The organism is Citrobacter sp. Cu231 (assembly GCF_030332265.1).
Lineage (GTDB): Bacteria > Pseudomonadota > Gammaproteobacteria > Enterobacterales > Enterobacteriaceae > Citrobacter > Citrobacter meridianamericanus.
The window spans coordinates 285,588-333,936 of record NZ_JAOWIE010000041.1; the positions used below are offsets into that span (position 1 = coordinate 285,588).

General features: G+C 50.9%; 55 protein-coding genes (1 of these 55 running past the window's edge). 22 read left to right on the top strand and 33 right to left on the bottom strand.

Annotated elements, in window-relative coordinates; all coding sequences use genetic code 11:
* On the top strand, nucleotides 1-577 hold the end of the coding sequence (rne, locus tag OGY15_RS15865; protein WP_278238166.1) for a ribonuclease E. 2,687 nt of this gene lie to the left of the window's left edge; only the last 577 of its 3,264 coding nucleotides appear in the window; the start codon falls outside the window, past its left edge; the stop codon is at nucleotides 575-577.
* A gap of 51 nt (nucleotides 578-628) precedes the next feature.
* On the opposite strand, the gene OGY15_RS15870 is transcribed toward rne, so the two are convergent.
* Nucleotides 629-1,579, bottom strand: coding sequence for a LysR family transcriptional regulator (locus OGY15_RS15870; protein ID WP_247604987.1), 951 nt, complete (start codon nucleotides 1,577-1,579; stop codon nucleotides 629-631).
* Nucleotides 1,580-1,675: 96 nt separating this feature from the next.
* Here OGY15_RS15870 and OGY15_RS15875 point away from each other — a divergent pair, with 96 nt between their 5' ends.
* Nucleotides 1,676-2,875 carry an MFS transporter gene (locus tag OGY15_RS15875; protein WP_286540018.1) on the top strand — a complete coding sequence of 400 codons (1,200 nt, stop codon included), beginning with the start codon at nucleotides 1,676-1,678 and terminating at the stop codon, nucleotides 2,873-2,875.
* A 76-nt stretch (nucleotides 2,876-2,951) separates the two neighbouring features.
* Here the strand turns inward: OGY15_RS15875 and flgL are convergent, their stop codons facing one another.
* From flgL to flgB, 11 genes are all read right to left on the bottom strand, one after another.
* A complete protein-coding gene (gene flgL, locus OGY15_RS15880) occupies nucleotides 2,952-3,905 on the bottom strand; it encodes a flagellar hook-associated protein FlgL (RefSeq protein WP_151218939.1) in 954 nt (317 codons plus the stop codon).
* A gap of 14 nt (nucleotides 3,906-3,919) precedes the next feature.
* The gene (gene flgK, locus OGY15_RS15885; protein ID WP_286540022.1) at nucleotides 3,920-5,578 is read right to left on the bottom strand and encodes a flagellar hook-associated protein FlgK; all 1,659 of its coding nucleotides are present in this window, start codon (nucleotides 5,576-5,578) and stop codon (nucleotides 3,920-3,922) included.
* Nucleotides 5,579-5,642: 64 nt separating this feature from the next.
* Nucleotides 5,643-6,593, bottom strand: coding sequence for a flagellar assembly peptidoglycan hydrolase FlgJ (gene flgJ, locus OGY15_RS15890; protein WP_286540025.1), 951 nt, complete (start codon nucleotides 6,591-6,593; stop codon nucleotides 5,643-5,645).
* Entirely contained in the window at nucleotides 6,593-7,669 is a 1,077-nt protein-coding gene (locus tag OGY15_RS15895) for a flagellar basal body P-ring protein FlgI (RefSeq protein WP_151219696.1), read from the bottom strand. Before OGY15_RS15895 ends, flgJ begins: the two co-directional genes overlap by 1 nt.
* Before the next feature lie 33 nt (nucleotides 7,670-7,702).
* A complete protein-coding gene (flgH, locus tag OGY15_RS15900; RefSeq protein ID WP_003836756.1) occupies nucleotides 7,703-8,401 on the bottom strand; it encodes a flagellar basal body L-ring protein FlgH in 699 nt (232 codons plus the stop codon).
* 57 nt (nucleotides 8,402-8,458) lie between these two features.
* On the bottom strand, nucleotides 8,459-9,241 hold the full coding sequence (gene flgG, locus OGY15_RS15905) for a flagellar basal-body rod protein FlgG (protein ID WP_005129045.1): 783 nt from the start codon (nucleotides 9,239-9,241) through the stop codon (nucleotides 8,459-8,461).
* Between the two features lie 13 nt (nucleotides 9,242-9,254).
* Nucleotides 9,255-10,010, bottom strand: coding sequence for a flagellar basal body rod protein FlgF (locus OGY15_RS15910; RefSeq protein ID WP_151219686.1), 756 nt, complete (start codon nucleotides 10,008-10,010; stop codon nucleotides 9,255-9,257).
* A 20-nt stretch (nucleotides 10,011-10,030) separates the two neighbouring features.
* Entirely contained in the window at nucleotides 10,031-11,266 is a 1,236-nt protein-coding gene (flgE, locus tag OGY15_RS15915; RefSeq protein ID WP_151219685.1) for a flagellar hook protein FlgE, read from the bottom strand.
* Between the two features lie 26 nt (nucleotides 11,267-11,292).
* Nucleotides 11,293-11,991: a flagellar hook assembly protein FlgD gene (gene flgD, locus OGY15_RS15920; RefSeq protein WP_151219684.1), complete on the bottom strand. Its 699-nt coding sequence runs from the start codon at nucleotides 11,989-11,991 to the stop codon at nucleotides 11,293-11,295.
* An 11-nt stretch (nucleotides 11,992-12,002) separates the two neighbouring features.
* Entirely contained in the window at nucleotides 12,003-12,407 is a 405-nt protein-coding gene (gene flgC, locus OGY15_RS15925; RefSeq protein ID WP_006685091.1) for a flagellar basal body rod protein FlgC, read from the bottom strand.
* Nucleotides 12,408-12,410: 3 nt separating this feature from the next.
* Complete coding sequence (flgB, locus tag OGY15_RS15930; RefSeq protein WP_187252647.1) at nucleotides 12,411-12,827, bottom strand: flagellar basal body rod protein FlgB; 417 nt, start codon at nucleotides 12,825-12,827, stop codon at nucleotides 12,411-12,413.
* A gap of 157 nt (nucleotides 12,828-12,984) precedes the next feature.
* On the opposite strand from flgB, the gene flgA reads away from it, so the two are divergent.
* The 3 genes from flgA (at nucleotide 12,985) to flgN (ending at nucleotide 14,457) form a co-directional block, all read left to right on the top strand.
* On the top strand, nucleotides 12,985-13,644 hold the full coding sequence (flgA, locus tag OGY15_RS15935) for a flagellar basal body P-ring formation chaperone FlgA (protein ID WP_252838154.1): 660 nt from the start codon (nucleotides 12,985-12,987) through the stop codon (nucleotides 13,642-13,644).
* Nucleotides 13,645-13,737: 93 nt separating this feature from the next.
* The gene (gene flgM / locus OGY15_RS15940; protein ID WP_016152624.1) at nucleotides 13,738-14,031 is read left to right on the top strand and encodes a flagellar biosynthesis anti-sigma factor FlgM; all 294 of its coding nucleotides are present in this window, start codon (nucleotides 13,738-13,740) and stop codon (nucleotides 14,029-14,031) included.
* Nucleotides 14,032-14,034: 3 nt separating this feature from the next.
* Nucleotides 14,035-14,457 (top strand): flagella biosynthesis chaperone FlgN, encoded by a 423-nt coding sequence (gene flgN, locus OGY15_RS15945; RefSeq protein WP_187252649.1) that lies wholly within the window; start codon nucleotides 14,035-14,037, stop codon nucleotides 14,455-14,457.
* 91 nt (nucleotides 14,458-14,548) lie between these two features.
* On the opposite strand, the gene murJ is transcribed toward flgN, so the two are convergent.
* The 4 genes from murJ to rimJ all read right to left on the bottom strand — a co-directional run bounded on the left by murJ (nucleotide 14,549) and on the right by rimJ (nucleotide 18,499).
* Nucleotides 14,549-16,084: a murein biosynthesis integral membrane protein MurJ gene (gene murJ / locus OGY15_RS15950; RefSeq protein ID WP_151219682.1), complete on the bottom strand. Its 1,536-nt coding sequence runs from the start codon at nucleotides 16,082-16,084 to the stop codon at nucleotides 14,549-14,551.
* Between the two features lie 223 nt (nucleotides 16,085-16,307).
* Nucleotides 16,308-17,231 (bottom strand): Gfo/Idh/MocA family protein, encoded by a 924-nt coding sequence (locus OGY15_RS15955; protein WP_210904955.1) that lies wholly within the window; start codon nucleotides 17,229-17,231, stop codon nucleotides 16,308-16,310.
* 1 nt (nucleotide 17,232) lies between these two features.
* Nucleotides 17,233-17,880, bottom strand: a complete 648-nt coding sequence (locus OGY15_RS15960; RefSeq protein ID WP_151219680.1) for a YceH family protein — start codon at nucleotides 17,878-17,880, stop codon at nucleotides 17,233-17,235.
* Nucleotides 17,881-17,914: 34 nt separating this feature from the next.
* Nucleotides 17,915-18,499, bottom strand: a complete 585-nt coding sequence (gene rimJ, locus OGY15_RS15965; RefSeq protein WP_151219679.1) for a ribosomal protein S5-alanine N-acetyltransferase — start codon at nucleotides 18,497-18,499, stop codon at nucleotides 17,915-17,917.
* Between the two features lie 259 nt (nucleotides 18,500-18,758).
* Between rimJ and mdtH the strand changes: the two genes are divergently transcribed.
* Nucleotides 18,759-19,967: a multidrug efflux MFS transporter MdtH gene (gene mdtH / locus OGY15_RS15970; protein ID WP_151225235.1), complete on the top strand. Its 1,209-nt coding sequence runs from the start codon at nucleotides 18,759-18,761 to the stop codon at nucleotides 19,965-19,967.
* Between the two features lie 114 nt (nucleotides 19,968-20,081).
* Complete coding sequence (locus tag OGY15_RS15975) at nucleotides 20,082-20,642, top strand: lipoprotein (RefSeq protein ID WP_187252652.1); 561 nt, start codon at nucleotides 20,082-20,084, stop codon at nucleotides 20,640-20,642.
* Nucleotides 20,643-20,791: 149 nt separating this feature from the next.
* On the opposite strand, the gene OGY15_RS15980 is transcribed toward OGY15_RS15975, so the two are convergent.
* The 3 genes from OGY15_RS15980 to OGY15_RS15990 all read right to left on the bottom strand — a co-directional run bounded on the left by OGY15_RS15980 (nucleotide 20,792) and on the right by OGY15_RS15990 (nucleotide 22,921).
* Nucleotides 20,792-21,751 (bottom strand): KPHS_23130 family T6SS system protein, encoded by a 960-nt coding sequence (locus tag OGY15_RS15980; RefSeq protein WP_286540033.1) that lies wholly within the window; start codon nucleotides 21,749-21,751, stop codon nucleotides 20,792-20,794.
* A gap of 70 nt (nucleotides 21,752-21,821) precedes the next feature.
* Nucleotides 21,822-22,667, bottom strand: coding sequence for a DUF6708 domain-containing protein (locus tag OGY15_RS15985; RefSeq protein WP_286540035.1), 846 nt, complete (start codon nucleotides 22,665-22,667; stop codon nucleotides 21,822-21,824).
* Nucleotides 22,668-22,690: 23 nt separating this feature from the next.
* Nucleotides 22,691-22,921, bottom strand: a complete 231-nt coding sequence (locus OGY15_RS15990) for a hypothetical protein (RefSeq protein ID WP_286540038.1) — start codon at nucleotides 22,919-22,921, stop codon at nucleotides 22,691-22,693.
* Nucleotides 22,922-23,185: 264 nt separating this feature from the next.
* Here OGY15_RS15990 and pyrC point away from each other — a divergent pair, with 264 nt between their 5' ends.
* The 7 genes from pyrC to OGY15_RS16025 all read left to right on the top strand — a co-directional run bounded on the left by pyrC (nucleotide 23,186) and on the right by OGY15_RS16025 (nucleotide 28,065).
* On the top strand, nucleotides 23,186-24,232 hold the full coding sequence (gene pyrC / locus OGY15_RS15995) for a dihydroorotase (protein WP_151219672.1): 1,047 nt from the start codon (nucleotides 23,186-23,188) through the stop codon (nucleotides 24,230-24,232).
* Nucleotides 24,233-24,297: 65 nt separating this feature from the next.
* Entirely contained in the window at nucleotides 24,298-24,543 is a 246-nt protein-coding gene (gene dinI / locus OGY15_RS16000; protein ID WP_006685106.1) for a DNA damage-inducible protein I, read from the top strand.
* A 339-nt stretch (nucleotides 24,544-24,882) separates the two neighbouring features.
* The gene (bssS, locus tag OGY15_RS16005) at nucleotides 24,883-25,137 is read left to right on the top strand and encodes a biofilm formation regulator BssS (RefSeq protein ID WP_003036154.1); all 255 of its coding nucleotides are present in this window, start codon (nucleotides 24,883-24,885) and stop codon (nucleotides 25,135-25,137) included.
* A 239-nt stretch (nucleotides 25,138-25,376) separates the two neighbouring features.
* Nucleotides 25,377-26,495 carry an N-methyl-L-tryptophan oxidase gene (gene solA, locus OGY15_RS16010; protein WP_151225224.1) on the top strand — a complete coding sequence of 373 codons (1,119 nt, stop codon included), beginning with the start codon at nucleotides 25,377-25,379 and terminating at the stop codon, nucleotides 26,493-26,495.
* Between the two features lie 52 nt (nucleotides 26,496-26,547).
* Nucleotides 26,548-26,661: a YceO family protein gene (locus OGY15_RS16015; RefSeq protein WP_003036148.1), complete on the top strand. Its 114-nt coding sequence runs from the start codon at nucleotides 26,548-26,550 to the stop codon at nucleotides 26,659-26,661.
* 260 nt (nucleotides 26,662-26,921) lie between these two features.
* A complete protein-coding gene (locus OGY15_RS16020; RefSeq protein ID WP_151219670.1) occupies nucleotides 26,922-27,488 on the top strand; it encodes a cytochrome b in 567 nt (188 codons plus the stop codon).
* Between the two features lies 1 nt (nucleotide 27,489).
* Nucleotides 27,490-28,065 (top strand): YceI family protein, encoded by a 576-nt coding sequence (locus OGY15_RS16025; RefSeq protein WP_151219669.1) that lies wholly within the window; start codon nucleotides 27,490-27,492, stop codon nucleotides 28,063-28,065.
* Between the two features lie 46 nt (nucleotides 28,066-28,111).
* Here the strand turns inward: OGY15_RS16025 and trhO are convergent, their stop codons facing one another.
* Nucleotides 28,112-29,164: an oxygen-dependent tRNA uridine(34) hydroxylase TrhO gene (gene trhO, locus OGY15_RS16030; protein ID WP_286540042.1), complete on the bottom strand. Its 1,053-nt coding sequence runs from the start codon at nucleotides 29,162-29,164 to the stop codon at nucleotides 28,112-28,114.
* Between the two features lie 220 nt (nucleotides 29,165-29,384).
* Between trhO and OGY15_RS16035 the strand changes: the two genes are divergently transcribed.
* The 3 genes from OGY15_RS16035 to OGY15_RS16045 all read left to right on the top strand — a co-directional run bounded on the left by OGY15_RS16035 (nucleotide 29,385) and on the right by OGY15_RS16045 (nucleotide 32,140).
* Nucleotides 29,385-30,305, top strand: coding sequence for a Kdo(2)-lipid IV(A) acyltransferase (locus OGY15_RS16035; RefSeq protein WP_151219668.1), 921 nt, complete (start codon nucleotides 29,385-29,387; stop codon nucleotides 30,303-30,305).
* A 155-nt stretch (nucleotides 30,306-30,460) separates the two neighbouring features.
* Nucleotides 30,461-31,681, top strand: a complete 1,221-nt coding sequence (gene mdtG, locus OGY15_RS16040) for a multidrug efflux MFS transporter MdtG (RefSeq protein WP_187252659.1) — start codon at nucleotides 30,461-30,463, stop codon at nucleotides 31,679-31,681.
* A gap of 81 nt (nucleotides 31,682-31,762) precedes the next feature.
* Nucleotides 31,763-32,140, top strand: coding sequence for a MysB family protein (locus OGY15_RS16045; RefSeq protein WP_187252660.1), 378 nt, complete (start codon nucleotides 31,763-31,765; stop codon nucleotides 32,138-32,140).
* On the opposite strand, the gene OGY15_RS16050 is transcribed toward OGY15_RS16045, so the two are convergent.
* From OGY15_RS16050 to mdoG, 3 genes are all read right to left on the bottom strand, one after another.
* Entirely contained in the window at nucleotides 32,141-32,368 is a 228-nt protein-coding gene (locus tag OGY15_RS16050; RefSeq protein ID WP_087052693.1) for a YceK/YidQ family lipoprotein, read from the bottom strand.
* Nucleotides 32,369-32,443: 75 nt separating this feature from the next.
* Entirely contained in the window at nucleotides 32,444-34,972 is a 2,529-nt protein-coding gene (gene mdoH, locus OGY15_RS16055; RefSeq protein WP_151219667.1) for a glucans biosynthesis glucosyltransferase MdoH, read from the bottom strand.
* Nucleotides 34,965-36,500 carry a glucans biosynthesis protein MdoG gene (gene mdoG, locus OGY15_RS16060; protein WP_278238173.1) on the bottom strand — a complete coding sequence of 512 codons (1,536 nt, stop codon included), beginning with the start codon at nucleotides 36,498-36,500 and terminating at the stop codon, nucleotides 34,965-34,967. The genes mdoH and mdoG overlap by 8 nt, the downstream gene beginning before the upstream one ends.
* A gap of 271 nt (nucleotides 36,501-36,771) precedes the next feature.
* Here mdoG and mdoC point away from each other — a divergent pair, with 271 nt between their 5' ends.
* Nucleotides 36,772-37,932 carry a glucans biosynthesis protein MdoC gene (mdoC, locus tag OGY15_RS16065; protein WP_151219665.1) on the top strand — a complete coding sequence of 387 codons (1,161 nt, stop codon included), beginning with the start codon at nucleotides 36,772-36,774 and terminating at the stop codon, nucleotides 37,930-37,932.
* A 24-nt stretch (nucleotides 37,933-37,956) separates the two neighbouring features.
* On the opposite strand, the gene OGY15_RS16070 is transcribed toward mdoC, so the two are convergent.
* From OGY15_RS16070 to csgB, 6 genes are all read right to left on the bottom strand, one after another.
* The gene (locus OGY15_RS16070) at nucleotides 37,957-39,396 is read right to left on the bottom strand and encodes a phospholipase D family protein (protein ID WP_151225222.1); all 1,440 of its coding nucleotides are present in this window, start codon (nucleotides 39,394-39,396) and stop codon (nucleotides 37,957-37,959) included.
* Nucleotides 39,380-39,922: an O-acetyl-ADP-ribose deacetylase gene (ymdB, locus tag OGY15_RS16075; RefSeq protein ID WP_151219663.1), complete on the bottom strand. Its 543-nt coding sequence runs from the start codon at nucleotides 39,920-39,922 to the stop codon at nucleotides 39,380-39,382. Before ymdB ends, OGY15_RS16070 begins: the two co-directional genes overlap by 17 nt.
* Before the next feature lie 101 nt (nucleotides 39,923-40,023).
* Nucleotides 40,024-40,344: a YmdA family protein gene (locus OGY15_RS16080; protein ID WP_151219662.1), complete on the bottom strand. Its 321-nt coding sequence runs from the start codon at nucleotides 40,342-40,344 to the stop codon at nucleotides 40,024-40,026.
* 152 nt (nucleotides 40,345-40,496) lie between these two features.
* The gene (gene csgC / locus OGY15_RS16085) at nucleotides 40,497-40,829 is read right to left on the bottom strand and encodes a curli assembly chaperone CsgC (protein ID WP_151219695.1); all 333 of its coding nucleotides are present in this window, start codon (nucleotides 40,827-40,829) and stop codon (nucleotides 40,497-40,499) included.
* Between the two features lie 60 nt (nucleotides 40,830-40,889).
* On the bottom strand, nucleotides 40,890-41,339 hold the full coding sequence (gene csgA, locus OGY15_RS16090; protein WP_151219661.1) for a curli major subunit CsgA: 450 nt from the start codon (nucleotides 41,337-41,339) through the stop codon (nucleotides 40,890-40,892).
* 40 nt (nucleotides 41,340-41,379) lie between these two features.
* The gene (gene csgB, locus OGY15_RS16095) at nucleotides 41,380-41,838 is read right to left on the bottom strand and encodes a curli minor subunit CsgB (protein WP_151219660.1); all 459 of its coding nucleotides are present in this window, start codon (nucleotides 41,836-41,838) and stop codon (nucleotides 41,380-41,382) included.
* A 761-nt stretch (nucleotides 41,839-42,599) separates the two neighbouring features.
* On the opposite strand from csgB, the gene csgD reads away from it, so the two are divergent.
* The 4 genes from csgD to csgG are packed head-to-tail and all read left to right on the top strand — an operon-like array spanning nucleotide 42,600 to nucleotide 44,945.
* Complete coding sequence (csgD, locus tag OGY15_RS16100) at nucleotides 42,600-43,250, top strand: biofilm master transcriptional regulator CsgD (protein ID WP_151219659.1); 651 nt, start codon at nucleotides 42,600-42,602, stop codon at nucleotides 43,248-43,250.
* A 4-nt stretch (nucleotides 43,251-43,254) separates the two neighbouring features.
* Nucleotides 43,255-43,647 (top strand): curli production assembly/transport protein CsgE, encoded by a 393-nt coding sequence (gene csgE / locus OGY15_RS16105; protein ID WP_016152600.1) that lies wholly within the window; start codon nucleotides 43,255-43,257, stop codon nucleotides 43,645-43,647.
* Nucleotides 43,648-43,672: 25 nt separating this feature from the next.
* A complete protein-coding gene (gene csgF, locus OGY15_RS16110; protein WP_003036084.1) occupies nucleotides 43,673-44,086 on the top strand; it encodes a curli production assembly/transport protein CsgF in 414 nt (137 codons plus the stop codon).
* Nucleotides 44,087-44,111: 25 nt separating this feature from the next.
* A complete protein-coding gene (gene csgG, locus OGY15_RS16115; protein WP_151219658.1) occupies nucleotides 44,112-44,945 on the top strand; it encodes a curli production assembly/transport protein CsgG in 834 nt (277 codons plus the stop codon).
* Between the two features lie 47 nt (nucleotides 44,946-44,992).
* Here the strand turns inward: csgG and OGY15_RS16120 are convergent, their stop codons facing one another.
* The 4 genes from OGY15_RS16120 to ghrA form a co-directional block, all read right to left on the bottom strand.
* Nucleotides 44,993-45,475 (bottom strand): DUF1097 domain-containing protein, encoded by a 483-nt coding sequence (locus OGY15_RS16120; RefSeq protein ID WP_151219657.1) that lies wholly within the window; start codon nucleotides 45,473-45,475, stop codon nucleotides 44,993-44,995.
* 101 nt (nucleotides 45,476-45,576) lie between these two features.
* Nucleotides 45,577-46,131 carry a TorD/DmsD family molecular chaperone gene (locus OGY15_RS16125; RefSeq protein WP_151219656.1) on the bottom strand — a complete coding sequence of 185 codons (555 nt, stop codon included), beginning with the start codon at nucleotides 46,129-46,131 and terminating at the stop codon, nucleotides 45,577-45,579.
* A 23-nt stretch (nucleotides 46,132-46,154) separates the two neighbouring features.
* Nucleotides 46,155-46,892, bottom strand: coding sequence for a phosphatase (locus OGY15_RS16130; RefSeq protein WP_151219655.1), 738 nt, complete (start codon nucleotides 46,890-46,892; stop codon nucleotides 46,155-46,157).
* 210 nt (nucleotides 46,893-47,102) lie between these two features.
* Complete coding sequence (ghrA, locus tag OGY15_RS16135) at nucleotides 47,103-48,041, bottom strand: glyoxylate/hydroxypyruvate reductase GhrA (RefSeq protein ID WP_151219654.1); 939 nt, start codon at nucleotides 48,039-48,041, stop codon at nucleotides 47,103-47,105.
* Between the last annotated feature and the right edge of the window lie 308 nt (nucleotides 48,042-48,349).

The following is a 48,349-nucleotide window of genomic DNA, read 5'->3' on the forward strand; positions in this document are numbered from 1 at the left end:
TGCACCGGTTGAAACCGTACAGCCAGAGGTTGTCGTAGCTGAAACTCAGGCCGCCGTTGTTGAAACCACACAGGTTGAAACCACACATCCGGAAGTTATTGCAGCTCCGGCCGAGCAGCAGTCGCAAATTATCGCTGAATCCGACGCACCTGTTGCTGAGGAGATCGCTGCGAAAGCCGAACCTGTAACTGAAGTTGTAGCTGCGCCTGTTGTCGAAGAACCTGCAGACGTCGTTGTCTCCCAGCCTGAATCGGTTGAAGAGATTGTCGAGGTTGTGGAAACAGCGCCTGTTGTTGAAGAAGTTGCAGCGCCGCAACAAGTTGTTGCAGCACCTGTCGTCGAAACCGAAGTCGTTAAGTCTGACGTTGTCGTAACCAGCGCTGACGCAGAACATCTTCACAGCCATGCGACCGCACCGATGACCCGCGCCCCGGCACCGGAATATGTGCCTGAAGCGCCGCGTCATAGCGAGTGGCAACGTCCGGCATTCGCCTTTGAAGGTAAAGGTGCTGCAGGCGGACACAGCGCCACGCACCAGGCGACCGCGCCAGCAACACGCCCGCAACCTGTTGAGTAAGTAATAATCACTATCAAAGCCGACCTTCGGGTCGGCTTTTTTATATCGGTTCTACGTGGGTTTTACACGTTTCATCCCCGTTAGCTGCGGCATGACATCTTTCATTAAAGCTAAAAATTTGCGTAATCGGGTCGGATAGTAACGCGCCCAGGGATAGACCAAATGCACAGGCAACGATGCCGCATGCCACTCGGGTAGCAACGTAACCAGGCGTCCGCTGGCAATATCTTCCTCGACCATCCAGCTCGACACAATCGTCACGCCTAACCCTGCCAGGGCAGCATTTCTGGCAACATAAATACTGTCGGTGCTTAATCTGGGTGTAATATTCAGCGTAACCGGTTCATTACGCGATTGATGCAGTAACGAAACGCTATGTTGGTAAAACGTGTTCACGGCAATCCACGGCAGCGCGGATAATTGCTCCGGATGCGAAAGCTCGCCATACTGCGCCAGCAATGCGGGACTCACCACCATACTCCGGGGAACTTCGGCCAGTAATACCGAGACAGTGTCCGGATCAACCTCTGCCCCCACCCTGATCGCGCAATCAATATTATCGCTGAGGAAATCAACGGTTTTATCATTGAGCATCCACTCTACCGACAACTGCGGATAACGAGAAAGAAAGTGCAGCAACGGCTCAAGAAGTTGTTGCTGCCCGAAGGCATGCGGTGCACGTACCCGCAGCGTGCCCACCGGTTCCTCCTCCGTGACATTGAGCCCATCTTCCAGTGCCAGCCACGCATCAATAATTTTCTTGGCATGCTGGTAGCCGCGCTCACCGTCGTCGGTTAATTTCATCGCATGCGTGGTGCGCATTATCAGTTTCACACCAAGCAGTGCCTCCAGGGATTGTAACCGGCGGCTGACAGTCGCCTGCGTTGTGCCCATCTGTTTTGCCGCAGCCGAAAGCGATCCAGCCTCGACGATGCGCACGAAAGTCCGCATCAGCTCCACCCTATCTATACGTTCATTTTTTATCATTCGTAATTTCTTCATACGCTATACGTATAACAGTTTTACCACTGCGCTCGCTACCGCACCATCCGCTGAAGGATAAAAATAGCCGCACATCCTGTGATTGAGGAATCATTTGTGAACACGCATATCGCACTTTCCCGTTGGGTCATTTTTGTTCTGGCATTGGGCGCTGGTTTCAGCGTGGCCGCTATCTACTATGCCCAGCCTCTTCTGCCTTTAATGGGTCAGGATCTGGACTTAAGCATCACCGGCATGGGGCTGGTTCCGACGCTCACCCAGGCGGGATACGCGCTGGGGATTTTGTTTTTACTGCCCCTGGGAGACCGTTATGATCGCCGGACGCTAATTCTGTTTAAAAGCTTCACGCTTGCCTTCCTTCTTCTGGCCTGCAGCTTTACCGGACAGTTGTATTCACTATTGCTGGTCAGCCTGCTGATGGGAATGGCGGCAACTATGGCGCAGGACATTGTCCCCGCAGCGGCCATTCTGGCGCCTGAAGGCAGGCAGGGAAAAACGGTGGGCACCGTAATGACTGGCCTACTGCTGGGGATTTTACTCTCGCGTACCATCAGTGGACTGATAGGTGAAGCCTTTGGCTGGCGCGAAATGTATCAGCTCGCCGCCGTCAGTATTGCTGTTTTTACCGTGATTATGTGGAAAGCACTGCCTCGTTTTGCCGTCCATTCCACGTTGAGCTACCCGTCATTAATGCTCTCGATGGCGCAACTGTGGCAAAGGTATCCCGCCTTACGGCGCGCGGCACTGGCGCAAGGTTTTCTGTCCATTGCCTTTAGCGCCTTCTGGTCTACGCTGGCTGTGATGTTATCTGAACATTACCAAATGGGTAGCGCGATGGCAGGCGCGTTTGGTATCGCGGGTGCGGCCGGAGCGCTTGCCGCGCCGCTGGCAGGTCACCTTGCTGATAAAGTAGGTGCTGCGAAAGTGACGCAGTTAAGTGCTTTACTGGTCACGGTATCCTTCGCACTGATGTTCTTGTTACCCGCTCTACCAGTTCAGGGACAATGGTTGCTTATTGCCCTTTCAGCGGTAGGTTTTGATCTCGGATTACAATCCAGCCTGGTTGCCCACCAGAACCTGGTCTATAGCCTGGAGCCTCAGGCCAGAGGGCGTCTGAACGCACTGTTGTTTACCATGGTATTTATCGGTATGGCGCTGGGTTCAGTTCTCGGCAGCCAGGTTTACGCGCTGGCAAACTGGGAAGGTGTGGTTGCACTGGCAACATGTAGCGGTGCGATCGCACTGGTAATCAGACTCACAAGCAATCTGTCACTTTACAAAACGACTGACGCCTAAAAAAATGCCCGCTCCGGGTGTTAAGGGAGCGGGCAGATAAACATATCCAGTTTCATGATATGTTCAAAATGGGTCGTTACCGGTTAAGCTGGAACAGCGACATGCCCTGCATATCAGTAAACGTTTTATACGATGCCTGCAGTGCGGCTTGTTGCATCACGTAAGACGAAATCGCGGCGTTCCAGTCGACATCCACCAGATTACTCATCTGTTGGGTTTGCCCCAATGCACGATCGGCACCCAGTGAATCCAGCGAGCTCAATTCGCTTAGCTGCGTGCCTAATTCTGCACGTACAGACAGCACGTTATTCAGCGAGTTTTTAAGACCTCGGCTGGTTTTATCGATGGCTGCAGTGGCAGTAGCTTTTGCCGCATCATTGCCCTCAACCGGTGTGTTAAGCGCATCAATCGCGCTATCCAGCATTTTGAACAGGTTCTTTTCCTGAGTACCGCCCGCAGGTTCAGGCACGGCGTTGCTGGTCAGGCTGGCGAAGACTTTATCGCCAGTATGACCAATCACCATGGTCCGGGAGGCATCAACCTGCTGGGTGACGTTTGTCGTACCGCCGCTGTAAGCGCCATCAGCCTGGGCAAACGGTGCAGATTCTGTTTTATATCCGCCAAAAATGTAGCGCCCATTACCGTCGGTGCTGTTCGCCAGGTTCATCAGCTGATCGCGGATCCCCTGCAGGTCGGTGGCCAACGATGCACGGTCATCATCACTTAACGTACCGTTTCCCGCACTAACGATTTTTTCCTGCGCAGTCTGGATCGCCGTCGTCACCTGATTCAGCACGTTCTCTTCCAGCGACACTTTTTGCGTCGCGAATGTGCGCGCCAACGTGTATTGGCTGTTCTGCGCCTGAGCCTGCGAAAGTACTACAGCTTGCGAGGCGGCAATCGGATCGTCAGATGGGTTCAGCACGCGTTTGCCCGTCGACATCTGCTCGCCGAACTTCATCCATTCCGCCTGAGAGTTAGTGATGCCGCGCATATTCTGCTGGTACATCATCTGGGTGCTAATACGCATAGTCTCCCTCTCCCTTAGCGGATATTAATCAGTGCATCGAACAGCGCATTCGCAGTTTGCAGTACTTGCGCGTTAGCCAGGTAATATTGTTGATAACGCTGCAAATTACCGTACTCTTCGTCGAGGTTAACCCCGGAAATAGACTGCTGCTGCTTATAAAGTTGCGTTACCACGTTATTCTGGGTGATGGCGCTGGTTTTCAGCGTCGCGGTTTTGTTACCAACATCGCTCACCAGCGTGGCGTAGGCGTCATTAAAGGTTTTATCACCGACAGTGGCCTTGGTTTGCAGATCCAGCAGTTTTTGGCCGTTGCGGTTATCGCTTTTACCCTTATCAATATCCGGATCGGGATCATTTTTAGACACTTGAGCCATCGCAATTTTCGACTCATCGGTCACCATGACTTTCATATCAACAACAGCGTTACTCACCGGCTTCACTATAAAGCTGTCATTAGCTGTCGCCCCCGCGTTAACTGTAATCACCATCCCATCGAAGGACATTTTTCCGCCAGCCACGGTAGCTTTGAAGCTGGTGTTGTCAGCCAGACGTGTAACCTGCCAGTCCGTCCCATCAAAAACGATTTTATAATCTGTCGCCTGTACAGCAGAACTGTCGGTGATCTTCGCGCCTAGCGATCCTGTCCCCGAATTTTTTGTGTTATTGAACACAGCCGGGCTGCCAATAGCAAAGAAATCCTTACCCTGATCGCCGTTAGCATCAAAACCTTCTTTATGCTGGGTGTTAAACGCATCGGCAAACGCCAGCGCCAGTTGGCCAAGAGTGTTGCGCGTCTGATCCAGCTCCTGCGAACGGAAAGTCAGTAATCCGCCCAATGAACCGGTATTCAACAGTTTCTCGGGGATCTCGACATTACCGGCAACCCCATCAACGTAGGCCACAGTAGTGCGATTAGGATCGTCGCTGGAAGGGACTGCCGCCAGTTGACGCGCATTGCTGCCCTGCACCAGTGAATAGCCGTTCGCCATGGTAACATTGTAAGTCCCGCCGTCCTGCACGCTGACTTCCACGCCGACAATCTGGTTAAGTTCACTGACCAGTTGGTCGCGCTGGTCAAGCAAATCGTTAGGCGATGCACCCGCGCCGACGCCCGTCAGACGGGAAATCTGGTCGTTAAGACTGGCAATCTGTTTCGAGTAGTTGTTGATCTGATCAACACTTGCTTTTATTGCAGTATTGACCTGCTTATCCTGATCGCGCAGATACTGGTCAGTTGTTTTAAACTGATTCACTAAACCATTCGCTTTGCCGATCAACGCCTGACGCGCCGCCGGATCTTCGGCATTACTGACCAGCGTTTGCAAACCGGTAAAAAAGTCCTGCATTGAGGTCGAAATGGAACTGGTTTTGCTGGAGAGCAGATTGTCAATTTTTGACATTTGCTCATAGCGCGTCGTCAGACCGCTGCTCTGATTCTGCGCTGCTCGCAACTGATTAGTGATAAAGGAGTCATACTCGCGCTGCACGCCAGAAACATAGACGCCATTGCCAACCCAGCCCCCCGCACCCAGCGTGCTGTTCGCCTGTGCCATAATTGTCGTTTGGCGGGTGTAGCCGGCAACGTTATAGCTGGAGATATTATTACTGGCGGTACTCAACGCGGCCTGCGCTGCGCTGAGTCCACTCATCGCGTTATTAATCAAGCTGGACATGGAGGTTCCTTGTAATCCTTCAATACTCGTTATTATCGGCAGCAGGTTGGTAGACTTGAGCTATTTAAAAGAGATTATCGATATTCGTACTGTAGGTTTTGCTCACTTTTTCGCTCATCGATTTCAACTGCTGGATCATGCTGGTTAATTTGCGTGCGTAGTTAGGGTCGGTCGCGTAACCGGCATTCTGCAGCGCCTGCGCGCCCTGTTCGGCGGTCGCGGCGGCGGTTACCGCCGCGTAGCGCGGATTACGGGATATCAGACCGACGTAATCCGACAGCGCCTCAAGATAAGAGCTGTAGACGCGGAAGCGGGCTTTCACCTTTTTCGCCTCACCGTTTTCATATTCGGTAGTGGTGATTTCGGTGGTTGGACCTTTCCAGCTTCCCGAAGCCTTCACGCCAAAAATGTTAAAGCTCGGTTCGCCGTTTTCACGGCGAATCTGTCGCTGGCCCCAACCGGATTCCAGCGCCGCCTGCGCCAGAATCAGATGGTGCGGAACACCGCTTTGCTGGCTGGCCAGTTTTGCCGGTAGCGAGAGCTGGGCAAGGAAATCTTTACTGTCACCTGATAACGGTTCTTCATTGCTGTCTGTCGCCCGGGGAATCGCTTTGCGGACCAGTTGCGTCAGCGCCTGATTTTGATAGCTGGTCACCGTTTCCAGTGAGAACTTCATTGGCACCTGCGGCGCGTCATCCGCAGGTTGCGCCTGCCCTTCGGTCATCTGCTTAACCATCATCTCAGCCAGCCCCAGACCTTTACCTGCGGTCATCTGCTGCGCAATTTGCTGGTCATACATGCTGGTATACAAACGCGTCGAGTCGCTGCTAAACACGCCATCTTTTGTCAACGCTTCACGCATGCTTTTCAGCATCATTTGCACGAACATCCCTTCAACCTGGCGGGCAACCGGGCGGATATTCGCCGCCGGGTCCTGACCCGCTTTCGCTTTCAGTTCGTTCAGTGATTGCGCATCCCAGGCGGCGCTGGTCAGCAATTTGGTATCACCAATCATCAGATGATTTCCAGTTTGGCGCGCAGACAACCCGCACTTTGCATGGATTGCAGGATAGACATCAGATCCATCGGTGTTGCCCCCAGCGCATTCAATGCACGTACGACATTGTTCAGGTTGGCGCTGGAGCGCACGCTCTGCAACGAACCACCGCTCTGACGCAGATCGATCTGCGTTTGCGGCGTCACTACAGTTTGTCCACCGCCAAACGGCGTATCCGGCTGGCTAACATTCGCCTGGCGGTTAACTGTGATCGACAGGTTACCTTGCGCCACAGCACAACTGTCCAGCGTCACTTCGCGGTTCATGACCACCGATCCCGTACGCGAGTTAATAATCACTTTCGCGTCCTGCGGCGTGACGTTCACCTCCATATTCTGAATGTCGGCGAGGAAGCGCACCTGCGAACTGTTGCCGCTTGGCACCCGCACCTGGATTGTCCGGGCATCCAGCGCCGTTGCGCTGCCAAAACCGCGCGAGCGATTAATAGTGTCGGTAATTTGCTGTGCCATCGTGAAATCTTCATTATTCAGCTGCAAATTAATGGTGTTACCGCCGCCGAACTGGCTGGGTAATTCACGTTCGATGGTCGCGCCGTTGGTAATACGTCCACCATTGAGCTGGTTTACCTGCACGCTACTGCCACCCGCAGCCGCGCCTGCACCGCCAACCAGAATATTCCCCTGCGCCAACGCATAGACCTGGCTATCGACCCCTTTCAGCGGAGTCATCAGCAGCGTTCCGCCGCGCAGGCTTTTAGCGTTCCCCATGGAAGAGACGACCACGTCAATAGTTTGCCCTTGACGACCAAAGGCCGGGAACTGCGCAGTGACCATGACCGCTGCCACGTTTTTCAGTTGCATATTGGTGCCAGTGGGCACGGTGATCCCCAACTGCGACAGCATGTTGTTGAGCGTTTGTGTCGTAAATGGCGTCTGTGTAGTCTGGTCACCTGTGCCATCCAGTCCGACCACCAGCCCATAACCAATCAGCGAGTTTTCCCGCACGCCCTGCACGCTGGTCAGGTCACGAATACGGTCGGCATACGCGAAGGCGGTTACCAGCACCAGTACCATTCCAACAAAAGATTTAAACACAGGGTACCTCGCTTACATCGGCGACAAGTTAAGGAAGAAACGCTGCAACCAGCCCATATTTTGCGCTTCATTTATGTAGCCGTTGCCGACGTACTCAATCCGCGCATCCGCAACCTGAGTTGACGGTACGGAGTTACTGCCACTGATAGTGCGAGGGTTAACCACCCCGGAGAAGCGAATGAATTCAGTGCCCTGATTAATGGCGATCTGTTTTTCACCCACGACATGTAAGTTGCCATTCACCAGTACCTGATCGACCGTTACGGTCAGCGTACCGCTGAAGGTATTTCTGGCGTTCGCGCCGCCTTTACCGTTAAAGGAGTTACCGCCTGACGCTTCTACGTCGGCACGTTCGTTACCGAACAATCCTTGCAAATAGCGCGGGACAGTATCAAAACCAAAGTTGGTTTTGCCGTCACGGCTGGCGTTAGCCGAAGAGCTTTTGCTCGCGCTGACGTTTTCCTGCAATACGATGGTTAACGTATCGCCAATATTGCGCGGGCGGCGGTCTTCGAATAGCGGCTGATAGCCGTAGTTAATCGGCTGCGCCGACTGGAAGATTGAGCCATTTGCCACCGGCGTTGGACCAGGAACGGGCTGGGCGGTCGTCGCGCCTTGCACGAGGGGCGTGGCCGGGATCCAGGCGCATCCTGTCAGTGAAACCACCAACAGGGCTAAAATTGGGTATGGGTGAAGCGCGTATTTTCGCATTGCCGTCATCTTCAAAATCAGTGTGCCGGTGAGGTTTGCACCTCACCGGACCACACTTTAGAGTTGCGTCAGTTTTTGCAGCATCTGATCGGTGGTCGATACCGCTTTACTGTTGATTTCATAAGCGCGCTGAACCTGGATCATGTTTACCAACTCTTCCGCCACGTTGACGTTAGAGGTTTCAACATATCCCTGATACAGCAGACCCGCGCCGTTCAGCCCCGGCGTGCTCTCGTTCGGCGCACCGGATGACTGCGTTTCGGTGTACAGATTCTCACCAATGCTTTCCAGGCCGGTATCGTTCATAAAAGTAGTCAGGTTAAGCTGCCCTACCTGAACCGGTGCAGCCTGCCCCTGCTGGGTCACGCTGACAATCCCGTCGCGTCCAATAGTGATACTGAGCGAGTTAGCCGGAATGGTGATGGCCGGTTGCACCTGAAAACCACCCGCGGTCACCAGTTGACCGTTTTGATCCACCTGGAAAGAACCGTCACGGGTATAGGCTGACGTGCCATCTGGCAGCATGACCTGGAAAAAGCCCTGGCCTTTAATCGCCACATCTTTACTGTTGTTGGTCTGCGACAGGTTACCCTGACTGTGTAAACGTTCGGTAGCAACCGGACGCACACCGGTACCAATCTGCAAACCAGACGGCAGCGTGGTTTGTTCAGAAGACTGCGCGCCAGGCTGGCGAATCGTCTGATACAACAGATCTTCAAATACCGCACGTTGGCGCTTAAATCCGTTGGTGCTGACGTTTGCCAGGTTGTTGGCAATCACATCCATGTTGGTTTGCTGCGCATCCAGGCCGGTTTTGGCGATCCATAATGAATTGATCATAAAATGTCCTGTATTAACTCATCGACAGCAGTTGGTTGGCGCGGCCCGCGTTATCATCCACGCTACTGATAATCTTCATTTGCATTTCGAAACGGCGGGCGTTAGCGATCATGTCACTCATCGCGGCAACCGGCTTGACGTTACTGCCTTCCAGCACGCCCGACATGACACGAATGCCAGGATCGGCCTGTAACGTCGCACCACGAGTAGCCTGTGCGGCCTGGGTCAGACGGAACATACCGTCATCGCCACGTTGCACTTCACTCCCCGTCGCCTTCACTAACTTCAGTCGCCCAACTGGCGCTACGGTATTCGCCGGATCGCCAGGGTTTAGCGCCGAAATCGTTCCGTCAGCCGCAATGGTGACTTCTGAACCTTCCGGTACGGCTATCGGTCCGGCTTCGCCAATCACCGGGTGTCCCTGAATGGTCAGTTCACCCGTAGGGCTTACCTGAATGGCACCATTACGGGTATAACCTTCGCTGCCGTCTGCGGTCTGCACAGCCAACCAGCCATCCTGTTGCAGCGCCACGTCTAATGGACGTGAGGTATAGTCCATCTGGCCCGGCGTCATATCGGCCCCCGGCGTGGAGGCCACCACCAGCGTACGCGTCGGCAAAGACAATCCTTCTACGGGGACCGCGCGTAGCGCATTGAGCTGCGCGCGAAAACCCGGCGTGGAGGCATTTGCCAGGTTGCTGGCCGTCACCGCCTGTTGATTCAGCGTCTGACTGGCTGCGCCCATGGCGGTATATATTGCGTGATCCATTAAGCCATCCCGTCAGGCGCTTAGCGCAAGTTGACCAGCGTGTTGAGGATCTGATCCTGGGTTTTGATGGTCTGCGCGTTTGACTGATAGTTACGCTGGGCGACGATCATATTCACCAGTTCTTTACTTAAATCCACGTTTGACGCTTCCAGCGCACCGTTGGTCAGCTTGCCGAAGTTTCCTTCGCCTGCGGTACCCAGCAGCGCCACGCCAGAGGCCTGAGTAGCGGCCCAGACGTTATCGCCCTGAGAAGCCAGACCTTCGTTGTTGGCAAAGTTTGCCAGCACGATCTGCCCCAGCACCTGTTGTTGTTCATTGGAGTAGTTACCGACCACGGTACCGTCATTGTTAATCTGGTAGCTCACCAGATCACCCGGCTTGTAGCCATTCTGATTCGTGGCAACGATGTTGTTGGCACCGGTGTTCTGCTGCATGGAGTTCAGGAAGCTCAGAGAGAAAGTTGCAGCATCTGCACCGTTAATCTGCCCGGTGGTGATGTTGATACCCGTTCCTGCTGGCGCCCCGGTTGCAGTGGCGCTAATCCCTAAAAACACACCGTTTTCATTAAAGCGCATAAACCCGGCTGATTGTGCAGCGCCTCCGGTTGAAGCATCCTGCGTGTGAACTTCCCAGGTATTGCTCTGCGCATTTTTGACATAAAAAATATTCATGTCATGGGCATTACCCTGACTATCGAAAACGGTAACGGTGCCTTTCTTGTTGTAGGAATCCGCATCGTTTGGATTGAACGGGGTTTTCGTTGGCACTTTGTCAGTGGAGTTCAGGTTGATCTGCATTGACGCGGTCGTGGTGGTTTTAGCCGCCATCAGCGTATTGGGGATAGTGATCGGTGCCGGGTTAGCCCCTTGCTGGATCGTTGGCGGTGTGCCGGTAGCCGGATAACCCGTCAGCTGCAGCCCCTGCATGTTGACGATATTGCGGTTTTCATCGAGCTTGAACTGACCGTTACGGCTGTAGAAAACGGAACCGTTGCTGTCTACCATGCGGAAAAAACCGTTCTGGCTGATAGCAACATCCAGCCCACGTCCGGTGTTGGTGGTGGTGCCGTCGGTAAAGTCCTGGGTAATACCCGCCACTTTAACGCCCAGACCCACTTTAGAACCGGCAAACATATCAGCAAAAGATGCCGTACCGGATTTAAAACCGTAGGTGGCGGAGTTGGCGATGTTGTTACCAATGACATCGAGGTTGGTCGCTGCAGCGTTCAGACCGCTGACCGCTTGTGAAAAGGCCATGACTTACTCCTGATAAGTGTGGTGGCTTAAATTATCTGCCGTACTTCGTCGAGGGTGGTGGTTCCATAGGTGCCCAGATCCAGCGTATTTCCGCCGTTACTGCGAATAACGCCCTGCACCAGCGCAAACTGAAGCGGCTGTGCCACCAGTTGCGTTCCGCCATTGCTTGCAGCAATTGACACGTTGTAAGAACCGCTTGGCGCATCCGTGCCATCGGTCATGGTGCCATCCCAGGTAAAGGTATGAACGCCTGCTTTCAACCCACCAATATCAATGGTACGTACCACCTTGCCGTCTTTATCGGTAATGGTTGCCGTTACCTTATCTGCCGGTTGCTGCAGTTCAACGCCAAACGGCGTGGTGGTGGTTTTTGCCCCCTCTTCCGAACCTTTACCGGTCAGGATGGTGGTGCCCGGGATCATGACGCCGTGACCAATCAACGTACTAGCCTGCAGCGACTGACTGTTGTCGATCTGCCCGGAGATCGACCCCAACGTGGTGTTCAGTTTTTCAATACCGCTCACGGTACTGATTTGCGCCAGTTGGGTAGTCAGTTCGTTGTTTTGCAACGGATTGGTGGGATCCTGGTTTTTCAGCTGTGCAACCAGCAGCGTAAGAAAGCTGCTTTGCAGATCGGCTGCGTTGCTGCCTGTCAGCGAATTCTTCCCCGTAGCATCATTAACACCCGTCGTGCTCGGGTCATTCATTTTTACAGCAATAGACATGTGCGCCTCCTTTACTGGCCTAGCGTCAGCGTTTTGAGCATCAAGCTTTTCACGGTGTTAAGCACTTCGACGTTTGCCTGGTAGCTGCGCGAGGCTGACATGGTATTGACCATTTCACCGACAACATCCACATTTGGCATTTTTACGTAGCCGTTCGCGTCTGCCAGCGGATTACCGGGTTCATAAACCAGCTTATCCGGCGCCTGGCTTTCAATAACGTCAGCAACTTTCACACCGCCGGTTGCCGCGCCTGGTGCTGCATCAACCTGAAAAACAACCTGCTTCGCGCGATACGGCTGACCGTCAGGTCCGGTGACGCTATCCGCATTCGCCATGTTGCTGGCCGCTACGTTCAGGCGCTTAGACTGAGCCGTTAGCGCAGAGCCTGCGATATCAAAAATATTTAACAGCGCCACGAATTAGTTTCCTCCCTGCAGCACGTTCATCATGCCTTTGATTTGTCCACCCAGCGCGGTCAGCCCCATTTGATATTTGAGGCTGTTGTCTGCAAATTGCGTACGCTCCCGGTCCATATCCACCGTGTTGCCATCAAGTGACGGCTGGTCAGGAATCCGGTAGAGCAGCTCCGTAGAAGGCGCAGAAAGGGCCTGGGCCGGAATGTGTTGTGCAGAGGTCAGCGTCAATGAAACGCCGCCGGTTTCTTCCCGTCCTCGCACCATGACTTTTTTTAACTCACTGGCGAAATCCAGGTCGCGCGCCTGATACCCCGGCGTGTCGGCATTGGCTATGTTGGCCGCCAACACTTCCTGGCGTTGGGCGCGCAAATTCAGCGCTTCCTGTTGAAAACGTAAGGCGGCATCGAGCTTATCGAGCATATCTCCTCCGCAAATGACAATATTCAGCCGACAGCTTAAATCCCATTACGCGCGCGTTATCGCCGGAATAAACGCAAAATGCGTCGCTATTTATTGCGTTGATGACTGCGTCACACAGGTAAAATCCTTCCACTACCTGAAAAAGCGCGAGGTTTTGATGCAAACGTTTAAACGTGGAATAGTCGTGGCAGCACTGCTGTTCAGCCCTGTGACGCTGGCGCAAGACCTGAATTCACAGCTGACGGCATGGTTTTCCCAGCGTCTGGCCGGATTTAGCGATGAGGTGGTCGTCACTATTCGAACGTCACCTAACTTACTGCCGAGCTGTGATCAACCGGCATTAAGCGTGTCTGGCAACGCAAAACTGTGGGGTAATGTGAACGTGCTGGCGCGCTGCGCTAACGAAAAACGCTATCTGCAGGTGAACGTGCAGGCCACGGGAAACTACGTTGTTGTCGCCGCGCCCGTAGCCCGAGGTAGCGCCCTGACGCCGGCCAGCGTAGCGCTGAAACGTGGTCGGTTAGACCAGCTACCGCCCCGCGCCGTGTTGGATATAAATCAGGTGCAGGATGCCGTAAGCCTGCGCGATCTGGTTCCAGGTCAGCCGATACAGCTTTCGATGTTGCGCCAGGCATGGCGGATCAAGGCCGGTCAGCGCGTTCTGGTTATCGCCAACGGAGATGGTTTTCGGGTTAATGCCGAAGGTAAAGCGCTGAACAATGCCGCCGTTGCACAGAATGCGCGAGTGCGGATGGTTTCAGGCCAGGTGGTGAGCGGTGTCGTCGATTCTGATGGGAATATTCTTATTAACCTATAATAAGTTAAAGATTTTTTAGCGTGTGCCGATAGATAATCAACCAATGAATACAGCGGGCCGCTATAGCGTAACCCCTCGATGAGGATAAACAAAATGAGCATTGATCGTACCTCACCATTGAAGCCAGTCAGTACCGTTCAGCCCCGCGAAACCAGCGATGCGCCGGTACAAAAAACGCGGAAGGAAAAAACCACCGCGACCACCAGCACCAGCGTCATGCTGAGCGACGCTCAGGCTAAACTGATGCAGCCCGGCACCAATGACATCAATATGGAACGCGTAGAAGCACTGAAAACCGCGATCCGTAACGGTGAGCTGAAAATGGACACCGGAAAAATTGCCGACTCGCTGATCCGCGAGGCGCAGAGCTACTTACAGAGTAAATAAAGTATGACTCGCTTGTCAGAAATACTTGACCAGATGACGACCGTGCTCAATGACCTGAAAACGGTAATGGATGCTGAACAGCAGCAGCTTTCCGCAGGCCATATCAATGGCAGCCAGCTACAGCGTATTACAGAAGAAAAAAGCTCTTTGCTGGCGACCCTTGATTATCTGGAGCAACAGCGTCGTCAGGAGCATGACGCCACGCGCAGCGCCAATGATGAAATTGTCGAGCGCTGGAAGACCATTACCATGAAAACACAGCACTTACGCGACCTCAACCAGCACAATGGCTGGCTGCTGGAAGGGCAGATCGAGCGTAATCAACAGGCGATCCAAGTGCTGAAACCGCACCAGGAACCGGCGCTGTACGGCGCAAACGGTCAAACCTCTGCTGCACACCGCGGCGGAAAAAAATTCTCTATTTGATGCAAGCCTGATAACACTTTTGCTTATCAGGCCTACGCGTTCTGTAGGCCGGATACGGCGTCATACCGCCATCCGGCATTGAACTGATCTGTTACGCCGTCCGGCGCACAAACTCTTTCACTTTAAAGCCCAGCACGGCGAGCGCAGCAAAGTAAGCGGCAATACCCGCCACCACGACGGCCATCAGACGCAACAGACGCCATAACATCGTCCCCTGTGACCAGTCCGGCATGATGTAAAGCATCCCAACCAGCGCCGCCGACATCACCAGCACAGAAATTACCAGTCGCGTCAGGAACCAGGTCCAACCCGGTTGGGGAGTAAAGATATTCTGCTTACGCAACTGCCAGTACAGCAATGACGCGTTCAGACACGCCGCCAGACCAATCGACAGCGACAGCCCGGCATGCTTCAGCGGCCCGATAAATGCCAGGTTCATTACCTGGGTCATAATCAGCGTTACAATGGCAATCTTTACCGGCGTTTTAATATCCTGGCGCGAATAGAAACCTGGAGCCAACACTTTCACCACGATTAAGCCAATCAAACCCACCGAGTACGCCACCAGCGCACGCTGGGTCATAGCAGCATCAAAGGCGGTAAATTTACCGTACTGGAACAGAGAAACTGTCAGCGGTTTAGCCAGAATACCCAACGCTACGGCGCTCGGTAATGCCAGCAGAAAACACAAACGCAGGCCCCAGTCCATCAAACGGCAATACTCGTCATGATTACCACTGGAAAAGCTTTTGGACAGCGATGGCAACAGGATAGTCCCCAATGCTACGCCGAGTACGCCCGACGGAAACTCCATCAGACGGTCGGCATAGTACATCCATGAAACTGAGCCGGAGGCCAGAAACGAGGCGAAAATCGTATTGATGATCAGAGAAATTTGGCTGACAGATACCCCAAGGATCGCCGGGCCCATTTGCTTGACGACACGCATCGCCCCTGCATCGTGGAAGTTCACACGAGGAAGAACAAGCATGCCAATTTTCTTCAGATGCGGAAGCTGATAAACCAGCTGTAACACGCCACCAACGGTAACGGCCCATGCCAGCGCCAGCACCGGTGGATGAAAATATGGGGCTGCAAACAGCGCGAAGCCGATCATGCTGATATTCAGAAACGTGGGCGCAAACGCCGGAATGGAAAAGCGATTCCAGGTGTTCAGGATTGCCCCGACCAGCGAGGCCAGTGAGATCAGCAAAATATACGGAAAGGTGATCCGCAGCAGTTGAGTGGTCAGCGCAAATTTATCCGCCGTGTCGGCAAAACCGGGCGCGGTGACTAAAATCACCCACGGCGCAGCCAGCATCCCGGCAACCGTCACCACTGCCAGCGCCAGGGTCAACAGCCCGGAAACGTAAGCGACAAAGACGCGGGTCGCATCTTCTCCCTGCTTACTTTTATATTCGGCCAGAATAGGCACAAATGCCTGCGAAAAAGCACCTTCGGCAAAGATTCGGCGCAGCAGGTTAGGAAGTTTGAATGCCACAAAAAAGGCATCTGTCGCCATCCCTGCGCCAAAGATTCTGGCGACAATCGCATCACGCGCAAAACCCAGTACGCGTGAAAACATCGTCATCGAGCTGACGGCTGCCAGCGACTTTAATAAATTCATCTATGTTGTATTCCAGACTCTGAGGCAAAGCCCCGCATAATCAGCCCGTTTACCGGATAAGACATAAGCGCCACTATCCGGTAATCTCGCAGTGCCTGCTGGCAACGCTTTTGCGTCTTATCAAGCCAACAAATCAGCCAGGGGTTGAAAAGAGGTGTTATTTTTGAGTTGGCATATAGTACCTGGATTACATTGAATTACTACCGCCAGATGTTACAGGGGGTTATTCCGCCATCGCTTCTCGCCACAGCATTTCGACAACGCGCTGGGCCATTAGCGCCTGTTCGCCTGCCGTCTGCGGAACAGTCTGATTTTGCACGCACTCAATAAAATGACGTGCGCATCCGGCAAAACCACGCTGTTCCAGGGTGGTTTGCCAGCCAGCTACTGGCTTGTGCACCACGCCTTGCCCACGTTCTTCCCGCCATTCACGCATATCCGTAACGTCAATCAGGCCACCGTCCGTCACCGCCTGAACGATCTCGCGCTGGCTACCAGCACGACGATGCATACTGGTGGTTATCTGCATTTGTCCGACAGAAAAATGGTGCTCAGCATAGAGCATCGCACCGGATTCATTGGTTAATAGCGTACCGTTATTTAACTGCGCCGTCCCTCCAGCCAGCCATAATGCGGTATCGACCACGTGCAGATAGTCGTCCAGCAGAGTGAAGCGCAGATCGTGCGGACCGACGCTGTCCGTACGGTGCTTATCCATGCGCACGGACGTCGCCTGACTCAACTGAGCTTTGAGATCCTGATACAGCGGTGCAAACCGGCGATTAAACCCTACCATCAGCGTCAATTTTTTTCGCTCGGCCAGTTCCACCAGTTGTTCAGCCTCACGCAGGCTTTCAGCCAGCGGTTTATCTACGCACACATGAACACCAGCATTCAGCAGTTCGCTTACCACCGCAAAGTGCGTCGCGGTGCTGGAATGCACGAAAACCGCATCACAGGTTTGCGCCAGATTCACCAGTGAATCAACATAAGGGATCCGCCAGGTATCACAGATACGCTGCGCTTTTTCCCGCGAAGGTGAAAATGCCCCTTCCAACGTCCAGTCTGCACTGGTGCCCAGCACAGGCAGCCAGGCCTTTTGTGCTATCCCGCCGAGACCGACAACGCCGACACGTAATTTATTCACATTAATCTCCCAGATGCGCAAGCAAGGAATCAAGCCGCTGCTTTAGCTCCGCGACTTCGGTTTCCAGCGCCTCAACCCGTGCCAGCAGATCACCCGAGGCTGCCGGGAGTTCATCTGCCGAGGCGATCGCCTCATCAACCTCACCGCAAAACAAGTGCATATAACGGCTTTCACGTTTACCCGGCTCACGCGCCAGGCGAATCACATAAGGACCATCTTCCCGGGTCGCTAGTTTCTCCAGCGTTGACTCCACTTCGGCCATATCGCTGAATTCATACATACGAGATGCACGGCTACGCAGTTCGCCTGGCGTCTGAGCACCGCGCAGCAACAACGTGGTAATCAGCGCGACTTCTCCCGCGCTGAGCTTAAGATTGCCGAACTCAGAGTTGCAAAAACGCTGCTCATATTTCGTGACGCGATTGCCAAAGCCGCTCACCGTGCGCAGAAAATGCCGTTTTACCAGGTTATCAAGCTGATCCTGCACTTCCGATTCCGACAGGTTCATCACCGGTTCACGATTCGTTTTTTGATTACAGGCGGTTACGACGCCATTAACGGAGAGTGGGTACTGTTCGGGTGTGGTGACTTGTTTTTCTAATAAACAGCCGATCACTCGCGCTTCGGTGGCGGTTAATTCGTATTTCATCGTCTTCTCCATTAATCGTGGCTGCATCTGAAAGTTAGCGGCCAGGGGTCCATTCTGATGTGGTTAATGCCGTCAGCACGTGATCACGCCACTGCCCGTCAATCAGCAGGTAGTCTTTGGCATAGCCTTCTTTTTCAAAACCCAGTCGCGCCAACAGATCACCGCTGCGCTTATTATGTGGCATGTAATTCGCCATGATGCGGTGAATATGCTGCGATCGCTGCATATAGCGGATGGCTGAGGTTAAGGCTTCATACATCAATCCCTGCCCCTGCCACTTCTGCCCAATAGAGTACCCGAGATAACAGGCGTGAAAAGACCCCCGCACCACGTTCGAGAAGTTCGCGACGCCGATAATCTCTTTTTCTTCCGGATCGAGCAGCGCAAAATAATAAGCAGTGCCCTGTTTATGAAACTCAGAGATCATACCGAGACGCGCCTGCCAGCCGGACGGATAACAGTGGCTTTCATCGCGAATAGGTTCCCAGGGTTTTAAGAAATGACGATTTTCTGCGTAATAATCTGCCAGACGCCAGGCATCACGCTCATGCACTAAACGCACGACCAGGCGGTCCGTGGTTAAGCGCACTTTTGGCACGTTACTGCGATAGCCAAACATTCTATACCTACTCCTTCCCGTAACGTCTTCAATACGCTATTCGCATTACTATACCTGTGCAAATACACCCTGTGAAAAGAGCAAAATGCCATTTTTTGAATTATTCACACATTTTGATGAAAACTCTCTATCAAGACGGACTTTTGATAAAAAAATATTGTCCCGCGAAGGGTGGGAAAAGCGATGACGACACCGCAGAATAGGAGGTGCTTATCTTTTAAACTCTATCCAGAGTGACGAGTTTTTCCCTGGAGGGGAAATGTCGCAAGTCTCGCAGGCAAGGAACCTGGGTAAATACTTCCTTCTCATCGATAATATGCTGGTCGTGCTGGGTTTTTTCGTCGTTTTCCCGCTGATCTCAATTCGTTTCGTCGACCAGATGGGCTGGGCTGCGGTGATGGTCGGTATCGCACTTGGATTACGCCAATTTATCCAGCAGGGATTGGGTATTTTTGGCGGTGCTATTGCCGACCGTTTTGGCGCCAAGCCGATGATCGTCACCGGCATGCTGATGCGCGCTGCCGGGTTCGCCACCATGGGTATTGCCCATGAACCGTGGCTACTGTGGTTTTCCTGCTTCCTCTCTGGGCTGGGCGGCACCCTCTTCGACCCTCCCCGCTCGGCGCTGGTAGTCAAGCTGATCCGCCCGGAAAAGCGCGGGCGCTTTTTCTCTATTCTGATGATGCAGGATAGCGCCGGAGCCGTAGTCGGCGCGTTGCTCGGCAGTTGGTTGTTGCAATACGATTTCCGCCTGGTTTGCGCCGTAGGCGCGATTTTGTTCGTTCTGTGCGCGGCGTTTAACGCGTGGTTGCTTCCGGCATGGAAGCTCTCGACAGTGAAAATTCCGGTGCGTGAAGGAATGAGCCACGTGATGCATGACAAACGCTTTGTCACCTACGTGCTGACGCTGGCGGGCTATTACATGCTGGCCGTACAAGTGATGTTGATGCTGCCTATCATGGTGAACGACATCGCTGGCTCACCGGCCGCCGTGAAATGGATGTATGCCATCGAGGCGTGTCTCTCTTTAACGCTGTTGTACCCAATTGCCCGCTGGAGTGAAAAACGCTTCCGCCTTGAGCACCGTCTGATGGCTGGTCTGTTGGTGATGTCACTAAGCATGATGCCGATCGGGCTGGTCGGGAATCTGCAGCAGTTGTTCACTCTGATTTGCACGTTCTATATTGGCTCGATCATCGCCGAACCGGCGCGTGAAACCCTCAGCGCTTCGTTGGCGAATGCCCGGGCCCGCGGAAGCTACATGGGATTCAGCCGACTGGGGCTCGCCATCGGCGGCGCAATTGGCTATATCGGCGGCGGCTGGCTGTTTGATATGGGTAAAGCGCTGGCGCAGCCTGAACTGCCCTGGATGATGCTCGGTATCATCGGCTTCATCACGTTCCTCGCGTTGGGCTGGCAATTCAGTCTCAAACGCCCAACCCGCGGTATGCTGGAGCCAGACGCCTGATAACCGAACCAGCGTCCAGACGTTTTTCAGTTTTTTCTGCTGGCGTCCGGGGCGCTGGTACTCGATGATGCTTTGTGTCACGATTACGCCACATGCATCATGTTGAGGAACCCCATGAAAAAGTTTTTTTTTGCCGCTGCACTGATTGTCGGCGGCCTGTTGGTTGGTTGTAATCAACTCACGCAATACACGGTTAGCGAGCAAGAAATTAATCAAGCCCTGGCAAAGCATAATAACTTTTCAAAAGACATCGGTTTGCCCGGCGTTGCTGAAGCACATATCGTACTGAATAATCTCGCCAGCCAGATTGGCCGTGAAGAGCCTAACAAAGTAACCCTGACCGGCGACGCAAACCTGGATATGAACTCCCTGTTTGGCAGTCAGAAAGCGACCATGAAGCTAAAGCTCAAAGCCTTACCGGTTTTCAATAAAGAAAAAGGCGCGATTTATCTGCAAGAGATGGAGGTCGTGGACGCCACCGTCACGCCGGAAAAAATGCAGTCGGTACTGCAAACGCTGATGCCTTATTTAAATCAATCGCTGCGTAACTATTTCAACCAGCAGCCAGCGTACATTCTGAAGGAAGACAGCAGCCAGGGTGAAGCGCTGGCGAAAAAACTGGCGAAAGGTATTGAGGTCAAACCGGGCGAAATCATCATCCCGTTCACCGACTAATAAAACTGAGGGCGCTGATGCGCCCTTTTTTTCGATATTACATTTATTCTGCAAGTAAAGTAATCGTGTGACCATCAAGTACGATCTTCCGGGCATCATCAGGATCGAACGCATCGCGTTTCACGATTAGCCGCCAGTTTCCCTTCTCCCTATCCGGATCGCGAAACAACGCGAATATCCGCCGGTTGAGCGGGTACCCAATCCAACGCCTGCGCAATATTCTCTGCCAGCGTTTCAGTAAAACTTTCCTCTACCCGTTGTAGTACTGCTTGTGGTGTCAGAATATGTTGGGTCAGGCGATTCCCCAGCAGCAGCGCAATAGCTGCTTCTCCAGTCCCTTCAGGCTTATCGGGATCAACCTGTAACGCAATAATGAGTAGCACTGTCTCTTCGCGGATTCGATCATCCAGCCAGTTGTCGACCACGCTCACTCCATGCCCGATAACAGGCTCCAGGCATTGACGTATATCGTAGTTTTCCCATGCGTTACCCCAGAGAGAATGCAACCGCTGGGCGGGTAATGACGTATTCACTTCAAACAGCAGAGCGACCGGGTGATTCTCCGGTAGTTGCTTAAGATGGCGTGCAATTCCTGCGACTAATCTGTTAAAAATTTGCTGAATCAGGTCATCTCGCGTCATTCCGCTCTGGATTGGCAGCCTACTTAGACGATAACTGTTATTGCCGTGCCATGAAGGCTGCATATGCAAGATTTGTTTATTCTGGGTCAACGCCCCCACTGATGAGATATTCGTCTGTTCAGGCTCGTTATGCGCGGTGATAAATGTACTGTGTAATATCTGTAACGCGCGCCGCCCACGTCGAACTTCACTTAACAACAGTTCTTCCCTTCGTTTATTCCAGGCGTTAGCCTGAATTAATGCCGGAAGATAAATCATCATGCGCAACCAGATTGCGGTTAGCCAAACGATAAATGGCAGCACGACCGCTATTATCCAGAACGCCGGTGCGTCAAATGACATTCCGGTAAAATAGCCCCAACCGAAGCCAGGAATCAGTAATCCCGCAAGGCTTTTGAACCAACGGCTACCGATCGGAAAATCGGGTTTCTGAGCCGCAGGAGGGATCAGCTTTAATTTAACGGGCATGATTTATAATCGCTAAAGGGAAACGGGAACGGCAAAATACGGTAAAAACGGGCTTACAGTTTGGCGTCACTCACGGCGCCGTGCGGGATTCAGTGTCCATCTCTTCCGGCCAGTGAATATGTCCCCACTGCTGGGGATGCTCCACAAACCGCGCTTCCTCTGGTACCGGCTGGTACTGCATATAGCGGCAGCAGTAGCACCACAACTCGCGCAATGCTTCCGGGTCTCCCACCGTCCACGTCAGCGCAAAGCGTTCCCGGCCCCGGTTGGTCCCCGGCTGGCACACCGCGCCGTGCAGCTGATAACCCTGGTTATAACGTCCGGCCTCAAAGGTGATTTCTCCGCGCACTTCATCCCAGTGAAACACGCGGATCTCCACCGGCCATTCTGTCCACGGGTTCCAGCTGCTGCGCCGGTGTTCATAAATATAGATTTTCTGCCGTTTCCGGTTTAAACGCACAGGGGTACCACGGGGCGTGTGATAGGTCATTCTGATTAAAAGTTTAAAAAAAGAGAGGAAAAAGACTACACCCATCATTGAGACTAGAAAAATTCTTATATCCCACCAAAATAATATAGGGCTAATTGAAAAGAAAAAAATAAACGGCACTAAGAGAAAGGCAAAAGTATCACCTCCGCTCCATGAAATCTGATTTTCATAACGGGGAATTTCCAGCCAGATGTCATTCTTTTCATTCAGCCAGATAGCATTGGGCTCCACACCATGCTCCAGCCACTGAACCGGCAGATCCGCCTGCCATCTTTCCGCCTGCGGGCTCAGCACGGAGCGGCGATAGAAAGGGTTTCCAGGATGTTCTCCTGGCATAGTATCAGCGCTCTGGCACTGTTTAGTTGTTCCGCCGGAGGATACTGAGGCGCGACGCTGCGCTTTATTCCCTGATTTCTGATTAGCCATACCTCACCCCTTGATATTAACCGTTAATGACAGGACATCTTGCGGATTGTATTTATTTTTCCAGTAGGCACGGGTTTCACCCGCCCCTGGATAAGAGCCTGCGCGTCAAACTCTGCGCACCAGACGCCCCATGGTTGCATAACGCCTATCCGGGAAATACCTTCATCATCGAGGGAGTTAAGCAACGTTTGCTGCTGGAAGTACTGGGGAGAAAGGAGGATTCCTTTTGTCCACAACGGACGACAGATCTTCATAGCACCTCCTGTGCATTCGCGTTTCAATTCGGGCATAACGTAAATTAATACTTAAGCCAAAATTATTTGTTATGTAATTAATTATTATCATGTATATAATTACGTTTGATAATAAAAAATTTTACGAACAACAACAAGAGCAAGAGGCACTAAACACAGCCGTTATTTCTATCTGGTACCGAGACTTTTTTACGTGCAAACGAAAACGTTTCCGCTTATCCTTTGTTTCCGGCAAAAAAGACTATCCTCAGCCGGAGCATATTGATGACTGCACCATCCCAGGTTTTAAAGATCCGCCGCCCAGACGACTGGCATCTTCACTTTCGCGACGGCGACATGTTAAAAACTGTCGTGCCCTATACCAGTGAAGTCTATGGTCGCGCCATTGTGATGCCGAACCTGGCTCCGCCCGTCACCACGGTTGACGCGGCTATCGCTTACCGCCAGCGCATTCTGGACGCGGTACCTGTCGGACACGATTTCACGCCATTAATGACCTGCTACTTAACGGATACGCTGGACCCCAACGAGCTGGAACGTGGATTTAACGAGGGCGTTTTCACCGCCGCAAAACTCTATCCGGCCAATGCCACCACCAACTCAACGCATGGCGTAACCTCTGTTGATGCCATCATGCCTGTGCTGGAACGGATGGAAAAATTAGGTATGCCGCTGCTGGTGCATGGTGAAGTGACGCATGCGGATATCGATATTTTCGATCGTGAAGCGCGTTTTATTGAAACGGTGATGGAACCGCTGCGTCAGCGTTTGACTGCGCTGAAAGTGGTGTTTGAACATATCACCACTAAAGATGCTGCCGAATACGTGCGGGACGGTAACGAGCTTCTGGCGGCGACCATTACGCCACAGCATCTGATGTTTAACCGCAACCACATGCTGGTCGGCGGGATTCGCCCGCACCTGTACTGTCTGCCAATCCTTAAACGTAACGTCCATCAACAGGCGCTGCGTGAACTGGTCGCCAGCGGATTTAGCCGTGCGTTCCTTGGTACCGACTCAGCGCCGCATGCGCGTCATCGTAAAGAATCCAGTTGCGGCTGTGCCGGGTGTTTTAACGCCCCGACCGCGCTGGGCAGCTATGCCACCGTGTTTGAAGAGATGAACGCGCTGGCGCATTTCGAAGCCTTCTGCTCACTCAATGGCCCGCAGTTCTACGGCTTACCGGTGAACGAGAGCTTTATTGAGCTGGAACGCCTCGAACACCGGGTTCCGGAGAGCATTGCGCTGAAAGACGATACGCTGGTGCCTTTCCTGGGTGGCGAAACGGTACGCTGGTCAGTAAAAAGCTAAAAAAAGTGTAGCCAATTGCTGCGGATAGCTGTATAAATAAACAGTATATTCCACAGGGGGCTACTATGCGTATTGAAGTCACTATTGCTAAAACTTCACCTTTACCTGCCGGTGCAATTGACGCGCTGGCGGGCGAACTCTCCCGTCGTATTCATCATCATTTTCCGGATAACGAAGGTAATGTTACCGTCCGTTATGCTGGCGCAAACAATCTGTCGGTCATTGGCGCGACAAAAGAGGACAAAGAACGCATCAGCGAGATCCTGCAGGAGACATGGGAAAGCGCAGATGACTGGTTCATCAACGAATAAATAATGATATGCAGTGATGTTTTTTTGCCGGGTCGCCCCGGCTTTTTTATACGCACTATCTTTTAATCAATCGCGCATTCCTTACAACGAACTTTTAATTTAATAATTAATTCCTGGTCATATTTTAACCACAACACCAAAATAATTGTGCAACATGCTAAAAAAAAATGAATAACATGTTGGTTTCTTAGTCAGAAAACGCTGAAAACAAAAAATTTATGCACTGCCCTCTTTAAATTTTCAATGAATACCCTTATTTATTGATATACTGAAGTTGCTTCAGAAAAAACGCATTGAACCTCGAAAACCGTTGTCTAGTAACACGAATTAGGGGGCATGATGGAAAAGAATAATGAAGTCATTCAGACTCATCCACTTGTAGGATGGGACATCAGCACTGTTGATAGCTATGATGCGCTGATGCTGCGTTTGCACTACCAGACCCCGAATCGCCCGGACCCGGATGGGACTGAAGTTGGTCAAACGCTCTGGTTAACCACTGATGTTGCCAGGCAATTTATTTCGATATTAGAAGCAGGAATCGCTAAAATTGAATCCGGCGATTACCAGGTAAATGAGTATCAGCGACATTAAACCTGATACATCCAACCATCAAAAGGCACCTTATCGGTGCCTTTCTTATTTCCAGGTTGAATATTCCGGGTCAGTTATTTACTCTGCTATACCTGTCATACTTCAAGTTGCATGTGCGTTGACTTTCCTCGCTCACCCCAGTCACGTACTTATGTACGCTCCCGGGGATTCGCTGTGTCGCCGCCTTCCTGCAACTCGAATTATTTAAGGTATACTATCGCGATTGCAGAGAGAAGCGGATGAAATACGACTTAATCATTATTGGCAGCGGTTCCGTGGGTGCCGCAGCCGGATACTATGCCACTCGCGCCGGTCTGAAGGTACTGATGATCGATGCGCATATGCCCCCGCATCAGCAGGGCAGCCACCACGGCGACACTCGATTAATTCGTCATGCTTATGGCGAAGGTGAAAAATACGTTCCGCTGGTGCTGCGTGCGCAAACATTATGGGATGAACTGTCCACCCAAAATGAAGAGCCAATTTTTGTTCGCTCCGGTGTTATCAATCTCGGTCCGGCAGATTCCACCTTCTTAGCAACCGCGGCGCAAAGTGCAAAACAGTGGCAACTCAATGTTGAACAACTGGATGCAGAAGCCATCATGGCTCGCTGGCCAGAGATTCGCGTACCTGAAAACTATATTGGCCTGTTTGAAGCCGAGTCAGGTTTTTTACGCAGTGAATTAGCGATTAAAACCTGGATCCGCCTGGCAGAAGAAGCCGGTTGTGCGCAGCTATTTAAATGCCCGGTCAGCGCAATTCACCACAGTGATGATGGCGTGACGGTAGAAACCGCCGACGGTGACTATCACGCGCAAAAAGCGGTGATTTGCGCCGGAACCTGGGTGCAGGCATTGGTGCCTGAACTACCAATACAACCGGTACGTAAAGTGTTCGCCTGGTATCAGGCTGATGGGCGCTACAGCGTTAAGAATAACTTCCCTGCTTTCACCGGCGAACTGCCAAATGGCGATCAATACTACGGTTTCCCGGCAGAAAACGATGAGCTAAAAATTGGTAAGCACAATGGCGGACAGGTAATTCATTCTGCAGATGAACGTAAGCCGTTTGCCGCTGTCGCCAGCGACGGTTCTGAAGCCTTCCCATTCCTGCGCACAATTCTGCCAGGCGTTGGCTGCTGCCTGCACGGTGCGTCCTGCACCTATGATAACTCACCGGATGAAGACTTCATTATTGATACTCTACCGGAGCATGACAACACGCTGATCGTTACCGGACTAAGCGGACATGGCTTTAAGTTTGCCTCCGTACTGGGAGAGATTGCGGCAGACTTCGCCCAGAATAAACCGTCTGACTTTGACCTGACTCCCTTCAGGTTGAGCCGCTTTAAGCGATAATAAATGGATGGCCTCGTTGATGAGGCCATTTTTAATGACAGGAATAACGTTGATGCGTCGCATCTTTCACTATCTGGTTAATAATATTCGCGAGCACCTTATGCTCTACATTATTTTATGGTCGCTGCTGGCAATCATGGATGTGATATATATTATGTTTTTTTAATCTTGTTGCGCTGACAATAATTGACACAAACTGATATTAACTTAAAATTCATTGCAATTAACTGAATAATGGAAACAACTCCAACCCCGTCAAATTAAGCCTTAACTTCCGCCACCCTCTGATTCCTTGATGATTACTTAATAATTCAATCAATTTTATTGAATTAAAAATAAATATCATCATCATTGTTATTTATTAGTTGCATTAATGTCTTTTCCGCGCCATTTTCATTCACTTCTGAAATATCTAATGGTGTGATTATGCAATTCAATAATAGTCCTCAGCGCTATGGCGTGGTGTCTGCCGCATTACACTGGCTGATTGCGATTGCTGTATATGGCATGTTTGCGCTGGGCTTGTGGATGGTCACACTCAGCTATTACGACGGCTGGTATCACCAGGCCCCAGAACTGCATAAAAGCATCGGCGTTCTGCTCATGTTAGGGCTGGTTATTCGCGTTGTCTGGCGGTGGATCTCACCACCGCCTCCTGCGTTGGCAAACTATTCCCGTTTTACTCGCATCGCTGCGGCTCTGGGTCACCTCGCGCTATACACCTTGCTGTTTTCTATTGTCATTAGCGGGTATTTGATTTCCACCGCTGATGGCAAAGCGATAAGCGTATTTGGCTGGTTCGATATTCCTGCGACCCTTGCTAATGCGGGCGCTCAGGCCGACCTCGCCGGTAGCCTGCATCTGTGGCTTGCGTGGAGCGTAGTGATTTTATCGCTTCTGCACGGCGTGATGGCGCTGAAACATCACTTTATCGATAACGACGATACCCTCAATCGCATGTTGGGAAAATCGTCATCTGACTATGGAGCTTAAAATGAAAAAAAACCTGCTGGGACTTACACTCGCCTCTCTGTTATTCACCACCGGGTCGGCCGTGGCGGCAGATTACAAAATTGACAAAGAAGGACAGCATGCCTTTGTTAATTTCCGTATTCAGCATCTGGGTTACAGTTGGCTGTACGGCACATTTAAAGATTTCGACGGTACGTTTACCTTTGATGAGAAAAACCCCGCAGCCGATAAGGTAAACGTGACCATCAACACCAATAGCGTTGACACCAATCACGCCGAACGCGATAAGCATCTGCGCAGCGCAGACTTCCTTAACGTTGCTAAATTCCCGCAAGCGACCTTTAACTCCACCAGCGTGAAAAAAGAAGGAAACGACCTTGATATCACGGGTAATCTGACCCTGAACGGCGTTACCAAGCCCGTTACGCTGGACGCAAAACTAATTGGTCAGGGCGGCGATCCGTGGGGCGGCACGCGCGCTGGTTTTGAAGCACAAGGGAAAATTAAGTTAAAAGACTTCAACATCACCACCGATCTCGGCCCCGCGTCTCAGGAGGTCGATCTGATCATCTCAGTGGAAGGTGTGCAACAGAAGTAACGTGTGAATGGCCGGATGGGGCTCAAGCCACCATCCGGCATAGCGACTATTGCGCAGGATCCGGAATCCCCAGTTTGGTATTCAGGCGACCGCGTGACTTATTAAAGATTTTGTTGCCATTTTCACGCCCCGCGCGACGACGGCGTTGCTCCTCTTCCGGCAACTCACTCTCTTCGCAACACTGCTCGCTACAGCAGCCTTTAAACTTCTGCGCACAGGACGGACACTGGATAAACAGCAGATGGCAGCCGTCATTTTTGCAATTTGTATGGCTGTCGCAGGCGGTTCCACACTGATGGCAATGCGCAATAACATCTTCAGAGATCCTTTCGCCCATCCGCTCGTCAAAAACAAAGTTTTTACCCACGAAGCGCACCGGAAGTCCCTGTTCTCGCGCCTTGCGGGCATATTCAATAATACCGCCTTCAATGTGCCAGACTTTACTAAATCCATTGTGTTTCATCCAGGCACTGGCCTTCTCACAACGTATGCCGCCCGTGCAGTACATAACGATTTTTTTATCTTTATGCTCCTGCATCATTTCAACCGCTTTCGGTAACTGATCGCGGAACGTGTCTGCCGGGATCTCCAGCGCATTCTCGAAATGGCCCACCTCATATTCATAGTGATTACGCATATCAATCAATACCGCGTCAGGATCGTCCAGCATGGCATTCACTTCCGCCGCCTTCAGGTAATCACCCACGTTGCTGGCATCAAAGTTCGGATCGTCAATCCCATCCGCCACAATGCGTTCGCGCACTTTCATACGTAGCACCCAGAAAGATTTCCCGTCATCATCCAGCGCGATATTCAGACGTAATCCGTTTAATGCGGGGTCAAACGCATACAGTTGCTGGCGGAGTGCCTCGACATTGCTTTGCGGCACGCTGATTTGCGCGTTGATGCCTTCATGGGCAAGATACACGCGCCCAAAGACGTTCAACGCAGTGAACATCTGGTACAACGCATCTCGTGTGAGTTGAGGATCATTGATCGTGAAATATTTATAGAACGAGATGGTTGTACGCGGCTCAGTCTCGGCCAGCATTTTGGCTTTAAGAGCATCGTTTGAAATGCGGTTGTGTAACACTGGCATGGTGTACGTATCCTGCAAAAAGGGAGAAAATGAAAATCGGCGGCATAATAAAGCAAACATCGCCAATTTACATCCACACATTTTACGCTACATTTCTTACTCCATTATAAAATCGCAACAACAATTGCTGATTTAATCACCATTCTCCCGTCGCAAATTTTTGATACGCGCGAAAAAATGCGACAATACAGGGAATTGGTCGTTTGAAGACAGGATAGACATGACGAATTTACCCAAGTTTTCGGCTGCGTTACTGCATCCACGTTATTGGTTAACCTGGCTGGGCATTGGCATCCTTTGGTTAATCGTGCAGTTACCCTACCCGATTCTTTATAAGTTAGGCTGCGCATTAGGTCGACTGGCGTTACGTTTGATGAAACGTCGGGCTAAAATTGTTTCCCGTAATCTTGAACTGTGCTTTCCACAGATGGGCGAACATGAACGCCAGCAGATGGTCGTCAGGAACTTCGAGTCTGTGGGCATGGGCGTGATGGAAACTGGAATGGCCTGGTTTTGGTCCGACAAGCGCATTTCACGCTGGACAGAAGTTATCGGGATGGAACATATCCGCGACGTTCAGGCGCAAAAGCGGGGAATTTTGTTAGTGGGCCTGCACTTTTTGACTCTGGAACTGGGTGCGCGCCAGTTTGGCTTGCAGGAGCCGGGGATCGGCGTGTATCGCCCTAACGACAACCCGCTGCTCGACTGGCTACAAACCTGGGGGCGTATGCGCTCGAATAAATCAATGCTCGATCGTAAAGACCTGAAAGGAATGATTAAAGCGTTGAAAAAAGGCGAAGTGGTTTGGTATGCGCCGGATCATGACTACGGTCCTCGCGCCAGCGTGTTTGTCCCGCTTTTTGCTGTTGAGCAGGCCGCAACAACCTCCGGAACATGGATGCTGTCACGCATGTCGAACGCCTGCCTGGTACCGTTTGTTCCTCGCCGCAAGCCGGACGGCAAAGGATATCAATTGATTATGCTGCCTGCGGAGTGTTCACCACCGTTAGACGACGCGGAAACAACGGCGGCGTGGATGAATAAGATCGTTGAACAATGCATCATGATGGCGCCAGAGCAGTATATGTGGCTGCACCGACGCTTCAAGACGCGTCCCGAAGGCTCCCCTTCCCTGTACTAAAGCACTGTTGCAGTCCACTGGACTGCAACCCCTTTCCTACCCACTTTAGGTTTAACTGCTATCCGCATTGCAGCAACTATCTACCAGGCGCATAATTAGCCTGCTTACTTATATTCAATCGATAGCGCAAACAGCGCGCCACACTGCGGAACGCTATGTCACCCACAGAAGCTCCCATAAACTGGAAACGTAACCTCACCGTTGCCTGGCTGGGTTGTTTTTTAACCGGCGCAGCATTTAGCCTGGTTATGCCCTTTTTACCCCTCTATGTCGAGAGTCTCGGCGTCACAGGTCATAGCGCCCTGAACATGTGGTCAGGCCTGGTCTTCAGCATCACTTTTCTCTTTTCCGCCATCGCCTCTCCTTTCTGGGGTGGTCTTGCCGATCGCAAAGGGCGAAAAATCATGCTGCTGCGTTCCGCGTTGGGCATGGCTATTGTGATGCTGCTGATGGGCCTGGCGCAAAATATCTGGCAGTTCTTGATCCTGCGAGCACTATTGGGGCTACTCGGCGGTTTCATTCCCAACGCCAATGCACTGATCGCCACCCAGGTTCCGCGCAATAAAAGCGGATGGGCGCTGGGAACGTTATCAACCGGTGGCGTCAGCGGCGCACTCCTCGGACCGCTGGCAGGAGGCTTACTTGCCGACCAGTATGGGCTACGCCCCGTTTTCTTTATTACCGCCAGCGTGCTGCTACTCTGCTTTATTCTGACGTTATTTTTTATTCGCGAGCATTTCCAGCCGGTGAGCAAGAAAGAAATGCTGCACATTCGCGAAGTTGTAGCCTCGTTAAAGAATCCCAAACTGGTGCTGAGCCTGTTTGTTACAACGCTGATAATCCAGGTAGCAACCGGCTCCATCGCGCCAATTCTGACGTTGTACGTTCGGGAACTGGCTGGCAACGTCAGTAATATCGCTTTTATCAGCGGCATGATTGCCTCTGTACCTGGTGTAGCTGCGTTAATTAGCGCTCCAAGGCTTGGCAAACTCGGTGACCGAATTGGCCCAGAGAAGATCCTGATTGTTGCTTTGGTCATTTCCGTGCTGCTGCTTATTCCAATGTCGTTTGTACAATCGCCCTGGCAACTTGGCGTGTTGCGCTTTTTATTGGGTGCAGCCGACGGGGCTCTGCTCCCGGCGGTACAAACGCTGCTGGTCTATAACTCGACCAATCAGATCGCCGGGCGTATTTTCAGTTATAACCAGTCATTTCGTGATATCGGCAACGTAACGGGGCCGTTAATGGGGGCGGCAATATCCGCCAACTATGGTTTTCGCGCCGTGTTCTGCGTGACCGCGGGCATCGTGCTGTTTAACGCTCTCTACTCGTGGAATAGCCTGCGCCGTCGCCGAAGCGCTGAGGCCGCGGGATGAATTTCGTGTATTCATACTTGCAATATCGCAGAATCAACTATTATTTCCCTGAATGCTTCATTAAATCAAAGGGAGACTCCGATGACCATGTATGCCACGCTGGAAGAAGCCATTGATGCCGCTCGTGAACAATTTTTGGCAGATAACCCCGATCTTGAACCTGACGAAGCCAGTGTCGGGCAGTTAAACGTACAAAAATACGTGCTACAGGATGGGGACATCATGTGGCAGGCGGAATTTTTTGCTGACGAAGAGAGTGATGAAGGCGAATGTCTGCCAATGCTGAGCGGCGAAGCGGCGCAGAGCGTTTTTGATGGCGACTATGACGAGATTGAAATCCGTCAGGAGTGGCAGGAAGAAAACACCCTTCATGAATGGGATGAAGGTGAATTCCAGCTGGAACCTCCCCTTGATACTGAAGAGGGTCAAACCGCAGCCGATGAATGGGATGAGCGATAGTTACTCGTAAGGTCCATGATGAATATCGAGCGGTAGCAGCAACGTATCAAACACCAGCGAAAAAGGCAGGTCGAGAATGGTGACGTAGCGCCATGCGGAGTCGCGGACATCCCATTGCACGCCCGGATAGTATTGGTTTCCGTGCCCTTGTCCTGGGATGGTTCGGCTAATAATACTGCCGCATCCGCTCAGGAAGAACACCATGATCCCCACAGCTAATATTCGCACCTGATACCTCCCGACTCTTTTATTCAGTATAAAAAAATACCGGCACCAGGCCGGTATTTTCACGTCATAGAACGCTTATTCTTTCCTGAGCGCCAGCGGGTTCAGAGTCAGCCCCTGATAGTAATTCACCCAAGAAGAATACTTATCAGGTGAATTCCAGACGCGGTAATGTAATCGCGCCATCGTTACTGGATCGCTCAACAAGACCAGGCGGCGGTCACGGTTCAGTTTCTCCGGCGTTTCGTTCAGCGCCTGCTCCACATGACGGTCGCGGGCTATCTCAAGCACGTTGCTGGCACGGTGACGCGCAGTCGCCATTGCCGTTGCCAGAGCGTTAAACGACGGGTTAAACACCGCATGCATAAAGCCGTCGTTCAGCGTACGATTGCGGTTCATCACCAGGTAGGTATCTGTATCTACCAACACCTGCGGCGGAGAATATTCTTCCGGGATCAGGAACAGCTTCCAGCGCTTGGTACGTAACCCAACCGTGGAACGACTGGAAATCACGGAAACAAACGGCGACAGGATCAGCGAGAAAACGATCGGTGCCAACCAGAACAGGAAACGCAGATCCAGCCAGGCCATACCCACAGCCCACACCAGCCCCAGTAATAACTGAGAGCCGTGACGCATAAACGCTTCCCCCCACGGGGTGGAATCGTCATCACGCTGCGGGGAATTCCACACGACTTCCCATCCGAGGAAAGCGCTCACGACGAAGACGGTATGGAACAGCATACGCACCGGTGCCAGCAGCACGGAGAACAGAACCTCCAGCAGCAGCGACAGCGTAACGCGGATGAACCCACCGTACTCTTTCGTCCCTTTACACCAGATGAGCAAAATACTCAGCAGCTTCGGCAGGAACAGCAGCACCATCGTCGAAGCAAACAGTGCTATCGCCAGTTCAGGACGCCACTGCGGCCATACCGGGAACAACTGGCGTGGTTGCAGGAAGTACTGCGGTTCCGTTAACGCGTGAACCACCTGTAATGCCGTAGACAGCGCGAGGAACATAAACCAGAGCGGCGCGGACAGATAGGACATAACGCCGGTCAGGAATACCGCGCGGTGAACCGGGTGCATCCCCTTAACCAGGAACAGACGGAAGTTCATCAGGTTGCCGTGGCACCAGCGTCGGTCACGCTTGAGTTCATCCAGCAGGTTCGGTGGCAGCTCTTCATAAGAGCCCGGCAGATCGTAAGCAATCCACACGCCCCAGCCGGCACGCCGCATCAACGCCGCTTCCACGAAGTCATGGGAGAGGATCGAGCCCGCAAACGAGCCTTCGCCCGGTAACGGCGCAAGCGCACAGTGCTCGATAAACGGCTTCACGCGGATAATTGCGTTGTGGCCCCAGTAGTGTGATTCGCCTAACTGCCAGAAGTGAAGTCCGGCAGTGAACAGCGGCCCATACACACGGGTCGCAAACTGCTGGCAGCGCGCATACAGCGTATCCATACCGGAAGCCTTCGGTGAAGACTGGATAATCCCGGCATTCGGATTGGCTTCCATCAGGCGTACCAGTCCGCTCAGACAGTCACCGCTCATTACGGAGTCCGCGTCCAGCACTACCATGTAGCTGTACTGATTTCCCCAGCGACGGCAGAAGTCATCAATGTTGCCGCTTTTACGCTTCACGCGACGACGACGACGACGGTAGAAAATTTGTCCCTCGCCCTGCACTTCGGCAATCAGCTCCATCCACGCTTTTTGTTCTGCTACGCAGATATCGGGGTTGTAGCTGTCGCTCAGGATGTAAACATCGAAATGCTCAGCATTGCCCGTTGCTTTGACCGACTCCCACGTGGCACGAAGTCCCGCGAAAACGCGGTCAACGTCCTCGTTACAGATAGGCATAATCAACGCGGTACGGTGTTCAGGATTCAGCGGTTCATCCCCTACCGTTGAGGCAGAGATACTGTACTTATCTCGTCCAATCAGCAGTTGCAGGAAGCCCATCAGCGCGGTCCAGAACCCCGCTGATACCCAACAGAAAAGCACGGCAAACAAAATAAGGATGCCGGTCTGGAGCATGTAAGGCAGCAGTTGCATAAAGGAGACCCACAAATCCTGCCCCATCATGTCTGCAGGATTAATGAATGCCCACCCCTGGTACGGAAGGATTGTCTTCATATACCAGGTTGCGACGACCGTTTGCGCCAGTGTTAAGATCAACAGCGTATAGCGACGAATGGTGCCAACGGTACGCCATTTTTGCTCGCTCACTTGTTCTTCTTTCGTCAAACGAGAAAGATAACGCGGCGTCACATCACGCCCTCGCAGACGATCCCAAAAACGGCCGACCGGGTTGGTACGCCAGGGATCGGGGAACATAGAGGTGCGCGTTGCTTTTGGCATCGCCTGTAGCTGATCGCGCCCTTCATCGTCCTTAATCAACTGATCTTTAGCCACAGAATCCGGCCATGCTTGCTCAAGGCGAGCTTTTACAGAACCCTGCGGTGAATCATCTTCGCGCGAGTACGTACGATGCTCAGCATCCAGCGCCTGATGAACGGCGCGGATGTCAGTTTTCGGCAGTGCCGCTTTTTCGATATCCGAAAGCGGCATTGCATCAATATACTCAGTTGTCTTATTCATTGGCAGGTAACTGGTAGCTCCAGGTTTCACTCAGCGTCTGATCGGCATTGACCAGGGCAGCACGCATTTCAGTGGTTTTCTTCACGTCTTTCACTTTCACGCGCAATACCAAACGCCAACCTTTAGTGACCGGATTGTAGCGCACGGTGTTTTCAACGATTTCACCGTTGTCGCCAATACTGGTTTGTGCGGTAACAGGCGTATCCTGCGGCAGCTTTTTCATATCGGTGCCAGTAAAGTCCACCACAAAGGCGATGGTACCGTCAGGCTGACGAATCAGGTTGGACTGTTTAACATCACCGGTAGAACGACGGGTCTGTTGTACCCAGGCATTATCAGGCGCATGAAGCTTGTCTTCATCGCGCGTGAACGTCAGGGTATATTTAAAGTTCATTTCTTTACCGGCTTCAGGCAGTTGATCCGGCGTCCAGTACGCAACGATGTTATCGTTCGTTTCATCGTTAGTTGGAATTTCAACTAACTCAATCTTACCTTTGCCCCAATCGCCTTTTGGCGTGATCCATGCGCTTGGGCGCAGATCGTAGCGATCGTCGATGTCTTCAAAACGCGAGAACTGACGGCCACGCTGCAACAGACCGAAACCTTGCGGATTTTCCATAGCAAAGCTGCTCACCGCGAGATGTTTCGGGTTGTTCAGCGGACGCCAAATCCATTCGCCGTTGCCAGCGTGGATGGACAAACCGTTAGAGTCATGCAGTTCTGGACGATAGTTAGTCGTCGGAGAAGGCTGGTTTGGACCGTACAGGAACATACTGGTTAACGGTGCAACGCCAAGTTTGCCCACTTTGTCGCGCAGAAAAACCTTGGACTGAACATCGACTACCGTGTCACGACCAGGAATGATGACAAAGCGATACGCTCCGGTTGCACGCGGAGAATCCAGTAAGGCATAAATGGTTAAACGTTTATCAGTTGGTTTCGGACGCTCGATCCAAAACTCACGAAAGCGGGGAAATTCTTCACCAGAAGGCAGAGCGGTATCTATCGCGAGACCGCGCGCAGAAAGGCCGTAGACCTGGCCTGCACCCAGAACACGGAAATAGCTGGCACCGAGCATGCTGACGATTTCGTCGTTTTTATCTTTGCTGTTGATCGGATACAGCACTTTGAACCCGGCGAAACCGAGATCTTTTACCGTGTCTTTATCATGCTGAACATCGCCGAAATTAAAGTAATCTGGGCTGTATTTGATTCTTTTCACCGCAGTAGCGGTCACTTCGTTGATTTTGACCGGCGTGTCGAAGTACATACCCTGGTGGTAGAACTCGAGCTTAAATGGGGTCTTAAGATTGCTCCAGTAGGCTTTATCATGATTAAACTGGATCTGCTGATAATCCGCATATTTCATGTCGCGGAAAACGGAGGGCAAGTTACTTTTTGGCGCCTCATAGCCTTTATCGGCTAAGGATTGAGCTTGTTTTGCAACATCATCAATGCTGAATGCCCAGCTCGATGATGTGTACAGCGTTAACATGACTGCTGCACCCAACCAACGCATTTTCATCATTTGTAGTTTATGTTTCATAATTAGTAAGCACTTCCCCCTTTGTGTGCTTATATTGATCCGATCCATTTTAATGGATAATCGGGTATTCCGACAACTGAATCCCTGTATTGTTCGCGCGCTGGCTTATGGTTTAAGCAGGTTCGTCTGCCTGTTTTCACTTTGCGTGCTTATCCTGGAGACAGGTTGTTAGACTTCGTGTAGGGTTGCCTTCGAATGTAACCATTATTCGTCTTAGGGATAAGACGAAAAGTCTGAGAATACATAACTGTCTATGAGCTCTGTATCACCACCACGCGAATATTTTCTTGACTCCATCCGTGCCTGGCTAATGTTGTTAGGGATCCCGTTCCATATTTCATTGATCTACTCCACCCACACCTGGCATGTGAACAGCGCAGAACCATCGTGGTGGTTGACCTTGTTTAATGACTTTATCCATGCTTTTCGCATGCAAGTCTTCTTTGTCATTTCGGGTTATTTTTCCTACATGCTATTTCTACGCTATCCGTTAAAGCGCTGGTGGAAAGTACGTGTGGAACGCGTGGGGATCCCGATGCTAACTGCGATTCCATTGCTTACGCTACCGCAATTTATCATGCTGCAGTACGTGAAAGGAAAAGCAGACAGCTGGCATACTCTCAGCAGCTACGAGAAATACAATGCGCTGGCCTGGGAGCTGATTTCCCATCTGTGGTTTTTACTGGTTCTGGTGGTGTTAACGACCGTAAGCATGTGGATGTTCACCCAGATGAAAAACAGATTAACGCAAAGCGATATCGGCAGTTCGCCTTCGGTGTCGATGACAAAATTAACGCTGATTTTTGCAGTGCTTGGTATCGGTTATGCCGCCGTCAGAAGGACTATTTTCATCTTTTATCCTTCGATTCTCAGCGACGGTATGTTCAATTTTGTCGTTATGCAAACGCTGTTCTATGTGCCTTTCTTTATGCTCGGCGCGCTGGCGTTTATCAATCCTAATTTGAAAGCGCTGTTTACCACACCGTCGCGCGGTTGCACGCTGGGAGCCGCATGCGCATTTGTCGCCTATCTGCTCAATCAGCGCTATGGTAACGGTGATGCCTGGATGTATGAATCTGAATATGTCATTACCATGGTCATGGGCTTGTGGATGGTGAACGTCGTCTTTTCACTTGGTCACCGCTTACTGAATTTCCAGTCAGCCCGCGTGACCTATTTTGTCAACGCATCCCTGTTTATCTATCTGGTGCATCATCCGTTAACACTGTTTTTTGGCGCTTACATTACTCCGCATATCTCGTCGAATCTGCTGGGTTTTCTCTGTGGTCTACTGTTTGTGGTCGGGATTGCGGTAATACTGTACGAAATCCATTTACGCATACCGGTGCTGAAGTTTCTCTTTTCGGGTAAACCACCCGTTAAGCAGGATAAAAACAAGGCCGTAGCCCGTTAGTTTTTCTTTCAACCATTGAGTGATTCAGAGCAACCACTCAATGGGTAACACTGACGCCAGCTTGACCAGCACCCGCTTCCAGAATCCTGTGGCGGGTTCTTTTTTCAGTACCTGTTCACTGCCAGAAAGTCGGTCGACCCAATTAATTCTTCCCCAACGGTCGAGGCGTAGTTGCCAGGCCATATCTCGCTGGCTTTGCATAAACCGCTTATGAATCAACTCTGCCAGCACTTCACTTTCAATCACAAATCCCATTTCCGTATTAAGCAGTGTTGAACGGGGATCAAAATTAAGCGAGCCAATAAACACTTTGCGATCGTCAATGCTGAAGGTTTTCGCATGCAGGCTGGAACCTGAATTACCGGTTAACCCACGATCGTGAACGACCGGGACGCGATCAAGGTTCGGTTTGAGTTCGTATAATTCCACGCCGTAGCGCAGCAGTTTTTTTCTCCAGCGTGCATAGCCAGCATGAACGATTGCCACATCATTCGCCGCCAGTGAATTGGTTAAAATGGCGATCTTGACGCCTTTTCTTACCAGTTTCAGGAGCTGCGCTACACCGGCGCGAGTCGGCACAAAGTAGGCTGAAATGATATCAATACGTTCGGTCGGCGAACCCATCACGTCAAACAAACGCTGTGGTAACAGCGAGTGACGCGGTGCTTTCCCTTCTCCTTTTGCAGGATCATCACTCAGCAAACGCGTTTTTGCCCAAACCAGCGGCAGCGACCGTTGATCAAGATGGGTCATAAACTGGCTGGTTTCCAGCTTGTGCTGATAGCGACGGGTAATATCATCGTTATACCATGATTCGGGCAGCTCAATATGGCGCACAGAATCTGGCTCAGACATCTCAAGCACATTTTTTAACGTTGAAACCGAGCGGCAATGCCAGTAACGCTCAAAATCATCGGCGACATCTTTAACCACCGGCCCAATAGCCATGACGTCCAGATCTGAAAACAGCGGTTGTTTTCCCGCGCCAAAATAGGCATCGCCAATATTACGCCCACCCACGAGGGTCACCACGCCATCAGCGGTATAACTTTTATTGTGCATACGCCGATTAAGTCGGGCAAAGTCAGTTAAATAGCCGAGGGCACGCAGAATGCGAAACGAAAAAGGGTTAAACAGGCGAACTTCTATATTCGGGTGGCTATCCAGCAGGCGCAGCGTGTCATCCAGCCCTGGCGTATTATTATCATCCAGCAGCAAACGCACACGTACGCCACGCTTCGCCGCAGCCAGCAGCACGGAAAAGAGCAATAGCCCGGACATGTCGCTTTCCCAGATGTAATACTGCACATCCAGAGTACGTTCTGCCATTTCCGTTAATCGATAACGAGCAGCAAACGCATCGAGGCTGTCATCCAGCGCAAGAATGCCGCATTCTCCCGGGTGGTTTTCACAAAGTGGCGTGATGGCACGCTCAAGTCGCGTCATATCAGTCCGTGTTAGCATCGTCTTGCTGGGTCAGCAATCTCTTGTAAAGTTGGGCGCTTTCTTCATCAAAACACACGAAGAAGATTTGATCGGGCAGTGCGCGGCGGGTAATAAATTTCAGCACCGTATTTACCGCTATTTCTGCTGCCGCCGCGCGGGGATAACCATAAGCCCCGGTGCTGATTGCCGGAAAAGCAATGGACTGATAGCCATTGGCTAAGGCTAGTTGCAAGCTATTCAAGTAAGCCTCTTCGAGGCGTTCAGCTTCATGATGATCGCCGCCCTGCCAGACGGGCCCCACTGTGTGGATCACCGCTTTGGCGGGCAAATTTCCCGCCAGGGTGATCACCGCATGACCTGTTGGGCATTCACCCTGTTGCTGGATAACCTGCTTGCAGGCCGCCAGCAACGCAGGTCCGGCAGCGCGATGGATTGCACCATCGACGCCACCGCCGCCCAATAGCGATGGATTCGCTGCGTTGACAATCACATCAACAGCGATCGTTGTAATATCGCCATGTAACACATGAACACGTGATTGCATAAGTTCCCCCCTGACAAAACACTATTTGCTAAGTGTACAGCAGGGTTTTCCCGGAAATCTCACTTTTTAACCACACGTGTGCATATGTACGCCAGAATGATTCATTTATATTCAATGTTAAGAATTGCCATGTTTTTCTGTTCATTGAGATAGTGCATTTTGACTGTGGCAATTTGCTGCACATTTTGAGGGGCAGTCGCGACCTGTTGCTGATTGTAGAGACTATTACGAGTGGTGCCGTCGCGCATACATGACAATTCAATTTGCTGATGCCGAGCGTTAACATCGCAAGGTGATTCAACTATTGCACCGCGAAAATGAATAACCCCACCGGTTGAGATTTGCTGCGCCATTGCGGGGAGGGTAAAAAGAGAAATGCTGCACAAGCTGATACTTAGAAAACGCTTTAATAATGTACACATAAGGGTTCCTCAATGATTAGCCATCCTTGAGGGATCGAAATGATCCTTCACCGCTGTGATTAACGATCAAATTAAAACGTTTACACGTTTCTATATTCATAGAACAGCAGTGCATTCCCAGCCACACCCTTAATGCAAATACAGCAAAAAAATCATGGGTGACTGTTTGAGTCTGGCCATTGCTGAGACAGATGCAGAGACTGCCCATCCGAAACGGTAACGATAATTTTGACCGAATCCTCAGGTGAAATATTAAAACTCAGTTTGGTTAATTCAATCGGCCGATTAGCGGGGACTGAAAGGCTTGTTTTCTGCTGCGATTGACTTTGCCCCCCCTGCCCTTTACGTATGGCAAGGACTTGTACCTCACATACGCACGGTTGAGTTAACGTCACCTGAGGAATAATGGTGTAGATATCACCTTGCTGAGTTGTATTGAATGTTATTTGATTTGCCAGCGCGGCAATGAGTAAGAGCGTATGCATCATATTCTCCCGAAAAAAAACAGGGCTCACGCCCTGTTTATTATCAGTCAGAAAACTGAATTAGTGTTGGTTAGCAGTAGCGTTGTTGCCAAAGCCAACCTGCTGAATCAGCACATTGGAGTCAGAAGCTGTCTGATTAACCAACGCACCGTTGCGGCCCCCGAACTGGGTCACGCTAATATCAGCATTTTTTGCATTCCACTGATCGATAGTGGCACTGTTCTGGAAGCCGGTCTGTTTCAGGCTGATAGTACTGTCATCAGCACCCTGGCCAACAACAGCTCCGTTACCACGCCCGTGTTGTGTGATGGTGACATCTGATTTACGCGCATCACTTTGCAAAGCATTCGCAGAGTTGCTTGACCCATATTGATAGATACTCAGTGAAGAGTCTGGGCCATAATTACTGCCGCCACCATGATGATTGCCGCCCCATTGCGGAACAACACCAGCCAGAGCACTGCCAGAAACAACGATTGCTGCGAATGCTGCCACTTTTAAAAGTTTCATGGTAAACCCCCATCGGATTGATTTAAACGTCGTTAATGGATTAGCGTTGAGTCACGCGAATTGCCATTTGCGACTGTCTCTGCACCACAACTGCTGTTTTTTGTGTACCGTACTGGGTAATATTGGCTTTATTACCAGAACCTTTCTGGATAATCACCGCCGTATTACCGTATGAACCTTGTTTAATACTCGCATCATTGGAACTACCCGCTTGATCAATATATGCAAAGTTATATGATCCCGTCTGGTCTGTTTTCGCCCGATTACCAGAACCTTCTTGCGAAATGACTGACAATAACTTCGAGCCCCCCTGGCGAGTATTTGCACTGTTCGCAGTGCCAACCTGACCAATAATGGCTGCCTGATTAAATGAAGACTTACTTAATTCATTTACCGCAAAGTTATATTCTGAATTAGCCAAATCATAACTTGTCGTCGCGGCTGCAATCCCAGGCACACCCAGCATTGTAAACATCATAAATAACAACTTGTTTTTCATGTTGTCACCCTGGACCTGGTCGTACATAAAGTAAAATTAATTACCACTCAAATTGTTGTTAACATGACTTACATTTGTTAACGCCACGTTACGATGAAGAGTATGTCTGCGGAAACATTTTAAATAACTCACCCGCCAGTTGTATTTTTATATTAAGATTCACCCCAAAGTACTAATTAACAGTGAACAACACCGTTGCAGCTCTGGATTTTATTTCTTTTTTAACCCGGCAAATGAATTTCTATGCAGTAACACAAAAAACGCGCTTTCCGTGTTTTCTGGGCTTCGTAGCGAGGTACTTCGATAGTTAACGGTACAAGTCGTGACAACTGTCATTTTTTTTCATCTAAAATTGTCCAACTTCAAGTGAGACAAAAAAACCTGAATTCACTAGAAATAAAAAACCATCTAATCATAAATTTAATCATTATTAATCAATAACATATTATAATTTGTATGATTTTTTAAATCTATGCAATAAAGCTAAAATGTACAACTTTACTATCAAATCTAAACTCCTGGAAAACTCAAAAATCACATTTTAATATATAAATTTACATCCTGTAACATGTTTAACACTTGCTTTAAGATTTGTAATAGCTAGATTGAAATCAGTTGAAGTCCATTTGTTTTAATATTTTCACCCCATTGGGTCGATATTTTATTTCTACACAGCAGTGCAACATCTGCCAGTACTTCTGGGGTCTCTATTTTAGGTGAGGCAACTGTCAGGTGTGCGACTAAAAAAGTGGAGTTTCATCATGTTTAATGAAGTCCATAGTATTCATGGTCATACATTATTGTTGATCACAAAACCTTCCCTGCAGGCAACTGCGTTGTTACAGCATTTAAAACAATCGCTGGCGTTAACCGGAAAACTACATAATATTCAACGTTCTCTGGATGATATTTCCTCCAGCTGCATTGTTCTACTGGATATGATGGAGGCAGATAAGAAACTGATCCATTACTGGCAAGATAATTTGAGCAGAAAAAACAACAGCATAAAGACTTTATTATTGAATACCCCAGATGATTATCCTTATCGGGATATTGAAAACTGGCCGCATATCAATGGCGTATTCTACGCAACGGAAGATGAGCAGCGTGTCGTCAGCGGATTACAAGGTGTATTGCGTGGCGAATGCTACTTTTCACAAAAGCTCGCCAGCTACCTAATCACGCATTCCGGGAACTACCGCTATAACAGCACGGAGTCGGCATTACTTACACACCGTGAAAAAGAGATCCTTAATAAACTGCGTATTGGCGCCTCAAATATTGAAATCGCGCGTTCACTATTTATCAGTGAAAATACGGTGAAAACACATCTTTATAATCTTTTCAAAAAGATAGCTGTCAAAAATCGTACGCAGGCGGTTTCGTGGGCCAATGATAACCTCAGGCGATAAAGCCATGAAACGCTATTTGACCTGGATTGTGGCAGCAAATCTGTTCCTTGCTGCCGGGAATCTACACGCGGCTGTAGAGGTGGAGGTTCCCGGACTGTTGACTGACCACACTGTCTCTTCCATTGGCCATGATTTTTATCGGGCCTTTAGTGACAAGTGGGAAAGTAAGTACACAGGAAACTTAACCATTAATGAAAGGCCCAGTGCACGTTGGGGAAGCTGGATCACCATAACTGTCAATCAGGACGTTATCTTCCAGACTTTTTTATTCCCGACGAAAAGAGACTTCGACAAAATTGTGGTCTTCGCATTGGCAGAAACTGAGGAAGCATTAAATCGTCGGCAAATAGATCAAACACTATTAAGCACGAGCGATTTAGCGCGCGATGAATTCTAAAACATGATTTTGTCCGGAGGCTTTCATGCGTGTCAAACATGCAGTGGTTTTGCTCATGCTGATTTCACCATTAAGTTGGGCCGGAAACATGACGTTCCAGTTCCGCAACCCTAACTTTGGTGGCAACCCAAACAACGGCTCTTTTTTACTGAACAGCGCCCAGGCGCAAAACTCGTATAAGGACCCGAGTGCTGGCGACTACGGGATTGAAACCCCATCAGCGCTGGATAACTTTACCCAGGCGATACAGTCGCAAATACTCGGTGGTTTGCTCACCAATATCAATACCGGTAAGCCGGGAAGGATGGTAACCAGCGATTTTATCGTTGATATCGCCAACCGGGATGGACAACTGCAATTGAATGTCACGGACAGGAAAACGGGGAGAACGTCGACTATTGAAGTGTCGGGTTTACAAAATCAGTCGACGGATTTCTAAATTATAGCCACGAAAGGAAAAAATCATGCAGCGCTTACTTATCATGGTGGCAGTAATTTTACTCAGCGGATGTTTAACAGCCCCGCCGAAAGAAGCCGCGAAGCCGACATTAATGCCCCGGGCTCAAAGCTATAAAGACTTGACACATCTGCCCATGCCTACAGGTAAGATTTTTGTGTCGGTATACAATATTCAGGATGAGACTGGCCAGTTCAAACCTTATCCGGCAAGTAACTTCTCAACCGCCGTCCCGCAAAGCGCCACGGCGATGCTCGTCACCGCATTGAAAGATTCTCGTTGGTTCATACCGCTGGAACGTCAGGGGTTACAGAACTTATTGAATGAACGAAAAATTATTCGTGCGGCGCAGGAAAACGGTACCGTTGCCGTGAATAACCGGATACCACTGCAGTCATTAACCGCGGCTAACATCATGGTGGAAGGGTCCATTATTGGATACGAAAGCAACGTTAAGTCGGGTGGCGTTGGGGCACGCTATTTCGGTATTGGTGCCGATACGCAATATCAACTCGACCAGATAGCGGTAAACCTGCGCGTGGTTAACGTCAGTACCGGTGAAATCCTCTCATCGGTGAATACCAGCAAAACCATCCTGTCTTATGAAGTCCAGGCTGGGGTATTCCGCTTTATTGACTACCAGCGTTTGTTGGAAGGTGAAATTGGCTATACCTCTAACGAACCGGTTATGCTTTGCCTGATGTCAGCGATTGAAACCGGCGTTATCTTCCTGATTAATGACGGGATTGATCGCGGGTTGTGGGATTTGCAGGATAAGAAACAAGTTGATAATGACATTCTGGTAAAATACCGCCATATGTCGGTACCTCCGGAATCCTGAGTGGTCGGGAAGGTACAAAAAGCGTGAGGCATACCCTCACGCTTTTTTTATTTACTGGTCAGCGTCGACGATATTCGATTCTCACGACGAGACGCCAGCCACAATCCGCTGTTTTTCATCGCATAGCCGAATACCAGACCCAGCGCCAGAGATGGCACGACCAGATGCCAGTCCCCCTGCCCTGCAAACGTCGCGCATGCGCCAATAAACGTGCCTGGCACAAATGAAAGCAACCATTGCTTTGCCTGAATACACATCAGAAACGCGACAATTCCCGTCATGACATAACCAATGATGTCCATATGCGGGGCGAGCGCGCTACCGTTAATAATCACCAACGCCCACACCACACCGCTTAGCAGCGTACACGCCGAGATCCACAGCCCTTTCAGTCCACCCTGCGGACAGGCGAAATAGGCCGTGCAGCCCAGAAAGCCAGCCCAACTGAGTAAGCCAAGAGAAACAGCCACCCATCCCCAGATCCCGGAGAGGATGCCCGTTGTGATTGCAATTGAGAGAAGTATGTTCATGCCGCGTATCTTAGCAGAAAAACGGCATAGGAATGAGATCGTGCACACAAATTATGCAAGAGCCTAATTTTTGTTGCAGTTTAAAGTGATCTAAATCACATTTATTCGTCCGTATCTTCCTGCAATTCGTCCCACATTGCACTAATCGCATCGCGCGTTAATGGCGCCATCGTACGCCAGAACGGCGTGCTGGCGTGCGCTTCAACTTTGCCAAGGAACGTACCACACCAGGGCAGCAGGTATTCTACAAACAACGTTTCAAGCGCTTCGCTTTCATCTTCCGCAGACTGGTCTTCAAGCCAGGATGCCGCCAGCAACAACGTACCAATGTGATCTGCCGGCGTATCTGCCAGCGGCATTCCGCGAGCAGAAAGAAATGCGCGAACATCGGATTCTTTCGCCCCTTCTACCCAGGCGCTACGATAAGGCGACACCGCACACTCGTCACCGACAAACAGCGCATTGTAATCCGCAGCCAGCTGAGACATATCGCAGCTCTTTTGCAGACGGGCCAACAGTTCATCCTGTTCCAGCGGCCAGCTGGCGGACAGTTTACCTTCACTAATCAGGGTAAACAGGGGAACCAGTAAAGGGTCCTGCGGTTGGCGGTAAAACAGCGAGCCCAGTACACGGCACAGGATAGAAAACTCGTTCATTGATATATTCCAGTTAGTAACAATTACAGTTCAGCAAATTCCGCGATCGGCTCCATGCCTCGCGATTCCAGAAACGCCAACAGGCGTTTGGGTGTGACGTTTAAAATTCTGTCTTCCGGGAAATTCACATCATCGAGAATTTTACGGCATTCGCCAAATTCTCCCAACGTGAAAGCAGTGTGTGAATCCGATCCTAACGCTACCCAGCCGCCGGCATCCCGTACTGCCGCAGCAACCGCGCGACAATTATCCTCACTACCCTTACGCGAATGTAAAAACGAGGAGTTATTGATTTCCAGCGCGACCTGATATTTTGCTGCAGCCTGTGCAATTGCTGTTATATCAACGGGATACTTTGGATTCCCCGGATGGCTGATGATATGCACATTGCCGCTGGCCATCGTGGCTATCATCGCCTTGGTATTCGTGTCTTTATCGTGAGGTGCAAAAACCGGCTCATGGAAACCCGCAATGATCAGATCCAGAGAGGTAAACATAGGACCTGAACAGTCAATTTCACCTTCAATATTCTTAATATTCGCCTCAATGCCGCGCAGGATCCCTACGCCATCCACAACACGTGGCCAAATGCGCATATTAATAAAGTGCCAGTGATGAGGCGCATCCGCCATATCCGGTCCATGATCAGTAATGGCAAACAACTTGATGCCTTTGCGACGGGCTTCAGCGATGTAATCACTTAAGGTGCTGTAAGCGTGGGTGCTGGCGACGGTATGCATATGCAGGTCAACGGGATACATAACTCTCTCCTGTAGTCATTTTCCGTCAAGGATAGCAGGTATCGTCGCCAATAATACCCTAAATAATTCGAGTTGCAGGCTGGCGGCAAGGGGGTGATACCCGATGAGCTTACTGTAGTAAGTTATTCGGGTGAACAACCGCAGCCAACGCACATGCAGCTTGAAGTATGACGGGTATTTAGCTGAAACCCGGCATCGACTGGCTTGGCTTTAGTAGCCTCGCACGCGATCGACCTGACCCGTAACAGATTTCCCGCTCTCAAGATCCAAAATCGTGCGGGAGATATAGTCCACCGCCTCTGCCGGACGTGTTACGGCAGCAATATGCGGTGTCATGGCCACACGTGGATGTTTCCATAGAGGGCTGGTTTCCGGCAGCGGTTCACGGCTATAGACATCCAGCATGGCACCTTTCACCTTGCCACTGTCCAGCGATGCCAGGAGATCGTCTTCATTGAGATGAACGCCACGCGCCAGGTTCAGCACGTAAGCGCCATCCTGCAATTGGTTGAGTAACTCCGCGTTAATGATGCCCACGGTTTCTGCCGTATTGGGTAGAAGGTTGATAAGCACGCGTGTCTGACTCAGAAACGCGCCTAACTCTTCAGTACCGGCAAAGCTTTCCACACCAGACCAGGATTTACGCGTACGACTCCAGCAGCGCAGCGGGAAGCCCCATGTTTGCAGACTTTCTGCAACTTTCGCCCCTAAAACACCGGCCCCCATGATCCCGACGGTAAACTCATCGCGGGTATATTCTGGCAAAGGTTGCCATTTCGCCTGGTTTTTTAATGCCTGGTAATCATCAAAGCGACGAAACCAGTGCAGTACCTGACTGACCGCATATTCCTGCATTTGCAGGCCCATACCCGTATCTTCCAGACGGAAAAGCGGGATTGAGGCATCCAGCATTTCCGGATGAGTGTTGAGTTTACTGAGGATAGAATCGACGCCCGCGCCCAGCGCAAATACAGCTTTTAATTTTCGTCCGGCGAGCATTTCAACCGGAGGATGCCAGACCAGCGCATAGTCTGCATGGGCATTATCACCCGCTTTCCACTGCCGAACGTTCGCTCCAGGAATGGCCTTTATCAGCGCCTTAAGCCACCAGTTCGTATCGAATGTTGGGTGATAGAAAATTATATCCATATTGTCTCCTGAACATTGTTATGCGGAGCTTTCTCGCACTTATAATCATCATTTTTAGAGGGAACATCAGAGTAGCAAATTTTAGGATGCTGGCAAAAAAAACAATTCCCGCTTATTTAAGCTCCATATTGATTGAAGTTTGTGTAAATGCACGTTTTTTTCAAAAAGTTGATTGACGCCGCAGCGGTATTTCCCTAAATTAGCGCCCGTTCCGGTAGCACAGGAACAACAATATGGTGAGGTGTCCGAGTGGCTGAAGGAGCACGCCTGGAAAGTGTGTATACGGCAACGTATCCGGGGTTCGAATC

Coding starts and splice junctions, on each gene's coding strand:
- OGY15_RS15870 (WP_247604987.1), bottom strand. CDS start 1,579: ATGAAGAAATTACGAATGATAAAAAATGAACGTATAGATAGGGTGGAG.
- flgL (WP_151218939.1), bottom strand. CDS start 3,905: ATGCGTATTAGCACCCAGATGATGTACCAGCAGAATATGCGCGGCATC.
- flgK (WP_286540022.1), bottom strand. CDS start 5,578: ATGTCCAGCTTGATTAATAACGCGATGAGTGGACTCAGCGCAGCGCAG.
- flgJ (WP_286540025.1), bottom strand. CDS start 6,593: ATGATTGGTGATACCAAATTGCTGACCAGCGCCGCCTGGGATGCGCAA.
- OGY15_RS15895 (WP_151219696.1), bottom strand. CDS start 7,669: ATGGTACTGGTGCTGGTAACCGCCTTCGCGTATGCCGACCGTATTCGT.
- flgH (WP_003836756.1), bottom strand. CDS start 8,401: ATGCGAAAATACGCGCTTCACCCATACCCAATTTTAGCCCTGTTGGTG.
- flgG (WP_005129045.1), bottom strand. CDS start 9,241: ATGATCAATTCATTATGGATCGCCAAAACCGGCCTGGATGCGCAGCAA.
- OGY15_RS15910 (WP_151219686.1), bottom strand. CDS start 10,010: ATGGATCACGCAATATATACCGCCATGGGCGCAGCCAGTCAGACGCTG.
- flgE (WP_151219685.1), bottom strand. CDS start 11,266: ATGGCCTTTTCACAAGCGGTCAGCGGTCTGAACGCTGCAGCGACCAAC.
- flgD (WP_151219684.1), bottom strand. CDS start 11,991: ATGTCTATTGCTGTAAAAATGAATGACCCGAGCACGACGGGTGTTAAT.
- flgB (WP_187252647.1), bottom strand. CDS start 12,827: ATGCTCGATAAGCTCGATGCCGCCTTACGTTTTCAACAGGAAGCGCTG.
- flgA (WP_252838154.1), top strand. CDS start 12,985: ATGCAAACGTTTAAACGTGGAATAGTCGTGGCAGCACTGCTGTTCAGC.
- flgM (WP_016152624.1), top strand. CDS start 13,738: ATGAGCATTGATCGTACCTCACCATTGAAGCCAGTCAGTACCGTTCAG.
- flgN (WP_187252649.1), top strand. CDS start 14,035: ATGACTCGCTTGTCAGAAATACTTGACCAGATGACGACCGTGCTCAAT.
- murJ (WP_151219682.1), bottom strand. CDS start 16,084: ATGAATTTATTAAAGTCGCTGGCAGCCGTCAGCTCGATGACGATGTTT.
- OGY15_RS15960 (WP_151219680.1), bottom strand. CDS start 17,880: ATGAAATACGAATTAACCGCCACCGAAGCGCGAGTGATCGGCTGTTTA.
- rimJ (WP_151219679.1), bottom strand. CDS start 18,499: ATGTTTGGCTATCGCAGTAACGTGCCAAAAGTGCGCTTAACCACGGAC.
- mdtH (WP_151225235.1), top strand. CDS start 18,759: ATGTCGCAAGTCTCGCAGGCAAGGAACCTGGGTAAATACTTCCTTCTC.
- OGY15_RS15975 (WP_187252652.1), top strand. CDS start 20,082: ATGAAAAAGTTTTTTTTTGCCGCTGCACTGATTGTCGGCGGCCTGTTG.
- OGY15_RS15980 (WP_286540033.1), bottom strand. CDS start 21,751: ATGCCCGTTAAATTAAAGCTGATCCCTCCTGCGGCTCAGAAACCCGAT.
- OGY15_RS15985 (WP_286540035.1), bottom strand. CDS start 22,667: ATGGCTAATCAGAAATCAGGGAATAAAGCGCAGCGTCGCGCCTCAGTA.
- OGY15_RS15990 (WP_286540038.1), bottom strand. CDS start 22,921: ATGAAGATCTGTCGTCCGTTGTGGACAAAAGGAATCCTCCTTTCTCCC.
- pyrC (WP_151219672.1), top strand. CDS start 23,186: ATGACTGCACCATCCCAGGTTTTAAAGATCCGCCGCCCAGACGACTGG.
- dinI (WP_006685106.1), top strand. CDS start 24,298: ATGCGTATTGAAGTCACTATTGCTAAAACTTCACCTTTACCTGCCGGT.
- bssS (WP_003036154.1), top strand. CDS start 24,883: ATGGAAAAGAATAATGAAGTCATTCAGACTCATCCACTTGTAGGATGG.
- solA (WP_151225224.1), top strand. CDS start 25,377: ATGAAATACGACTTAATCATTATTGGCAGCGGTTCCGTGGGTGCCGCA.
- OGY15_RS16015 (WP_003036148.1), top strand. CDS start 26,548: ATGCGTCGCATCTTTCACTATCTGGTTAATAATATTCGCGAGCACCTT.
- OGY15_RS16020 (WP_151219670.1), top strand. CDS start 26,922: ATGCAATTCAATAATAGTCCTCAGCGCTATGGCGTGGTGTCTGCCGCA.
- OGY15_RS16025 (WP_151219669.1), top strand. CDS start 27,490: ATGAAAAAAAACCTGCTGGGACTTACACTCGCCTCTCTGTTATTCACC.
- trhO (WP_286540042.1), bottom strand. CDS start 29,164: ATGCCAGTGTTACACAACCGCATTTCAAACGATGCTCTTAAAGCCAAA.
- OGY15_RS16035 (WP_151219668.1), top strand. CDS start 29,385: ATGACGAATTTACCCAAGTTTTCGGCTGCGTTACTGCATCCACGTTAT.
- mdtG (WP_187252659.1), top strand. CDS start 30,461: ATGTCACCCACAGAAGCTCCCATAAACTGGAAACGTAACCTCACCGTT.
- OGY15_RS16045 (WP_187252660.1), top strand. CDS start 31,763: ATGACCATGTATGCCACGCTGGAAGAAGCCATTGATGCCGCTCGTGAA.
- mdoH (WP_151219667.1), bottom strand. CDS start 34,972: ATGAATAAGACAACTGAGTATATTGATGCAATGCCGCTTTCGGATATC.
- mdoG (WP_278238173.1), bottom strand. CDS start 36,500: ATGATGAAAATGCGTTGGTTGGGTGCAGCAGTCATGTTAACGCTGTAC.
- mdoC (WP_151219665.1), top strand. CDS start 36,772: ATGAGCTCTGTATCACCACCACGCGAATATTTTCTTGACTCCATCCGT.
- OGY15_RS16070 (WP_151225222.1), bottom strand. CDS start 39,396: ATGCTAACACGGACTGATATGACGCGACTTGAGCGTGCCATCACGCCA.
- ymdB (WP_151219663.1), bottom strand. CDS start 39,922: ATGCAATCACGTGTTCATGTGTTACATGGCGATATTACAACGATCGCT.
- OGY15_RS16080 (WP_151219662.1), bottom strand. CDS start 40,344: ATGTGTACATTATTAAAGCGTTTTCTAAGTATCAGCTTGTGCAGCATT.
- csgC (WP_151219695.1), bottom strand. CDS start 40,829: ATGCATACGCTCTTACTCATTGCCGCGCTGGCAAATCAAATAACATTC.
- csgA (WP_151219661.1), bottom strand. CDS start 41,339: ATGAAACTTTTAAAAGTGGCAGCATTCGCAGCAATCGTTGTTTCTGGC.
- csgB (WP_151219660.1), bottom strand. CDS start 41,838: ATGAAAAACAAGTTGTTATTTATGATGTTTACAATGCTGGGTGTGCCT.
- csgD (WP_151219659.1), top strand. CDS start 42,600: ATGTTTAATGAAGTCCATAGTATTCATGGTCATACATTATTGTTGATC.
- csgE (WP_016152600.1), top strand. CDS start 43,255: ATGAAACGCTATTTGACCTGGATTGTGGCAGCAAATCTGTTCCTTGCT.
- csgF (WP_003036084.1), top strand. CDS start 43,673: ATGCGTGTCAAACATGCAGTGGTTTTGCTCATGCTGATTTCACCATTA.
- csgG (WP_151219658.1), top strand. CDS start 44,112: ATGCAGCGCTTACTTATCATGGTGGCAGTAATTTTACTCAGCGGATGT.
- OGY15_RS16120 (WP_151219657.1), bottom strand. CDS start 45,475: ATGAACATACTTCTCTCAATTGCAATCACAACGGGCATCCTCTCCGGG.
- OGY15_RS16125 (WP_151219656.1), bottom strand. CDS start 46,131: ATGAACGAGTTTTCTATCCTGTGCCGTGTACTGGGCTCGCTGTTTTAC.
- OGY15_RS16130 (WP_151219655.1), bottom strand. CDS start 46,892: ATGTATCCCGTTGACCTGCATATGCATACCGTCGCCAGCACCCACGCT.
- ghrA (WP_151219654.1), bottom strand. CDS start 48,041: ATGGATATAATTTTCTATCACCCAACATTCGATACGAACTGGTGGCTT.